Annotated in this window: 52 protein-coding genes (1 of these 52 running past the window's edge); 24 read left to right on the top strand and 28 right to left on the bottom strand. The window is 69.1% G+C overall.

Translation table 11 applies throughout. From position 1 onward, the window contains the following. From ACZ3HV_RS36055 to ACZ3HV_RS36010, 10 genes are all read right to left on the bottom strand, one after another. Nucleotides 1-55 carry the 5' portion of an adenosylcobinamide-GDP ribazoletransferase gene (locus tag ACZ3HV_RS36055; RefSeq protein WP_465691147.1) on the bottom strand. 767 nt of this gene lie to the left of the window's left edge, so only the first 55 of its 822 coding nucleotides appear in the window; the start codon lies at nt 53-55; its stop codon lies off the left edge, out of view. After that, nucleotides 31-339, bottom strand: a complete 309-nt coding sequence (locus ACZ3HV_RS36050; protein WP_465691145.1) for a hypothetical protein — start codon at nt 337-339, stop codon at nt 31-33. The genes ACZ3HV_RS36055 and ACZ3HV_RS36050 overlap by 25 nt, the downstream gene beginning before the upstream one ends. Nucleotides 340-372: 33 nt before the next feature. Beyond that, a complete protein-coding gene (locus tag ACZ3HV_RS36045) occupies nt 373-900 on the bottom strand; it encodes a bifunctional adenosylcobinamide kinase/adenosylcobinamide-phosphate guanylyltransferase (RefSeq protein ID WP_465691143.1) in 528 nt (175 codons plus the stop codon). Continuing rightward, nucleotides 893-1726 carry an ECF transporter S component gene (locus ACZ3HV_RS36040; protein ID WP_465691141.1) on the bottom strand — a complete coding sequence of 278 codons (834 nt, stop codon included), beginning with the start codon at nt 1724-1726 and terminating at the stop codon, nt 893-895. Before ACZ3HV_RS36040 ends, ACZ3HV_RS36045 begins: the two co-directional genes overlap by 8 nt. After that, nucleotides 1723-3333, bottom strand: a complete 1611-nt coding sequence (locus tag ACZ3HV_RS36035; RefSeq protein ID WP_465691139.1) for an ABC transporter ATP-binding protein — start codon at nt 3331-3333, stop codon at nt 1723-1725. Before ACZ3HV_RS36035 ends, ACZ3HV_RS36040 begins: the two co-directional genes overlap by 4 nt. Further along, nucleotides 3330-4418: a CbiQ family ECF transporter T component gene (locus ACZ3HV_RS36030; RefSeq protein ID WP_465691137.1), complete on the bottom strand. Its 1089-nt coding sequence runs from the start codon at nt 4416-4418 to the stop codon at nt 3330-3332. Before ACZ3HV_RS36030 ends, ACZ3HV_RS36035 begins: the two co-directional genes overlap by 4 nt. Then, nucleotides 4419-5126: an SCO2322 family protein gene (locus ACZ3HV_RS36025; RefSeq protein WP_465691135.1), complete on the bottom strand. Its 708-nt coding sequence runs from the start codon at nt 5124-5126 to the stop codon at nt 4419-4421. Nucleotides 5127-5337: 211 nt separating this feature from the next. Then, complete coding sequence (locus ACZ3HV_RS36020) at nt 5338-5547, bottom strand: hypothetical protein (RefSeq protein ID WP_360362053.1); 210 nt, start codon at nt 5545-5547, stop codon at nt 5338-5340. Continuing rightward, the gene (locus tag ACZ3HV_RS36015; RefSeq protein ID WP_465691133.1) at nt 5544-6554 is read right to left on the bottom strand and encodes an aldo/keto reductase family protein; all 1011 of its coding nucleotides are present in this window, start codon (nt 6552-6554) and stop codon (nt 5544-5546) included. The genes ACZ3HV_RS36020 and ACZ3HV_RS36015 overlap by 4 nt, the downstream gene beginning before the upstream one ends. 60 nt (nt 6555-6614) lie before the next feature. Further along, the gene (locus ACZ3HV_RS36010) at nt 6615-7202 is read right to left on the bottom strand and encodes a DUF3043 domain-containing protein (protein WP_465691131.1); all 588 of its coding nucleotides are present in this window, start codon (nt 7200-7202) and stop codon (nt 6615-6617) included. A gap of 163 nt (nt 7203-7365) precedes the next feature. Here ACZ3HV_RS36010 and ACZ3HV_RS36005 point away from each other — a divergent pair, with 163 nt between their 5' ends. The 4 genes from ACZ3HV_RS36005 to ACZ3HV_RS35990 all read left to right on the top strand — a co-directional run bounded on the left by ACZ3HV_RS36005 (nt 7366) and on the right by ACZ3HV_RS35990 (nt 10969). Then, nucleotides 7366-8181 carry a PspA/IM30 family protein gene (locus ACZ3HV_RS36005; RefSeq protein ID WP_360362044.1) on the top strand — a complete coding sequence of 272 codons (816 nt, stop codon included), beginning with the start codon at nt 7366-7368 and terminating at the stop codon, nt 8179-8181. Further along, nucleotides 8178-8453, top strand: a complete 276-nt coding sequence (gene pspAA / locus ACZ3HV_RS36000) for a PspA-associated protein PspAA (RefSeq protein ID WP_360362041.1) — start codon at nt 8178-8180, stop codon at nt 8451-8453. The genes ACZ3HV_RS36005 and pspAA overlap by 4 nt, the downstream gene beginning before the upstream one ends. A 296-nt stretch (nt 8454-8749) precedes the next feature. Continuing rightward, on the top strand, nt 8750-10276 hold the full coding sequence (locus ACZ3HV_RS35995; RefSeq protein ID WP_465691129.1) for a sugar transferase: 1527 nt from the start codon (nt 8750-8752) through the stop codon (nt 10274-10276). Between the two features lie 93 nt (nt 10277-10369). Continuing rightward, a complete protein-coding gene (locus tag ACZ3HV_RS35990) occupies nt 10370-10969 on the top strand; it encodes an RNA polymerase sigma factor (protein ID WP_465691127.1) in 600 nt (199 codons plus the stop codon). Nucleotides 10970-11002: 33 nt separating this feature from the next. On the opposite strand, the gene ACZ3HV_RS35985 is transcribed toward ACZ3HV_RS35990, so the two are convergent. From ACZ3HV_RS35985 to ACZ3HV_RS35935, 11 genes are all read right to left on the bottom strand, one after another. Continuing rightward, nucleotides 11003-11374, bottom strand: coding sequence for a hypothetical protein (locus tag ACZ3HV_RS35985; protein ID WP_360362034.1), 372 nt, complete (start codon nt 11372-11374; stop codon nt 11003-11005). Between the two features lie 5 nt (nt 11375-11379). Then, complete coding sequence (locus ACZ3HV_RS35980) at nt 11380-13008, bottom strand: right-handed parallel beta-helix repeat-containing protein (protein WP_465691125.1); 1629 nt, start codon at nt 13006-13008, stop codon at nt 11380-11382. Nucleotides 13009-13043: 35 nt separating this feature from the next. Then, nucleotides 13044-14246: a glycosyltransferase gene (locus ACZ3HV_RS35975; protein ID WP_465691123.1), complete on the bottom strand. Its 1203-nt coding sequence runs from the start codon at nt 14244-14246 to the stop codon at nt 13044-13046. Then, nucleotides 14243-15490, bottom strand: coding sequence for an O-antigen ligase family protein (locus tag ACZ3HV_RS35970; protein ID WP_465691121.1), 1248 nt, complete (start codon nt 15488-15490; stop codon nt 14243-14245). The genes ACZ3HV_RS35975 and ACZ3HV_RS35970 overlap by 4 nt, the downstream gene beginning before the upstream one ends. After that, complete coding sequence (locus ACZ3HV_RS35965; protein ID WP_465691119.1) at nt 15487-17118, bottom strand: YveK family protein; 1632 nt, start codon at nt 17116-17118, stop codon at nt 15487-15489. Before ACZ3HV_RS35965 ends, ACZ3HV_RS35970 begins: the two co-directional genes overlap by 4 nt. Next, entirely contained in the window at nt 17115-18329 is a 1215-nt protein-coding gene (locus ACZ3HV_RS35960) for a Wzz/FepE/Etk N-terminal domain-containing protein (protein ID WP_465691117.1), read from the bottom strand. Before ACZ3HV_RS35960 ends, ACZ3HV_RS35965 begins: the two co-directional genes overlap by 4 nt. Nucleotides 18330-18407: 78 nt before the next feature. Continuing rightward, complete coding sequence (locus ACZ3HV_RS35955) at nt 18408-20369, bottom strand: alginate lyase family protein (RefSeq protein WP_465691115.1); 1962 nt, start codon at nt 20367-20369, stop codon at nt 18408-18410. Beyond that, a complete protein-coding gene (locus tag ACZ3HV_RS35950; RefSeq protein WP_465691113.1) occupies nt 20366-22516 on the bottom strand; it encodes a bi-domain-containing oxidoreductase in 2151 nt (716 codons plus the stop codon). The genes ACZ3HV_RS35955 and ACZ3HV_RS35950 overlap by 4 nt, the downstream gene beginning before the upstream one ends. Before the next feature lie 9 nt (nt 22517-22525). Beyond that, nucleotides 22526-24445 carry an asparagine synthase (glutamine-hydrolyzing) gene (asnB, locus tag ACZ3HV_RS35945; RefSeq protein WP_465691111.1) on the bottom strand — a complete coding sequence of 640 codons (1920 nt, stop codon included), beginning with the start codon at nt 24443-24445 and terminating at the stop codon, nt 22526-22528. 1 nt (nt 24446) lies between these two features. Further along, nucleotides 24447-25691: a glycosyltransferase family 4 protein gene (locus ACZ3HV_RS35940; RefSeq protein WP_465691109.1), complete on the bottom strand. Its 1245-nt coding sequence runs from the start codon at nt 25689-25691 to the stop codon at nt 24447-24449. Beyond that, on the bottom strand, nt 25688-27028 hold the full coding sequence (locus ACZ3HV_RS35935) for a nucleotide sugar dehydrogenase (RefSeq protein WP_465691107.1): 1341 nt from the start codon (nt 27026-27028) through the stop codon (nt 25688-25690). The genes ACZ3HV_RS35940 and ACZ3HV_RS35935 overlap by 4 nt, the downstream gene beginning before the upstream one ends. A gap of 169 nt (nt 27029-27197) precedes the next feature. On the opposite strand from ACZ3HV_RS35935, the gene ACZ3HV_RS35930 reads away from it, so the two are divergent. Beyond that, the gene (locus ACZ3HV_RS35930) at nt 27198-27563 is read left to right on the top strand and encodes a hypothetical protein (protein ID WP_465691106.1); all 366 of its coding nucleotides are present in this window, start codon (nt 27198-27200) and stop codon (nt 27561-27563) included. Further along, a complete protein-coding gene (locus ACZ3HV_RS35925) occupies nt 27563-28105 on the top strand; it encodes a hypothetical protein (protein WP_465691104.1) in 543 nt (180 codons plus the stop codon). The genes ACZ3HV_RS35930 and ACZ3HV_RS35925 overlap by 1 nt, the downstream gene beginning before the upstream one ends. A 171-nt stretch (nt 28106-28276) precedes the next feature. Here the strand turns inward: ACZ3HV_RS35925 and ACZ3HV_RS35920 are convergent, their stop codons facing one another. Both ACZ3HV_RS35920 and ACZ3HV_RS35915 read right to left on the bottom strand, forming a co-directional pair. Continuing rightward, entirely contained in the window at nt 28277-28618 is a 342-nt protein-coding gene (locus tag ACZ3HV_RS35920) for a helix-turn-helix domain-containing protein (RefSeq protein WP_465691102.1), read from the bottom strand. 157 nt (nt 28619-28775) lie between these two features. Next, nucleotides 28776-29000: a type II toxin-antitoxin system RelE/ParE family toxin gene (locus ACZ3HV_RS35915; protein WP_465691100.1), complete on the bottom strand. Its 225-nt coding sequence runs from the start codon at nt 28998-29000 to the stop codon at nt 28776-28778. A 141-nt stretch (nt 29001-29141) separates the two neighbouring features. Between ACZ3HV_RS35915 and ACZ3HV_RS35910 the strand changes: the two genes are divergently transcribed. The 11 genes from ACZ3HV_RS35910 to ACZ3HV_RS35860 all read left to right on the top strand — a co-directional run bounded on the left by ACZ3HV_RS35910 (nt 29142) and on the right by ACZ3HV_RS35860 (nt 40553). After that, a complete protein-coding gene (locus ACZ3HV_RS35910) occupies nt 29142-30218 on the top strand; it encodes an NAD-dependent epimerase/dehydratase family protein (protein WP_465691098.1) in 1077 nt (358 codons plus the stop codon). Nucleotide 30219: 1 nt separating this feature from the next. Continuing rightward, a complete protein-coding gene (locus ACZ3HV_RS35905; RefSeq protein ID WP_465691096.1) occupies nt 30220-31452 on the top strand; it encodes a methyltransferase domain-containing protein in 1233 nt (410 codons plus the stop codon). 47 nt (nt 31453-31499) lie between these two features. Beyond that, nucleotides 31500-32354 (top strand): sugar phosphate nucleotidyltransferase, encoded by an 855-nt coding sequence (locus tag ACZ3HV_RS35900; protein ID WP_360361995.1) that lies wholly within the window; start codon nt 31500-31502, stop codon nt 32352-32354. After that, a complete protein-coding gene (locus tag ACZ3HV_RS35895; protein WP_465691094.1) occupies nt 32354-33004 on the top strand; it encodes a PIG-L deacetylase family protein in 651 nt (216 codons plus the stop codon). Before ACZ3HV_RS35900 ends, ACZ3HV_RS35895 begins: the two co-directional genes overlap by 1 nt. 14 nt (nt 33005-33018) lie before the next feature. After that, nucleotides 33019-34140, top strand: a complete 1122-nt coding sequence (locus ACZ3HV_RS35890) for a methyltransferase C-terminal domain-containing protein (RefSeq protein WP_465691092.1) — start codon at nt 33019-33021, stop codon at nt 34138-34140. Nucleotides 34141-34143: 3 nt separating this feature from the next. Then, entirely contained in the window at nt 34144-35466 is a 1323-nt protein-coding gene (locus ACZ3HV_RS35885) for a hypothetical protein (protein WP_465691090.1), read from the top strand. Next, nucleotides 35463-36413, top strand: coding sequence for a glycosyltransferase family 2 protein (locus ACZ3HV_RS35880; RefSeq protein WP_465691088.1), 951 nt, complete (start codon nt 35463-35465; stop codon nt 36411-36413). The genes ACZ3HV_RS35885 and ACZ3HV_RS35880 overlap by 4 nt, the downstream gene beginning before the upstream one ends. Then, the gene (locus ACZ3HV_RS35875; RefSeq protein ID WP_465691086.1) at nt 36410-37669 is read left to right on the top strand and encodes a polysaccharide pyruvyl transferase family protein; all 1260 of its coding nucleotides are present in this window, start codon (nt 36410-36412) and stop codon (nt 37667-37669) included. Before ACZ3HV_RS35880 ends, ACZ3HV_RS35875 begins: the two co-directional genes overlap by 4 nt. Before the next feature lie 8 nt (nt 37670-37677). Continuing rightward, complete coding sequence (locus ACZ3HV_RS35870) at nt 37678-38226, top strand: dTDP-4-dehydrorhamnose 3,5-epimerase family protein (protein ID WP_360361978.1); 549 nt, start codon at nt 37678-37680, stop codon at nt 38224-38226. Continuing rightward, entirely contained in the window at nt 38223-39539 is a 1317-nt protein-coding gene (locus ACZ3HV_RS35865; protein WP_465691084.1) for a glutamate-1-semialdehyde 2,1-aminomutase, read from the top strand. The genes ACZ3HV_RS35870 and ACZ3HV_RS35865 overlap by 4 nt, the downstream gene beginning before the upstream one ends. A 120-nt stretch (nt 39540-39659) precedes the next feature. Further along, nucleotides 39660-40553: a phytanoyl-CoA dioxygenase family protein gene (locus ACZ3HV_RS35860; RefSeq protein ID WP_465691082.1), complete on the top strand. Its 894-nt coding sequence runs from the start codon at nt 39660-39662 to the stop codon at nt 40551-40553. A gap of 15 nt (nt 40554-40568) precedes the next feature. Here the strand turns inward: ACZ3HV_RS35860 and ACZ3HV_RS35855 are convergent, their stop codons facing one another. Next, nucleotides 40569-41264, bottom strand: a complete 696-nt coding sequence (locus tag ACZ3HV_RS35855) for a phosphatase PAP2 family protein (protein WP_465691080.1) — start codon at nt 41262-41264, stop codon at nt 40569-40571. A gap of 242 nt (nt 41265-41506) precedes the next feature. Between ACZ3HV_RS35855 and ACZ3HV_RS35850 the strand changes: the two genes are divergently transcribed. Genes ACZ3HV_RS35850 through ACZ3HV_RS35830 form a run of 5 tightly spaced genes read left to right on the top strand, consistent with a single transcriptional unit; the run spans nt 41507 to nt 46988 of the window. After that, the gene (locus tag ACZ3HV_RS35850; RefSeq protein ID WP_465691078.1) at nt 41507-42997 is read left to right on the top strand and encodes a sugar transferase; all 1491 of its coding nucleotides are present in this window, start codon (nt 41507-41509) and stop codon (nt 42995-42997) included. Further along, on the top strand, nt 42997-43926 hold the full coding sequence (locus tag ACZ3HV_RS35845) for a GDP-L-fucose synthase family protein (protein ID WP_465691076.1): 930 nt from the start codon (nt 42997-42999) through the stop codon (nt 43924-43926). The genes ACZ3HV_RS35850 and ACZ3HV_RS35845 overlap by 1 nt, the downstream gene beginning before the upstream one ends. After that, nucleotides 43923-44906, top strand: coding sequence for a GDP-mannose 4,6-dehydratase (gmd, locus tag ACZ3HV_RS35840; protein WP_465691074.1), 984 nt, complete (start codon nt 43923-43925; stop codon nt 44904-44906). Before ACZ3HV_RS35845 ends, gmd begins: the two co-directional genes overlap by 4 nt. 3 nt (nt 44907-44909) lie before the next feature. Then, the gene (locus tag ACZ3HV_RS35835; protein ID WP_465691072.1) at nt 44910-45686 is read left to right on the top strand and encodes a WecB/TagA/CpsF family glycosyltransferase; all 777 of its coding nucleotides are present in this window, start codon (nt 44910-44912) and stop codon (nt 45684-45686) included. Between the two features lie 9 nt (nt 45687-45695). Further along, complete coding sequence (locus ACZ3HV_RS35830; RefSeq protein ID WP_465691070.1) at nt 45696-46988, top strand: hypothetical protein; 1293 nt, start codon at nt 45696-45698, stop codon at nt 46986-46988. A 51-nt stretch (nt 46989-47039) separates the two neighbouring features. Here ACZ3HV_RS35830 and ACZ3HV_RS35825 read toward each other — a convergent pair whose 3' ends face one another. The 3 genes from ACZ3HV_RS35825 to ACZ3HV_RS35815 form a co-directional block, all read right to left on the bottom strand. Further along, a complete protein-coding gene (locus ACZ3HV_RS35825) occupies nt 47040-47171 on the bottom strand; it encodes a hypothetical protein (protein WP_465691068.1) in 132 nt (43 codons plus the stop codon). A gap of 85 nt (nt 47172-47256) precedes the next feature. Beyond that, nucleotides 47257-48780 carry a WD40 repeat domain-containing protein gene (locus ACZ3HV_RS35820; RefSeq protein WP_465691067.1) on the bottom strand — a complete coding sequence of 508 codons (1524 nt, stop codon included), beginning with the start codon at nt 48778-48780 and terminating at the stop codon, nt 47257-47259. Nucleotides 48781-48923: 143 nt separating this feature from the next. After that, nucleotides 48924-51143 carry a LamG-like jellyroll fold domain-containing protein gene (locus ACZ3HV_RS35815; RefSeq protein WP_465691065.1) on the bottom strand — a complete coding sequence of 740 codons (2220 nt, stop codon included), beginning with the start codon at nt 51141-51143 and terminating at the stop codon, nt 48924-48926. A gap of 172 nt (nt 51144-51315) precedes the next feature. Here ACZ3HV_RS35815 and ACZ3HV_RS35810 point away from each other — a divergent pair, with 172 nt between their 5' ends. Continuing rightward, nucleotides 51316-52941, top strand: a complete 1626-nt coding sequence (locus ACZ3HV_RS35810) for a Wzz/FepE/Etk N-terminal domain-containing protein (protein WP_465691063.1) — start codon at nt 51316-51318, stop codon at nt 52939-52941. A gap of 10 nt (nt 52942-52951) precedes the next feature. Beyond that, on the top strand, nt 52952-54256 hold the full coding sequence (locus tag ACZ3HV_RS35805) for an O-antigen ligase family protein (protein WP_465691062.1): 1305 nt from the start codon (nt 52952-52954) through the stop codon (nt 54254-54256). Here the strand turns inward: ACZ3HV_RS35805 and ACZ3HV_RS35800 are convergent. Beyond that, the gene (locus ACZ3HV_RS35800) at nt 54242-55801 is read right to left on the bottom strand and encodes a right-handed parallel beta-helix repeat-containing protein (protein ID WP_465691060.1); all 1560 of its coding nucleotides are present in this window, start codon (nt 55799-55801) and stop codon (nt 54242-54244) included. The genes ACZ3HV_RS35805 and ACZ3HV_RS35800 overlap by 15 nt on opposite strands. Nucleotides 55802-56408: the final 607 nt, after the last annotated feature.

Here is a 56408-nt window from a genome sequence, read left to right as displayed (position 1 = left end):
CCCGCGACGGCATCCCCGCAGGCAGCACGCTCAGCATCCCCACCGCCAGCCGCAACCCATCACCCCAGGCGCCACCCCGGCTATCACCTCGAGCACCGCCCTGGCCGTCACCCGCCGCACCACCCTGGCCATGACCCCCCGCGCTACCCCCGCCATCGCCTGCGGCGCGACCTCCGGCATCGCCTGCGGCGCGACCTCCGCCATCGCCTGCGGTGCGACCTCCGCCATCGCCTGCGGCGCGACCTCCGCCATCGCCTGCGGCGCGACCCCCGGCATCGCCTGCGGCGCCACCTCCGCCATCGCCTGCGGTGCCACCCCCGGCATCGCCTGCGGCGCCACGTTGGCGGTCGGCCTCGTCGTCGGGAGGCGGGGTCATGTGAGGGGGAGGGTTCGGCCGGCGATGGTCCAGAGGACCTGGTCGGAGGTGAGGGAGATGGCGGTGTTGAGGCGGCCCATCAGGTCGCGGAACAGCCGGGTGCCGGCGTCGGCCGGGACGACGCCGGAGCCGATGTCGTTGCTCACGGCAATCACCATCCGCGGCGTCCGCGACCACGCCTCGGCGAGGTCCGCGATGCGCTGCTCGATCAGCCCGGCCCGGCTCAGGTCGGACCAGATCTCCAAGGTGTCCATGGTGCGCGACAGCCACAGCGTCAGGCAGTCGATCAGCAGCGGCGGACCGGCGGACTCGAGCAACGGGACCAAGTCGATCGTCTCGACCAGACCCCAGGTGGCCGGTCGGCGTGCCTGGTGTTTGGCGACCCGCTCGGCCCACTCCGCGTCACCGGAGTCGTCTCCGCCGGTTGCGACGTACAGGACGTCGGGTTCCGCGGCCAGGCGGCGCTCGGCAGCGATCGACTTACCCGATCGCGCACCGCCGAGGATGAGGATTCGTTCAGACATCTGAGCTCCTGGTTTCGAAGCGCACCGGTGCGTCGAAGGCAGCCTTGCGGGCCGTCCGGCGGAAGGCGTTGAGGATCGGGCGACCGAGCGTCAGCACGAGTACGGCGCACAGCACCCCGCGCGGGATGTCCCACCCCAGCGACGTCGCGACCACGAACAGCAAGTACCGGTGCAGGTTGGCGGCCAGCTCGTCACCCGGGATGAACGAGAAGTCGCTGCCGAAGGTCGCGTACGGCCAGAACCACAGGTTCATCACCACGCCGTACATCACCCCGGCCACCAGCGAGTACGCCGCCAGCACCATCAACTCCAACCGCCCGCCCACCCGAGGCAGCAGCCCGGCCAGGCACCCCACCCACGCGCAGGCGAACATCTGGAACGGCATCCACGGTCCGACCCCACCGGTGATCAGCGCACCACCCAGCAACGACACCGCCCCCAGCACGAACCCGAACCCGGCTCCGAACGCCCGCCCCGCCAGCACGAGCAGGAAGAACCCGGGCTCCAGCCCAGCCGTACCTGGGCCGAGCGCCCGGAGCGCAGTCCCCACGGCCGCGAGCATGCCGAGCAGCGAGATCACCTTCGCGTCGATGCCCGACTCGGACAGCTCCGCGAGTACGACGGCCACCAGCAGCGGCAGCAGCAACACGAACAGCCAGGGCGCATCCGTGGTGTGCCCGATCGCGGACGCACCCACCTGGTCGGTGTGGAGGAACAGCGGCCACCCGAACGCCAGCAGCCCGACCAACGACGCAACCACGAGGGTGGCTGTGCTCCGGGGCTTGAGCCGGACCAGCCGGAGCGAAGGGACGCGGAGCACACTCATGACGCACGCTCGAGTGCGGTCGCGACCTCGCCGACGGTCAGGAACGGCAGTGGGGCAAGGATCTTGGCCACTTGCGGAGCGAACGCCGGAGACCCCGCGATCACCGCCGCCGTCTCGCCGTCGCTCACCAGCTCGCCCTCGGCCAGGACCATCACGCGCGTGGCGACCTCAGCCACCAGCTCCACGTCGTGCGTCGACAGCACGACCGCATGCCCGGCCGCAGCCAGCTCGCGCAAGATCGCCACCAGCCGCCGCTTGGCGCCGTAGTCCAGCCCGCGCGTTGGCTCGTCCAGCAGTACCAGCGGCGGAGCGCCACACAGTACGACGGCCAGCGCCAGACACAACCGTTGTCCCTCGGAGAGGTCTCGTGGGTGCATCGCGAAGTCGATCTCGGGCGACAGCCGACTCAGCAGGGCACGGCAACTGCCCGCCTGCACGCTGAAATCGGAGTCGGCGGCCGCACACTCCTCGGCGACCGTGGGGGCGTACAGCAGGTCAGCGGGCTCCTGCGGCACCAGTCCGACCGCCTTGACCAGCTCCGCAGGCTTGGTACGACGTGGGTCGGCTCCGGCGGCGATCGCCGTACCGGAGCGGACCGGCACGATGCCCACCAGAGCGTTGAGCAGTGTGGACTTGCCGGCGCCGTTGCGGCCCATCAGCGCGACGATTTCACCGGCGTTGATGCTGACCGACACTCCACGCAGCGCCATGACGTCGCCGTAGGCAACGACCAGGTCAGTGGACCGCGCGAGCTCCGCACCGTGCACAGCAACCGACCTCTGGGGCGCAGTAGAGTCCAGCCGGCTCCGCAACGCCACAGCAGCCCGCCGGGCGTCGCGCACCGACAGCGGCAGGGGAGACCAACCGGCCAGCCGTCCCAGCTCCACCACAGGCGGTGCGACCGGTGCCGTGATCATCCGGTCCGCCGGAAGTCCAGTGGACACGGCAGCCGCTCCGCCCGGTACTTCGATCACGCGATCGGCGTACTGGATCACTCGCTCGAGACGGTGCTCCGCCATGACCACAGTGACGCTCAGGTCGTGCACGAGCCGCTGTAGTGCGGCCAGCACCTCCTCGGCCGCCTGTGGGTCCAAGGCAGACGTCGGCTCGTCCAGCACGAGCACCGCAGGATGCGAAGTGAGCGCGGCACCGATAGCAGTCCGCTGCCGCTGTCCACCGGACAGCGAGGTCAACGCCCGATCCCGTACGTCGGCCAACCCGAGCAGATCCAGAGTCTCCTCGACCCGTCGCCGCATCACATCCGGCGCGACACCGAGCGACTCCATGCTGTACGCGAGCTCGTCCTCGACCGTGTCGGTGACGAACCCCGCCATCGGGTCCTGCCCGACCAGACCGACCACATCGGCCAGGTCGCGCGGCCGGTACTCGCGGGTGTCCCGCCCGTTCACCAACACCCGGCCGGACAGCGTGCCGCCGGTGAAGTGCGGCACCAGTCCGTTGATTGCCCGCAGCAACGTGGACTTGCCGGAACCGGTCCGGCCGATCACGAGCGCCAGCTCACCCTCGGGCACGGAGAAGCTCACGTCCCGCAGCGCTGGCTCCGCGGCACCGTCGTACGTGACTGTCACCCGGTCGAACTCGATCATGTGACCGCCCGCCTGACCAGCGGCGGTGCGACGAGCGCCGGCGCCAGTCCGATCAGTACGCCTACAACCGGCAGCACCGGAACCGGTGGCACCACCAACGGGCCAGCCAGCAGCAGACCGTAAACACCGCGCGCCGCCGCAGTGACCATGGCTCCGGCTGCGACTGCTCCGGAGGCGACGACCAACCACTCGGGCAGCGCCCAAGGGTCAGGCCGGTACCGCGTCCGCGTGACCCGCTGCCGCCCGATCGCCATGGCTCCGACGGAAAGCAGCAGTCCCACGACCAGTGTGGCCGCGGCGATCGGGAACGACATGGCGTCGGTCAGCAACGCATAGACCCCGAGCAGAATGCCCAGCAACCCCAGCAGGACGGAGACCGCAGTCGTACGACGCTGCGCCCGGGGGACCTGCGCCGTACGCCCGTAGCCGCGAGAGTCCATCGCGGCGGCGAGCTCCACCGACCTGTCCAAGGCACCCTCCAGCACCGGCATGGCCGTCGTACGGAAGGAGCCGCGGGTGCGGCCGCGGAGGCGACGGGCAGCGCGGATCCGGCGGGCGTCCGTCACCAACTGTGGTGCGAACGTCAGCGCGACCACACAGGCAACGCCCATCTCGTAGAGGGCCCCGGGCAACGACTTGAGCAGCCGCCGCGGACTGGCCAGTGCGTTGGCCGCACCGATGCAGCAGAGCATGACCGCCAGCTGAAAGCCGTCGTACAGCGCGGTCAGCAGTGCCTCGAGGGTGACCTCGCCGCCGAGCTTGACCCCGTTTGCCCAGTCAGGCAAGGGGATCTGCGGCAGGATGAACAGCACCGTGTTCCCTTGCGAACGGGTGGAGAGCAGTGCCTGCAGCACCACGCGGACGCCGACGACCACCAGACCGAGTTTGAGGAACGCGGTGTAACTGCTGGCCCAGGCAGCGTCGGAGCGGCGGGCGGCCACCACGAATCCGGTGACTGCGAGGATCAGCACGAGCAGGACCGGGTTCCGCGTCCGGCTGGCCGCCACGGCCATGCCGAGCGCCCACAGCCACCAGGCCCCCGGGTGGAGTGCCCGGGGGAGCGTCAGTTGATGGACAGTACGCACTTACTTGGCGGTGCGCCGGCGGTTGAGGGCCAGACCGCCGCCGGCCAGGGCGAGCACGACCACAGCGGCGATGATGATGCCCGTCCACGGCGCACCATCACCGCCGTCGTCGGAGGAGGAGGCGGCCGGAGAGGTCACCGCGGTCGAGCCGACCGCGGCACCGATCTGCAGCGTCACCGGGGTGTCGGTGGCCGGGACCTGGATGCTTTTCACCTGATCGCCGCAGCCCTTGGCCGGATAGCCCGCGATGCCGCAGGTCAGGCCCTTCTCGATCCGCACCGGCGCGACCGCCGCGAGGATCTTGGCGCCGTTCGCCTGGGCGTCCGTGACCACGCAGGTGCCGGTGGCCTGTCCCGGAGTCTCACCGCTGGCCGCGTCCTCCGGCGTACCGGGGTCGACGACCAGAGCCACGCGCTTCTTGCCGGTCTCCGCCGGGGTCTTGCCGCAGATGGCTTCGAAGTCGCCGGCTGCGCGCGGCACGCGGGGCTTGGCGCCGCCGACGGCGTACCGCCAGCCTTCCACCGCCCCGTCGGCCGGGACGACGGCGTCAGCGCCCTTCTGGGAGAAGGCCCACTGGCCTGAGCTCCACTGGTAGTAGCCCCAGAAGCGATAGCCGTCCTCGGCCTGGGCGGTGGTGGCGACGGTCCCAGCCAGCAGGAGACCCGCCAGCGTGGCGAGGACCAGTCGTACGGTCCGGTGTGCAGTCATCTCGTGTCCTCTATCGGGCTCATGGCCCGGTGGAGGAGGTCCCGCCTGCTCCGGCAGGGTAGGGGCTCCACCCGCGGACCACGGCGGGTAGTTGAGCCTGTCTCCCTGCGGCACAGTGTTCCGGCTCGCCACCTGAGGTGGCCTACGGTTGCGGGTCAGCGCCGGACTCGGACCGGCTTCCCTGTGCACGCAGGAGTGGTTCGACCGAAGCCTACTCTGCGGAGGACAGACTCATCGGGCCGTAGACCTCCCGGCCGTCCTCCAGCAGGTACACCTGGCCGACGCCACGCTCGGCCAGGTCCCGCCAGCTCTCACCGAGCCAGCTCTCCGCGTCACCCTGAGCGGAGAACTCCGCCCCGCCGACCTCACCCGGGTCGACCAGGGCGCCGCTCGCGGTCTCGAACCGCCAGCTCCAGCTCATGAGCCGGGCCGGGTCTGCGGCGAGTTCTGCGCGGTCTTGGCCGGGTCCCGCTCGACGATCCCGCCGAGGACCTCGTCGATCCGCTTGAGCAGGGCTTCCTCGAGCTTCACACCGGAGGCCTTCACGTTCTCCACGACCTGCTCGGGGCGGGACGCGCCGATGATGGCCGAGGAGACGTTCGGGTTCTGCAGCACCCAGGCGATGGCGAGCTGGGACAGCGCCAGGCCGGCCTCGTCCGCGAGCGGCTTCAGCTCCTGCACGCGGCTCAGCACGTCGTCGTTGAGGAACCGCTTGATCATGTTGGCGCCGTTCGCGTCGGTGGCCCGCGAACCTTCCGGTGGCTGCTGACCGGGCAGGTACTTGCCGGTGAGCACGCCCTGCGCGATCGGTGAGAACACCACCTGGCCGATGCCGAGCTCCTCCGAGGCCGGCACCACCTCGGCCTCGATCACCCGCCAGAGCATGCTGTACTGCGGCTGGTTCGAGACGAATGGGATGCGCAACTCCCGGGCCAGCCGGTGGCCCTCCTGCAGCTGCTCGGCGGTCCACTCGGACACGCCGATGTAGAGCGCCTTGCCGGACCGGACGACGTCGGCGAAGGCCTCCATCGTCTCCTCCAGCGGCGTCTCGGTGTCGAACCGGTGCGCCTGGTAGAGGTCGACGTAGTCGGTCTTCAGCCGCTTCAGGGAGGCGTTGATCGACTCGTGGATGTGCTTGCGGGACAGGCCGGTGTCGTTCGGTCCGAACGGGCCGGTCGGCCAGTAGACCTTGGTGAAGATCTCCAGCGACTCGCGCCGCTCACCCTCCAGCGCCTCGCCGAGGACCGACTCGGCCTTGGTGTTGGCGTAGGTGTCGGCGGTGTCGAACGTGGTGATGCCGGCCTCCAGGGCCGCCCGCACACAGGCCTTGGCCTGTTCGTTCTCCACCTGGGACCCGTGCGTGAGCCAGTTCCCGTACGAGATCTCGCTGACCTTCAAACCACTGTTGCCGAGATAGCGGAAGTCCATACCCCTGACCCTACTGTCCCCGGATGGCGGGCACCCTCCCGGCGCCCGTCGTACCGAGGATCAGGACGGCTTCTCGCCGCGCTTGACCATCGGCTTCGGCAGTCGCCAGCGGCGCATCTGCATGGTCCGGCGGACCGCGTAGAACCCGAGGCCCTTGGTGGACTCCTTCGGGAACTTCACCGTCACCGCCCGGCGCAGCCCGGCCGAGAGCAGGAACCAGTCCAGGGCGATCAGCAGGATCATCGCCAGGAAGAGCAGGTTGACCACCCCGGCCAGCCAGAGGAACTGCCGGGAGAAGACCACGCCGATCAGGGACACCGCCAGCAGGATCGGCAGCGCGAACTCCATCACCGAGTAGCGGGCGTCCACGTAGTCGCGGGCGAACCGCCGGACCGGGCCCTTGTCGGCGGCCGGCAGGTACCGGTCGTCGCCGGTGCGCATGGCGTCCTGCATCTTGGCCCGCTCGGTCCGGACCTTCTCCCGCCGGTACGCCGAGGCCTCCCTGCGGTTGCGCGGCTTCTTCAGCGCGGCCTTGCGGGCGGCCTCCGCCTCCTTGCGGGTCGGCGTGGGGCGTCCCTTACCGCCCGGCTTGCCCTGGGGGTCGGCGGGTACGGTGGTAGCTGTCTCAGACTTGGTACGACGGAACACGGGGTCTGAACCTCATTCGGCAGGGCAGGTCGACTCGGGGTGGTCCCCGGACCTGGGTACCACTTTATCGGGGCCGGTCCTGATGGTGTGGTGACCCATAGGGACATAGGGTGGTTGACGCACGCCGGGTCGTCACGCCGGCACAGAAGGGGTACGGATATCGATGAGCATCTTCAGGCGGATGTCGACGATCTTCAAGGCCAAGGCGAACTCCGCCCTGGACAAGGCCGAGGATCCTCGCGAAACCCTTGACTACTCGTATCAGAAGCAGCTGGAGCTGCTGCAGAAGGTACGGCGGGGCGTGGCCGACGTGGCCACCAGCCGCAAGCGGGTGGAGCTGCAAGCCTCCCAGCTGCAGTCCCAGTCGTCGAAGCTCCAGGAGCAGGCGCAGAAGGCGCTCTCGATGGGCCGTGAGGACCTGGCCCGGGAGGCCCTGACCCGCAAGTCCGGGCTGCAGGGCCAGATCGACGACCTGCAGACCCAGCACGCCCAGTTGCAGGGCGAGGAGGAGAAGCTGACGCTGGCCTCCCAGCGGCTGCAGGCCAAGGTCGAGTCCTTCCGGACGCGCAAGGAGACCATCAAGGCCACCTACACCGCGGCCGAGGCGCAGACCCGGATCAACGAGGCCTTCTCCGGCATCTCCGAGGAGATGAGCGACGTCGGCCTGGCGGTCCAGCGGGCCGAGGACAAGACCCAGCAGATGCAGGCCCGGGCCGGCGCGATCGACGAGCTGCTCGCCTCCGGCGCGCTCGACGACGCCAGCGGCAGCAGCAAGGACAGCATCACCCTGGAGCTGGACCGGATGTCGTCCAACTCCGACGTGGAGAACGAGCTGGCGGCGATGAAGGCCCAGCTCTCCGGCGGCAGTGCGCCGAAGGAGATCTCCGGTGAGGCACAGCAGCCCGCTCAGTCCGCCCAGCAGCCAGTGCAGCAGCCGGCAGCCGAGCCGGTGCGACCTCAGGACGGAGACGTTCGATGATCGTTCGCATCATGGGTGAAGGCCAGTACCGGCTGGCCGACGAGAAGCTGGACGCGCTCAACGCGGTCGACGGCGACCTGGAGAAGGCCGTCTCGTCAGGCGACGAGTCGGCGTTCCAGACCGCGTTCGCCGCGCTGCTGGAGTTCGTCCGCTCCGGTGCCAAGGTCCCGGACGACGAGCTGCACGACTCCGACGCCATCCTGCCGCCGGGCGACAGCTCGCTGGCCGAGATGCGCGAGCTGATCAGCGGCGACGGCCTGATCGCCGGCTGAGCAGACCCGGCGCCCGGTCGACCCGGCCGGGCGTCACCGATCATCCGTCCCCGACCCGGCGGCTGGTCACCACTGGTAGTCATCTGAAGACCCTCGGGCCCGTTCAGCGGGCCCGAGGGTCTTTGCACGCCCGGCGGGTTGCGCAGCGGTAAACACTCGCGATCAGTGCTGTTGTACGCCGCATCCACGTAGTACTCTCTGGATCACGTCGTTGTGGGGGCGACGTTCAACGAGGTCCGTGACGGGGAGTGGGTTGGTCGCGGGCATCGCTTTTCACCTGTGGGGGGTGACTGTGCGTGACTGAATTTGTCATGTCCGAGGGGTTGGCCGATTCGGCTGACCTACGGCCGGCGCCGTCGGGGGAACGACGTCGGCCGGTCTGGCTGGTTCCGGACGAGATCCCGGCGATCCTGCCGCGATCGGCCCGCTACACCGAGGCGCGCTGGGTGGCGAAGTACCGGCGGTACTCGCTGGCGGCCGATGTCGGCGCGGCGCTGATCGGCGGCTCGCTGGCGATGGTGGCGCGGTTCGGGGCCCAGATCAACCTCGGCTATTTCGTGCTGACCGCGTTGCTGCCGATCGCCTGGCTGGCCTGTGTGGCGCTGCAGCGGGGCTATGAGACCCGCTACTTCGGCACCGGGCCGGAGGAGTTCCGCGCGATCATCCGGGCCGCGGTGGCGCTGACCGCGCTGCTCGCCATCACGTCGTACGCGACCAAGAGCGAGGTCGCTCGTGGTTTCGTCGTGCTGGCGGTGCCGATGACGTGCTTGGCGGCGATGGTCGGCCGCTGGCTGCTGCATCGCAGCATCTCCTGGCGGCGGTTCGCCGGGCGGTGCATGCGCCGGGTGCTCGTTGTCGGGCGCACCGACCAGGTGAGCACGCTGCGGAGGCACCTGGAGGAGCGACCGGCCGACGGCTACATCGTGGTGGCGAGCTGCCTGCCGCGCGGTGACGCCCTGGAGGGGCCGGAGCTCGAGCGGCTCGGCCGGACCGAGATGGACATCCTGGCCGCGGTCGACCAGTACGACGTGGAAGTCGTCGCGGTGGCCGCCGACCCGGAGCTGGCCGGCTACACGCTGCGCAAGCTGTCCTGGGCGCTCGAGCAGCGCGGTGTCGAGCTGATCGTCTCGCCGGGCATCGTCGAGGTCGCCGGTCCGCGGATCTCGATCCGCCCGGTCGCCGGCCTGTCGCTGCTGCACCTGGAGCGACCGTCGGTCTCCGGCGGGCCGCACCTGCTGAAGAGCATCTTCGACCGGGTCGTCGGCTGCCTGCTGCTGCTCGGCGTCGCGCCGATCCTGCTCGTCACCGCGGCCATGGTGAAGCTGACCAGCCGCGGGCCGGTGCTGTTCCGGCAGACCCGGGTGGGGCGCAGCGGTGAGCAGTTCTCGATGCTGAAGTTCCGGACGATGGTCGCCGATGCCGAGGCCCGCAAGGCCGAGCTCGTCGCGCTGAACGAGGGCAACGGCGTGCTGTTCAAGATGCGCGACGACCCGCGGATCACCAAGGTCGGCAAGTACCTGCGCCGGTTCTCGATCGACGAGCTGCCGCAGCTGGTGAACGTGCTCCGCGGCGACATGTCGCTGGTCGGTCCTCGGCCGCCGCTGCCGGCCGAGGTCGCGCAGTACGCGATCGACGACGCGCGACGGATGCTCGTGAAGCCGGGCCTGACGGGTCTGTGGCAGGTCAGCGGACGGAGCGACCTGACGTGGGAGGAGTCCATGCGGCTCGACCTGCGCTACGCCGACAACTGGTCGATCGCTCTGGACCTGCTGATCCTCTGGAAGACCGCTCGCGCCGTGCTCGGTAGCGACGGCGCCTACTGAAGAACTCGCCCTGGCCATCTGCCGGCCGGCGCGATGAACGCACCAAACGTCGGGGGACGTCAATTACGCGGTGCATTCCCGAGGGGGGAATTCATGATGCAACACCTCAGTGCCGAGCCCGGTACTGATCAAAACACGACCGAAGACACCACGGTCCGGTCCGAAGCCGCGACCCTGGTGATCCAGGCCGCGTCGGGGGACCAGGGCGCGTGGAGCCGGCTGGTCGACCACTATGCGCGGCTCGTCTGGGCCGTGACCCGCAGCTTCCGGCTCAGCGACAGCGATGCCGCGGACGTCTCTCAGATGGTCTGGCTGCGGTTGCTCGAGCACATTCACCGGGTCGACCCCGAGCGGGTCGGGGCCTGGCTGGTCGTCACGACCCGCCGGGAATGCCTGCGGGTACTGGCGTTCCGCAAGCGGGTCCTGCTCACCTACGAGTCGGCCGCGTTCGAGGGGGTCGCGGGGGACCAGCCCGAGCTCGACGCCGATCTGCTCGCCGGCGAGCGGGCGCACGATGTACGGCGTGCGCTCGAAAGCCTGCCGGACCGGTGGCAGCAGCTGCTCGGCATGCTGATGGCCGACCCGCCCGCGCCGTACGCCGAGATCTCCGCCACGATCGGGATCCCCATCGGGAGCATCGGCCCGATCCGCGGTCGGTGCCTGGAGAAACTCAGACTGCTGCTTGCCTCCTGAAGCAGCACTTGTACCGGTCCGGACGGCTTGCGATCAGAGAATGATCCAGGCGGTCCGGACCGGTCGCTGTGTGCTGCCGGGCCAGCGGAGCAGGAAGCTCACCAGCCGCGCTGCGGTCGGGCCCTCAGTGTCGCCGCCGCGGGACTCGACCATGACCGGACCGGACGGCGAGACCCGCAACTCGATGGTCAGGTCGGCCTGCCCGCGGACGTCGACGTCCAGGGTGATGCCGTGGCCGGCGAACCGCAGTCTGCGGATGTCGCCCGTACCGGGTGCGTCGACGATGCTGTCGAAGACCAGATCCAGGACGTCGAGATCCCGCTCGTGCCGCCCGAAGGCGGCATAGCCGACCGAGCGGAGCAGCGCGATCTGCTCGCCGGCGGCACGCTCAGGAGGCCCGATCATGCTGCTCAGCGCTCCCCTTGGACCTTGATCACGCTGTCCTGGTCCTGGCCGTACGGCGCACCCTGCCAGGCCGCCCAGTTCACCCGGTTGCCCTGCTCGTGCACGATGAAGTTCCATGGCCCGGCGTAGGTGTTGTCGAAGAACCGGTTGCCCTGGTGGAGCGTGATCGCGTCCTGCACGGTGGCCTTCTGGTACGGCGACCAGGTCGGGAACGTCCCCCAGTTGGAGAACAATCCGTTGTAGCCGCAGCCGGTCCGGAACGCACAGGTCGCCCCGATCTTGTCCGGCTCGAGGGTGAAGATGTTGTCGTGCACCCGGACGTTCTGCGTCTTCCACCGGCAGTCGCTCAGGTACGGCTGCTTGGTGATGGTGGTCGCGTTGCAGGTCTTGGCGTTGACCACCGAGGGATTGACCAGCGTTCCCGAACCGGTGCTGGTGTTGGCCGCCGACCCGGCGAACCGGTCGGCGTTCTCCCACAGGATCACGCCGGCCCAGTTGTCGGTGAACACGTTCCCGCTCACCTCGAAGGTCTGGTTGAAGACGCCGGTCACCCGCGGGTCGCTGCCGGACTCGGAGATGTACAGCGCGGGCGTCGGGAAGCCGCTGTTCTCCGGTCCCTTGCCGAGACCGTTGCGGAAGAAGGTGTTGCCGCGGATGCCGGCGTTGTAGCTGGTCTCGTAGAGGATGCCCTCGGCCAGATTGCCGGAGATGTAGTTCTCCTCGATCACGAACCCGGTGTTGTTGGTGTCCGCCCACAGCCCGACGCTGAGGTTGTCGTGGATCCAGTTGCGGCGCACGACCGCACCGGTGACCTCCCAGAACTTGCCGCCGCCCGTGCAGCCGCAGCCACCCTTGAGCTTCTCCCAGTCGTCGGTGTTGTTGCCGGTGATCTCGTTGCTCTCGATCGTGATGCTGGCCACCTTGCCCGGGTTGTAGGCGTTGAAGCCGTACTGCCCGTTGTCCTGCAGGCAGTTGCCCCGCAGCACATTGTGGTCGCCGACCATCACCCCGGCGCCGGCGTTGTCCTTGATGGTGTTGCCCGCGATCGTCCAGCGGCCGGCGGAGTCATGGTTCACCACGCCCTCGTCATTGTTGCTCCGGACCGCACCGAAGTTCTGGATGGTGAGGTTCTTCACCGTGACCCCGGTCGCGTAGCCGGTGAAGGCGTAGCGGTTCTCCCGGCCGCCGTCGATGATCGCCCCGGGCGCGCCGAGATAGGTGTTGCCGTCCTTCGGGATCACCTGGGCGTACGGGCCGTTGCCGAGTTTGTGCGTTCCGGAGGTCAGGTAGAAGGTGGTGCCGGCCGGGTTCGACTGGGTGAGCGCGTCGAGCTTCTCGTTCGGGCCGACCACGACCGCGCCGGCCGGGGCGGTGGCCGGGCCGGACAGCGCCTTGGCATCGCCGCAGATCTTCGCCGACGGCTTTGTCGGCGCGGTGACCTGAGTCAGGGTGGCCGCGGGCGAGGTGGAGCCGGGACCCGCCTTCTGAGTCGGCGAATCCCCGGTGAACACAGCGATTCCGGTCACCACCAGGGCGGCGACGAGGACCACCGCGGTCGCGACGATCGTGCGCGGGCGCCGGTACCACGCGGGTTCGTCGCCGGACGCCGGCGGTCGCGGGTCGCGCTGTTCCATGGGGTTTCCTTCGGGGGGCATGTGGTCCTCGAAACTCAGCGTCGGGCGGTTACCGGGTGCTCGATCGCGTACCGGTAGATCTCGAGCAGTTGCTCGATGCTCTGGTGTGGTTGATGCAACTTCTCGTACGTCGTCCGGGCCTGCCGGCCGAGGTCGTCGTACCGGTCCGGCGAGGCGTCGACGTCGAGCAGGAGCTTGGCGAGCGCGTCCGGACGGCCCGGCTCGAACAGCGCGCCGTCGACGCCGTCGGTGATCAGGTCCGGGAACGACCCGTGCCCCGACGCCAGCGGCGGTACGCCGACCGCCATCGCCTCGACGACCACCAGGCCGAACGTCTCCTCCCACTCCGAGGGCAGGACGACGCCCCGGGAGCGGCCGATCAGCTCGAACACCTGCTGCTTGCTCATCATCCCGCGCAGCTCGACCGACGGCCTGGTGGCCGCCCACGCGGTCACCTCGTCCAGCATCGGGCCGCCGCCGGCGATCACGAGCCGGAGCGCGTCGTCACCCGCGATCGCCCGATACGCGTCCCAGCCCTTCATCAGCAGGGGTGCGCCCTTGGCCGCGTCGAGCCGCCCGACGTACGTCACCTGCCGCTCCCGCGGTCCGCCGACGGGACCGTCGTACGGAACGACGTTGTGCTTGACGAAGGACCGGTCCGGATCGAAGTCCATCGCGGCCATCAGGCGACGCTGCGACTCGGAGATGAAGATGTACGCCGAGACCAGCCGGCGCCAGGTGCGGCGATGGCTGCGGGCGTTCAGCACCGTGGTCGAGGTCGCCAGCGCCGATCCCCGGTAGCAGCGGTGGATCACCGCGGCGGCCGGGTTGCCGCCGGCACAGTCGTGACACACCTCGCCGTTGCGGAAGAAGTCACCGCTGGCGCACAGCAGTTTGTAGTTGTGCAAGGTGATCACGGCCGGGACGCCGGCCTTGCGGCACGCGTACAGGACGGACGGGCTCAGCAGCGGGAACGTGTTGTGGATGTGGACGACGTCCGGGCGGTCCTGTTCCAGCACCGCGGCGAGATCCCGCCGGCTCGCGGGGTTCCAGACCACGCGAGCGGGCAGCGTCGCCTTCTGCCAGGCGGGCCAGTCCTCGATGTCGTCACTGTGCCGTTCGAAGTGCCGGACGTCGTGGCCGAGTGCGGCCAGCGCCTCGCTCTCCTGATCGACCACCCGGTTCTCGCCGCTCGGCGCGGTCGACCGGTATCGGTTGTGAACCAGCAGGATCTTCATCGCATCCCCTCGCGGGTGGATGTGGAATAGACGAGTGACGCGGCCAGCGTCAGTTCGAGCAGGTACGGCGACGCCTCGCTGAGTCCGCTCTCGGTGAACGAGGCGATCACGCAGTAGGCGACGAGGAAGAGCGCGAGGGCCCGGTGCGGGCCTTGCGGCCGGAACCACGCGGCGGTCAGGACGAAGAGCACGAGCATGATCGTGAGCGCGACCCCGACCAGCCCGATGTCGTAGTACGTGCCGAGCCAGTTGCTGTCGATCGGCAGGCCGTTGAAGGACTTGTTGGACAGGCCGAAACCGAAGAAGGTCTCGAAGGTCGTTCGCGGCTGGGCCAGGATCGAGTCCCACACCGCCTTCCGGCCGGTCAGTGCGCCGAGCTCCTGGGTGTCCTGCCCGCGGGCCAGCCAGGTCGCCACCACCGAACTGAGGGTGAGTGCCCCGACGGAGAAGACGACGATGCCGATCGCGAACGCCTTGCGGACCCGCGACCGCGCGGTGAACAGGCTCAGCCCGGCGATCAGTACGCCGGCCAGCAGCGCGATCAACGCGGTCCGGGTGTGGGTCAGGAGCAGGACCGGAATGGCCACCAGCACACTGGTGAACGCGACCGTGCGCCGGAGGTGGCCGGACATCCACAGCACGATCGTGAGGCCGGCGGCCACCGCGGCGTAGTGCCCGACCTGGGTCGGCGGGATCGGCCAGATGATGCCGCCGAGCCGGTCCTCGGTCAGCGCCAGTCCCGGCGCGACGAACAGACCGAGGACGACCGAGGCGAGGATCGCCCACAGGACCATGAGGTGCGTGCGCACCAGCAGCAGGTCGCGGCGGGTCCACCACGGCGTCAGCAGCCACAGCACCAGGGCGAACCCGCACAGGCGGCCGGCCCGGAACAGCGCGCCGAACAGGAACTCGGCGCGGACGCTGGCCAGCAGTCCCTCCACAGCCAGGGTCAGCAGCAGGAAGATGAAGACACTCGGCCGGATCCGGACCGGCCGGTTCACCATCAGCGCCACTGTCAAGGCGCCGATCAGCGCCAGCTGCGCGATGAGCTTGCCGACCGATCCCGGAATGGGCAGCAGGTGCGGGGCGCCGGGGAAGAACGTCATCACGTTCAGCACCAGCAGCGCCCAGGCCAGCTGGACGCGCCGCCGCCGGCGGACCTCGGGCGCGACGACCCGCCGGGTCGGGCGGTGCCCCAGCCGGGTGGCCAGCTGGGTACTGAGGCGGGCGGCGACCGTGGTCATCGGCGGAACATCTCGACGTCCACGGTCCTTGGCCGGCCGGCCTCGGCCTCGGCGACGCCGACGCCCTCGTCGGTACGGTCCGGACGCAGGACCACAGCGGTGTCCATCTCGAGGCCGGCCAGCCGCAACATCTCGCCGGTGGCCTGGATCCTGGTGGTGGTCGACTCGCCCGCGGTCACGACGACCGCGGCGTGTGACGCCCAGGTGCCGAGGTGGTCGGCGCCGAGCTCCGGCCGCAGGGTGGTCAGGGTCAGCACTAGATCGGCGACCTCCCAGGCCGCGTCGAGCTGGATGTCGCCCGAGTTCGACGGCCGGCTGGTGTCGCTCAGGTGCAGGTAGCACCCCTGCGCCGGGCCGGCGGCCGGGTCGGGGCGGTGGACGTCGATGCGCTGCCCCGGCGCGCTGAAGCGGGACTCGTGCGTACCGTGCGTCTTCACCCCGAGCATCCCGGCGAGCCGGCCGGACTCGGTCAGATCGGCCACCAGGACGTGTTTGCCGTCCTCGGCCTGCGCCACCGCCAGCGCCGCCACCACGAGCGCGCAGGTCTTGACGTCGTCGACGCTGACCACGGCCATGGCCGGCGTGGGCCGCTCGCCCCAGAAGATGCGCTGGTCGAAGTGCTGCACCATGAGCCGCACCTCTGGCTGCTGCCGTTGCGACTGGCGCAGGTAGCGCGGACGCGGCAGCAGCTGGAAGCGCGACGGTCGTGGGCTGCTCAGCCGGATCCTGGTGCCCAGGGCCTGGGCGATGTCCTGGCGCTTCCACAGCTGGTCGGAGATCAGCGCGCGCACGATGACGAAGCCGAGACCGATGAACAGTCCCGCGATCAGCCCGGTGCCGGCGTTGATCACGAGTGTCCGCTTGGCCGAGGCCGGCACCGGAGAGGCCGCGTCGAGCATCCGGCTGCTGTTCATCCGCAACGCCTGCGTCGACTGGTCGAGCAGCTGCTGGGTGACGTAGACGTATCGGTCGTGGGCGGCGCTGAACCGGATCCCCTCCGGGCTGTTCGGGCGACTCATCTGGTCCGGGTTGTCGCCTGCGGCGATGACCGCCTGCTTGGCTACGTCCAGATCGTTCTGGGCCGAGGTCAGGTCGCGGCGCAGCGGCGCGTCCTGCAACGCGATCTGCTCCTTGCGGTAGACCAGGAAGACCTGGGCGACCGCCGTGGCCAGCTTGGTCGCCTCGCCGCTGGTCTTCGCCCCCGCGGTGATCTCGAGTACCCGGTCGGTCTTGGCGCCTACGGAGTACTCCTTGAGCAGGTCGTCCTGGGTCACCGGCAGCTTGAGCAGGTCGATCACCCGCTGCGCCACGGTGTGCGTGGTGGCCAGGCTGACGTCCGTGGCCATCGCCTTGGCCGGGTCCTCACCGTCGCGATGGGTGAGCAGCAGCCGGGTCGATGACACGTTCGGCGACGGCATGACGACCGTCGACGCCAGCCCGCCGGCCAAACCGATCAGCGCGACGATGAGCCAGATGCGCAGATGCCGGCGGACGGCGTCGCGGAGGAAGCGGAAGGTGACCAGTGCGTCCGGCGGGAACGCCTTCGACGGCTGGTCGTCGAACAAGCCGTCGTCGTCGGCCCAGGCCGGGTCGCTCACGACGGGTTCGTTGGAGGGCTGGTTACTCATTTGGTCCTCCTCGCGGTGCCGGTGAGGAGGGTGGGCAGCCGCGAGCTGGACCTGCGCGCGGACTGCGAGACGCGGCCGATGGTGCGGTCCGTCGGGTCCGGATCGGTGACGACCAGGCCGTCGATGGTGCGGTCGTCGGCCGCGGCCGCGACCGCGAGCCGGGCCAGTTCCTCGGCGGTCACGGTGCCCGCCGACAGGGCCACGATCGTGTTGGTGGTCGGCTCGGCGCCGGCCACGTGCGGCGCCTCCCGGTCGACGACGACCAGATGGATGCTCAAGGCGGCGTCATCGGACCCTTCCTGGTGCGAGTCGACCACGATCGAGGTGGAGATGCCGATCGAATTGGCGAGCGTCGCGAGCTGCGGACCGAGCGGCAGCGCCTTGTCGTCGCCGGCGAACGAGATGACGGTCAGCGAGAGCGGCCCGCGGCCCTTCACGTCCAGGCCGAGGTGGTGCAGCGTCTTGCGCAGGCTCCAGGCCTCGACCGCCGTCGGTGAGTAGTGCTCGAGCAGATAGGCCCAGTCGGAGGCGTCGTTCGCCCGGTACGACGAGACCGATGCCAGCACCGGTAGTCCGACCGCGTCGGCGAACTCGTCGCGCAGCCGCAGCCTACGGTCGCCACGCACCTTGGCGAGGACGCCGATCGATCCGGCCACCGCGCCGATGAGCGCACCGAGCAGGCCGAAGATCCCCAGATGAATTGCCATATTGCCGCCCCGTGCGGTTGTCGCCTGTTCCAAGACCCGTGCCCCCGTTTTCTTCCCCAGGTCGCCGGGCAGCTTCTGGTCGGTGGTGACGAAGACCAGGTAGACCTCGGCGACGGCGTTCGCCAGTCGCATCGACTGACTGGCCGTCGTGCCCTTGGCGTCGATCTTGATGACGTCGGCAGTGACGGCGGTGACCTTGACCCGGCCGCGGACCACTTCGGTCGGCAGCGGCGGGGTCAGGTTCTGTCCGGCGCTCTTCAGCACCGGCTCGCTCTCCGCGATGAAGACCTGCGTGTCGATGCTCTGCGTGCCGGTGGCCTTCTCCGAATCGGCCGCCGGCGGTGGCGGCAGCACCACGAGCGAGGTGGCGGTGTGCAGGGGCGGCACCAGGAACCCGGCGGCCACGCCGCAGAGCAGGCCGGCCGCTGCCACGGCAGCCACGATCAGGCGATGCCGACGGATGGCCCGCCAGGACTTCTTGACGTCGAGCTGCTGTGTGCTCACAGTCCCCTCCAGTCGAACGCCACGGTGTTGTCTGTTAATAGAGGGCGGCGAGCGGAGGCTGATACAGCGGAAGTGCGGTCAAGACCGGAATCGGAAGGTGCTGACCGCCGGGGCGTCCGCCGACAGGGTCCCGGCGCCGATCAAGGTGGTGATCGGGACCTTGTGGCCGAACCGCGGTGAGTACCAGCCCAGCAACGGATCGTCGCCGCCGCGGTGCGCGGTCCAGGTCAGGCCTGCCGGCAGTTCGACGACCGCCGAGCCGGTAGGCCACTCCAGCCGTCCGGTCGCGCGGTCCAGCTCTACGGTCACCTCAGGTCCGAGGTGCCAGGCGATGCGTACGTCGGCCGTTGCGTCGAGGTGGTCCTCGACCTGCAGCACGCCATGATCCAGTACGGCGGTCCGCCGGTGAATGACCGGTGTTTCGCCGGCCTGGTAGCCGTCGTGCTCGGCGTCCCAGGTGATCACGTCACTGTCGGCGGCGTACCGGCGTACGCGGGAGGTTGCTCCGCGCAGCCAGAGGAACGGGCCGCCCTGGACGGATTGCTCCGCGCCGGCGACCTCGACGGTGTTGTGGGCGATGGTCGAGCGGAAGTAGTTCCGCCACTCCTCCTCGCCGTGGTAGCAGTACGTGCCCGGGTCGGCCAGGACGTCGACGCCGCCGACCCGGACCTCCAGGGACAGCGCGTCGCAGTGCGCGTGTGCGGCGATGGACAGGAAGCCGTGCGGGCCGGCGTCGGCGCGGCACCAGATCTCCGGACCCGCGTCGCGGCTGCGGAGGATCGTCAGGCCGGCATCCTCGAAGTGCTCCGGTCGGTCGGCCGGCCGGTTGCGTTGAGTGCCCTCGACGAGCGAGCCCACGATGACCGACGTCGCGGTCGCCGGGGTCTCCGGCCACCACGGCGCGCGGCCGACGACGGCGGCGCCGAGCGACAGGTATGCCGACCAGTTGTGGACATTCGGCGGATCGAGAACGAGCACCATGCCCTCGTCGTCGTCACCCTGGCGGGGCGGCCGCAGCGTGTCGTCGACAATCGACGCGGCCACGTCGACGGTGCGCGTGAGCAGGGACCAGGTGTCCGGGCTGAGCGGATGACCGGCCTTGTCGGCCTCGAGAGCGGCGTACAGGCCGAGCTCGGAGACGAAGCGGTGGTAGTCCGTCGCGAGTTCGCGGTTCACGCCGGACGGGAAGGTATTGGCGTCGAGTTCCTTCTCCAGCACGGCTGCCGCGTCGGCCCGCCAGCGCGTGCTCTTGCCGAACCAGGGGAACGCGCAGGCGCCGACGAGCTGCCCGGCCGCCTCGGCGATCACGTGGTTGTTCGCCGACGAGCCGCGGCTCTGGAACGCCGCGAGGTAGCACTGGTGCCAGTAGATCTGCCGGAGGGCGAGCTCGTTGTGCTCGAACAGGTCGGTGATCTCGGGCCAGTCGTTCAGCAGCCGGCGGATCCAGGTCCAGCTGATCAACCGGGTGCCGAGCTCGATCCCGCTGGCCCAATGCACGCCGGACAGGAACGGGTTCGACCGCCACCAGTCGTTCAGGTGGTCGGCGACGCGCTCGGCGTAGGTGTCGTCATGGGTCAGGTACCAGGCCGCGGCGAGCTGGGTGAGGTGGTGGTGGCGGGACAGCTCCCAGACCTGCTTGATGTTCCCGACCACCTTCTCGTTGCGGTGGTTCAGCTTGAACACGTACTGCGCCGGGTCCGACCGCCTGCCGGTGGTCGGGTCCCGGAACCAGTCCGGAGCCTTCAGATCCGTCCGGTCGACGCCGAGCACCTCGAGCTTGCCGGCCATGATCGCGTCCGCGGTCGTGATGACGGCCTTGCGGACCTCCTCCGGTACGGCGCACGCGGTGTGCGGCGGGAGCGTCGTACCGAAGGTCAGCTCCTTGCGCAGCGGGAGATGAACCTGCACGTCCTGCCCGGGCCGGACCTGTTGGTAGGCCCAGGCGGTCCGGCGCGCGTGGTCGCGGGTGCGCCACACCAGCTCGGTGGGGGACATCCGGCGCAGGCGGCGGACGTACCAGCCCAGGGGCTGGCGGCTCACACCTGCTCCGGCTTTCCGCTGGTCAGGCTACGGTCGACGGCGATGGTGGCGCGGGTGGTGGCGACCAGCGAGTCGAACGGGATCGGCATCGGGCCGCCGGACTTGACCGCGGCGACGAAGCGTTCGAGCTCGGTCCGCTGGCCCTTGTCGGTGCCGCGGGCCTTGCGGGTGGCCGGTTTGCGGCCGGTCCACACCGAAGCGCTCTGGAAGTTGTCCAGCCGGCCGTTGCGGCCGCCGCCGGTGATGTCGAGCGTCTCCTTCGGGAACCGCGCGTTGCCGCCGCCGACGTAGCTGATCGTGCCGGCCGAGCCGTTCGCGAACCGGAGGGTGACGATGACGTCGCCGGCGTCGGGACCGGGTACGGCGTACACCTCGGTGGGCGCGCTGTTCAGCCACCAGCTCAGGGTGTCGATGAAGTGCCCGCCCTCACCGGCGAACCGGGTGCCTTCCTTGCCGGCGTCGAGGTACCAGCTGGTGGAGTCGAGCTTGCCGGCGTTCACCAGGTACCGCAGCGAGAAGTTGCCGCCCGGGTCGCCGAAGCGGTCCTTCAAGCCGGTCAGCAAAGGGGCGAACCGGCGGTTGAACCCGACCATCAGCCGGTCGTTGCCGGTGGCATCAACCGTCGCGACGATCCGGTCCAGGTCCTCGTCCGTCAGCGCCAGTGGCTTCTCGACGAACACCGCCTTGCCGGTCTCCAGCGCCCGGCAGGCAAGCTCCGCATGACTGCTGTGCCGCGTCACCACGAACACCGCGTCCAGCGACTCGTCCGCAAGCACGGCCTGCGACTCCGTGGCGATCTGCTCGAACCCGAACTTCTTCTGCGCGTTCGCCGCCGACAACGACTTGTTGGTCGCCACATGCGCGAGTACGGCGTCCTCGTTCTTCTGCAGATGAGGCAGCAGCATGCTGGACGCATAGTTCCCGGCTCCGATGAACCCAAGCCTCACGGATCCGGTTGTGGCGCTTGCAGGTCGCGCAACAGTTGCTGTTTGTGGTGCGCTCTCGTGCTGTGGAACGTCCGGGTACTCGAACAGGAAGCCGACTCCGGGGAGGGCGCCCGAGCTGAGTTGCTGGTAGGCCTCGGTGGCGTCTGCGATGGGGAAGGTGTTGGCGATCAGGGAGCCTACGTCGATCTGTTCGCGGGCGATCAGGTCGATGAAGCATTCCAGGTTGCGGCGTTCGGTCCAGCGGACGTAGCCGGCCGGGTAGTCGATGCCCTGGAGCTCGTAGCGGTCGTCGTACCGGCCGGGGCCGTAGGACCGCGAGAACCGGACGTCGAGCTCCTTGTCGTAGTACGCGTTCCACGGCAGGTCGAGCTTGGTCTTGCCGATGTCGACGACCCGGGCCCGGTCGCGGGCCAGCCGGGCGGCCGTCTCGACCGGACCGTTGGAGTGACCGCCGGCGGCCAGCAGGATGTGGTCGGCGCCCAGCCCGTTCGAAGCCTCCAGCAACGACCGCTCGAGCGACGCGACCCCGGCCTCGTCGGGCGACGAGCAGTGCAGCGCACCGGCCTTCTCCGCCATCCGGCAGCGGTCCTCGACCGTGTCGATCCCGAACACCCGCACCCCGGCCGCGACCAGCAACCGGACCACGAGCTGACCGACCAGCCCGAGCCCGATCACCACCGCGGTGTCGCCGAGCTGCACCTCCGCCTGCCGGACACCCTGCATCGCGATCGCACCGACCGTCGAGAACGCGGCTTGTTCCGGCTGCACCCCGTCCGGCACCGGCACACACAGGTTCAGCGGCACCCAGTTGTACTCCGCGTGCAGCGCGAACTCGTTGCCCGCGGCAGCGACCAGCTGCCCGACGCTGAACTCTTCCGCCCCGGCGCCGACCTCGACCACCACACCGCACAGCGAGTAGCCCAGCGGCGTGTACGAGTCGAGCTTGTTCATCACCTTCTTGTAGGTGTTGAGCGCGCCCTGCTGGGCGACGGAGTCCAGCACCTTCCGCACCTGGTCCGGACGTGCTTTGGCCTTGCCGACCAGCGACAGCTTCGCCTCGCCGACCTTCATCAGCTCGGTCCCGGTGGAGATCAGCGAGTACAGCGAACGGATCAGCACGCCGCCGGGCGCACAGGTGGGCGGAGGCACGTCCAGGACCGCCAGCTCACCGGACTTGTAGTTCTGTGCAACCTGCTTCATGTCCGTCCTTCAGAGAGAGGTAATGGTCACGCCGAGGGACCGCATGTGCCGGGTCCAGGTCTCCAACGTCAGCAACTGCCAGATCTGCTTCGAGTAGTCCTCGCGCCCGGCCCGCTCGTCGTCGACCAGTCGCTGTACGGCGGCCCGCTGCAGGAACCCACTCCCGACGAGCTCGCCGCGCAGCAACGTGTCGTCGACCAGTTCGCGCAGGTCGTTGCGGATCCAGGCCCGCAGCGGCGCGCTGAACGACGCCTTCGGCCGGTAGATGATCTCCTTCGGCAGCCACGCCTCAGCCGCCTTCTTCAGCGCGAGCTTGCTCACCCGCCGGTGGATCTTCTCGCTGCCCGGGATCGAGAACGCCGCCCGCGCCACGATCGGGTCCACGAACGGCGTCCGGACCTCGGTCGACGCGGCCATGCTGGACCGGTCGGTGTAGGCCAGGTTGAGCCCGGGCAGGAACATCCGCGAGTCGGCCAGGCACATCCGGTTCACGTGATCGTCGAGGGTGGTGTCGTGGTAGATGTCGCTGTGCTCGGCGAGCAGCTTGCCGACGTACGGCTCCAGGTCGGGGCTGATCAGGCCGGCCAGCTGGTCCCCGTCGTACATCGTGTAGCTGCGCCGGAACGCGGTCTCCTCGGACAGGTTCGCGAACGTCTCGAATCGCTTCGCCCACCGCGCGTACCGGAGTCCGCGACCGTTGACGGTGACCGGCAGCCGTCGTACGGCGGGCCCGATCAGACCGTTCCGCAGTACGCCGGGAAGCCGCTGGTACTGCGCTCCCATCACACAGGCGAGGTGCTTGCGGTAGCCACCGAACAGTTCGTCGGCGCCCATCCCGGACAGCAGCACCTTCACCCCGGCGTCACGCGCGGTGTCGCACATCAGCAGCGTGTTGATCGCGGCCGGGTCGCCGATCGGCTCGTCCAGGATGTCGACGATCCGCGGCAGCAGTTCGACCACGTCCGGGGCGATCTCGATCTCGTGCAGGTCGATGCCGAACTGCTGGGCCACCTTGCGGGCGTAGATCGCGTCGTCGGGCATCGCCTCGAGCTTCTGGTCCTGCGCCCGGAACGTGATCGTGTACGAGTCGACGCTCGGATCCATCCGCTTCGCCAGCACAGTCACCAGGCTGGAATCCAGACCGCCGCTGAGGAACGTGGACACCGGGACATCGGCGACCATGTGCGCGGCGACCGACTCTTCGATGATCGTGCGCAGATCGGCGCGCGGGCCGGCCGCCGCCTCGGTCGCGACGTCGGTCACGCGCCAGTACGTCTCGTGCCGCATGCTGCCGTCCGGCCGGAACTCCGCCCACGACCCCGGCGGCAACTTGTCCACGCCGTCGATCGCGCAGCGCTGCTCGGGAAGCCAGTAATAGAGCATCGACGCGATCAGCGCGCCGGGCTCGGTGCGGAGCTCGGGGCCGACCGCGGCGACCAGTGCCTTGAGCTCGGACGCGAAGATCACGCCGCCCTGCCGGCGCAGGAAGTACAGCGGCTTGATGCCGAGCGGGTCGCGGACCAGGTACATGCTGCCGCTGTCCTCGTCGAGCATCGCGAACGCGAACATCCCACGGAACCGCTTGAGGGCTTCCGGGCCCCAGCGTCGCCAGGCCTCCAGAACCACCTCGGTGTCGCCGTTGGTGCGGAACGCGACGCCGGCCTTGGACAGCTCGGCGCGGAGTTCCTTGTAGTTGTAGAGCTCGCCGTTGTAGCAGATCGTCAGGCCGCGCTTGGTGAACGGCTGGTCTGCCTCCGACGACAGATCGATGATCGACAGCCTGCGGTGCGCCAGGAAAGCCCGGACATCACCCTCGTCGAACGCGTACACGCGGTCGGCGTCCGGACCGCGGTGCGCGATCCGGTCGCTCATCGTCTCGGCGAGCGCGTAACCGTCGTGCTGCTGGTAGCAGCCGGCGATGCCGCACACCTCAGGATCCCGTCGCCCGGGCGACGTCACCGACGTGGCTGACGTGACCGGTGAGCTGGTCGAACACCCCGACGTAGGCCTTCTGCTGGTGCTTCCAGGCGAGCACCTGCTCGACCCGTTCGCGGCCGAACCGGCCCATCCGGCGGCGGCGGACCTCGTCGTCCAGCAGTTCGACGATCGCCTCGCCGTACAGCTCGACGTCGTTGGGCTCGACGTACACGGCGGCGTCCTCGGCCGAGACCTTGGTCTCGACCAGGTCGAAGGCGACGACCGGGAGCTCGAAGGCCATGTACTCCATCGTCTTGTTCATCGTCGACACGTCGTTGAGCGGATTCTTCGGGTCCGGCGACAGGCCGATGTCCGCGGTCGACATCACCGCGCGGACCGTCTCGTCCGGCACCCGGCCGGTGAACTCGACGTGCTCGCCGAGGCCGAGCTCGTCGCGGAGCGCGACCACCTCGTCGAAGGAGTCACCGCCACCCATCAGCGTGAACGCGATATCGGTCCGGCCGAGCTTGTTGACAATGTGATCCGCCGCGCGGACCACGATGTCGACGCCGTCCTGCGGACCCATCACGCCGATATAGGTGACCAGGTAGCGGTGGCCGCGCCTCAACATCTGGCGCGACTCGTCCGTACCAGACGGGTCGCGGCGCAACTTGTCCGGGTCGGGCCCGGTGCGAACCACGGTCACGTCGTGGTTCGCCTTGCCGCTGCGGGTGATCGCGATCCGCCGGTACGAGTCGTTCGTCGACGTGACGTGATCGGCCTTGCGGTGCGTCATCCGCTCGAGGAACCGCAGTCCCTTGTACGGCAGGCTCGTCGTACCGCCGAAGCGGGACTGGAACAGCTCCGGGCACAGGTCGTGGTGATCGAACACGAAGCGGGTCTTGTCCAGCCCGCGCAGCAGCATCGCGATCGGCCAGAAGATGTCCGGCGGGTTGCACGCCTGCAGTACCTGGAACTTGCCGGCCTTGCGGGCCCGCAGCACCAGCCGCAGCGTCATCAGGAACGAGTAGGCGTACTCCGCGACGAAGCCGATCTTGCTGCCACCGGGGGAGTAGGCCTTGTACTGGTGCACGGTCACCTCGTCGATGACCTGGTACGACGGGTCGCCCGGACCCTTCGGGCACACGACGGTCACGTCGTACCCGGACGCCACCAGGGCCTTGCACTCCAGCCAGACCCGGCGGTCGAACGGCACCCAGAGGTTCTGGATGATGATCAGGACGCGCGGACCGCTCACCAGCCCACTCCTTCGTATCCGGGCAGCGCCTCGACGGCTGCGCCGAGCCGGCCGACCAGGTCGATGGTCCGGGCCGGCGGCGCGCTGAGCAGGGCGTCGATGGCCGCGGTGTCGGTCGCCGAGACGATGGCCAGGTCCGCACCGTCCAGGGCGGCGGCCGGGTCGTCGGTGAGGACCCGCTGCAGGTGCGGGAGCTTCGACGTCACGTGCCGCAGGTTCGCGCCGACCAGGCGGCCCGGGTTCACGATCGCGTCGTAGATCCGCAGGTTGTAGCCCTTGCCGATCAGCCGTTCGGCCAGCTCGACGTTCGGGCTCTCGCGCAGGTCGTCGGTCGCGTGCTTGAAGCTCAGGCCGAGCAATGCGATCTCGCGGCCCGGGCCGGCGATCACGCGGTCGACCACGTCGCGGACGGACCGCTCGTTGGTGGTCAGCGCGCCGGCCAGCAGCGGCAGGTCGGTGTTGTTCATCCGGGCCAGGTGCAGGACCGAGCGCAGGTCCTTCGGCAAGCACGAGCCGCCGAACGCGAAGCCGGGCTTCAGGTAGTACGGCGAGATGTTCAGGCTGGTGTCCTGGACGAAGATCCGCATCACCTCGCGGGAGTCGACGTCGTAGTGGCGGAAGATCCGGCCCATCTCGTTGGCGAACGAGACCTTGGTGGCGTGGAACGCGTTGCAGGCGTACTTGAGTGCTTCCGCCGTACGAACGTCGACGATCTGAACGTCGACATCCAGGTCGCGCTTCTCGAAGATGAAGCCGAACAGGTCGGTCAGAGCGGTACCGACCTTCGGGTTGCGCGTCCCGACCACGACGAACGGCGGGTCGTAGAAGTCGGCCAGGCCGGACCCTTCCCGCAGGAACTCCGGGGTCATCGCGGTCCCGAAGGTGACGCCCTCAGGTGCCGGCACCTCATTCAGCACCTGCTCGACCACCTCGTCGACCGTGCCCGGCGGGACCGTGCTGCGGACGACGACGCTGTGGAACCCGGACGACGGCGGCACGACCACCTGCATGGCCTCGGCGATGTCGCGGACCGCACGCCGGATGTAGGTGAGATCAGTGCTACCGGCCGGTGTCGACGGCGTTCCCACACAGATCAGCGAGACGTCGGCACTGTCCAGCGCGAGGCGTGGATCGGTGGTCGCGTGCAGTCTGCCCGCGGTGACCCCGTCCGCCACCAACTCGTCCAGGCCGGGCTCGACCACCGGGCTGTGTCCCTCGGTGATCGGACCGACCTTGGCGGTGTCGACATCGACGCCCCAGACGTCGTGGCCGTTGGCGGCCAGGCACGCGGCCGTCACCGACCCCACATAACCCAAGCCGAATACGGCAACCTTCATAACGCCCCCCACAGGCTCAATCGCACGAATCCCCCACGTACCACAGCGCACAGGAGAGCGCGCAGGCCGGTTCGCTGATACATACCTGTGGAAAATCGGCTAGGGGAAATTCCGCGGAACGTATCCTGAGTCACGCAACGTGTTCGGCGTCCCAGACATCGGAGTGATCATGGAAGCCCTCTACGACCTGCCGTCCGGCGACCGGGTCCGGGTCATCGACACCGCCACCGTCGGCCAGAGCCTCCCGCGGATCCTCCAGCTCTATCGCGAAGGCGCCACCGAGCCGGTCTTCTTCGGCGACCAGCCCCGCCCCGAAGGCGTCGTCATCTCCTTCGACCAATGGGCCGAGTACGAAAGCCTCAAGGAAGACGCCGAAAACGACCGCCGCCGGGAACAAGTCGTCCGAGAGCGGCTGGCGACCGCCGGGCCGGAAGACTGGGTGTCGTTCGAGGATGCCGCCCGCGAGGGTGGCTGGGACCTCGACGTCGAGTCCGATGACGACACGAATGGCGGGTCGACCCCCGGCCGCGCTTGATGGGCTACCACCTGATCCTCCACGAGGACCTCCGGGCGCAGATCAATGCACTGAGTGAGGAGCGCAAGCGCAACCCCGGCGGCGAGGCGGCCAAGGCGTACGTCGCGGTGATCAAAGGGCTGAAGGCACTCAAGGACGGCAGGGAGACCGACTACCAGGGAAAGCAGCTCGGCTACGGTCCGGGTTCGCACGACCTCCGCGACTGTGCGGAGCTCAAGGTTCCGGTGGTGAACGAGTTCACGCCTGGCGGCTTCCCCCGGGGTCCCTCACACCGGCTCACCTACCGGGAATTCGAGCCTCTTCCGCGGGTTGAGGACGGCAGGGTGGTCAATGATCCGGACGCCATGGCGTACCGGCAGGTCGTCGCCTTCGCCCACCGTCGCGACGATCCGGCGGCGATTACCGGGCAGCGGTTGGGGCGGGAGCGGGGGATGCCGCAGCGGGATCTGCATGGGCTGTCTCGTGGGGGACGCCGGGCGTGGGGCCGTTGCGGGACGGGGTGCAGACGACGCCGCACCGGGTTCCGGTGCCGCTGGAGCTGATCCGGCAGGCGGCGATTTTGCGGGACAGCCCGCCGGCCGGTACGAGGCCGGCGCCGGAGGCGGCGCCTGTGGCGGACGTCAATCGCCCGTCCGGCCCCGGCCGATCCCAGTCTCAGGAGCGCTGAGCACGATCGGCTCGTCCGGGCGTGGACGACGAGACCTTGGCGGAGGTCAGGCGGCGTCGGTTGTGTGTGCGATGAAGGAGACCTCGGTCTTGTCGTCGTCGAGCGCGATGTTGAGTGACGCGTCGAGCGCCTGTGCGAGCCTCGCTAGCAGGGGCAGCGTGGGAACCGTGTCAGAACCTTCGATCCGCGAGATCTTGGCCTGCGTCAGGCCGGCACGTGCGGCCAGCTCGGTCTGGGTGAGTCCGAGCTCCGTCCGCCGGCCGTAAACAGCTTGCGCGAGGGCCATCGACAAGCGGATCTCGCGACGAGCATCGGCGACATCTCCAGGCTCGGTGAAGCCCGCCCCGAGCTTCTGCTCGCGCAATGTCTTCCAACGACTGTGGCTCATGTCTCGATCTCTCCTTCCTCGATAATCCGGAAGAACTCCTGATGTGCCGGGCCGTGTTCTGTCTCACAGACCTTCTTGGCCAGCATGGCTCGCTTGACCTCGGAGTCCTCCCCGCATGCGCGTCTTCCGAAAGACAGTCAGCAGGACGACTCTCCGATCAGGTGCTAACCAATAGGTGATCCGGATGGCGGCGCCGTCGAGGGGTCGGACGGAGCTCCCGGACGCCCTCGCCGAGGTGTCGTGCGTACGGTTCTCCGAGTGACGGAGCATATTCGGCGAGCAACCCGACGAACTCGTCGACCTTGAGGAAATGGTCGGCGGGGAGACTCTCCAGCCAGGCGCGGACCTCCGGCTCGACCTCGATCGCGTAGAGCTCGTCCACAGCCCGACGATATATGTCGTTGACGACATATGCAATCCGGTCTGCGGCGCGATCGAACCCGAATCCGGTTCGGATGTATCAGACCGGCGGCTCGGTGATCTGTTTGTGCGAATGGCAGAGCCGAGGCGTGGGGAGCGACGGATGAGGGTTCTGGTCACCGGGGATCGGGGTTATATCGGGGCCGTGATGGTGCCGTTCCTGCGGGATGCGGGGCATCAGGTGGACGGGCTGGACACCGGGTTGTACGAGGGGTGTGACCTGCTGGGCGGGCCGGACCCGATCGGGAACCGGAAGCCGCGGGACATGCGGGACGTGACCGCGCAGGAGCTCGAGGGGTACGACGCCGTGGTGTGTCTGGCCGCGTTGTCGAACGATCCCCTGGGGCACCTGAACCGTGACTCGACGTACTCGGTCAACCTCGACGGGACACTGAACGTCGCGCGGGCGGCCAAGGACGCCGGCATCGAGCGGTTCCTGTTCGCCTCGTCCTGCAGCCTGTACGGCGCCGCCGGTTCGGAAGCGGTCGCCGAGGACGCCGAGATGTTCCCGGTCACGCCGTACGGCGAGACCAAGGCGCTGGCCGAGCAGGAGCTGGCGAAACTCGCCGACGACACCTTCAGCCCGACGTACCTGCGCAACGCCACCGCGTACGGCGCCTCGACGCGCCTGCGCCTCGACATCGTGGTGAACAACCTGACCGCGATCGCGATGACGAGCGGCCAGGTCCGGCTGGAGAGCGACGGGACGCCGTGGCGCCCGCTGGTCCACATCGAGGACATCAGCCGCGCGTTCCTGACGGTGCTCGAGTCGCCACGCGAAGTCATCCACGACCAGGCCTTCAACGTCGGCCGGTCCGAGGACGTGGTCCAGGTCCGCGACATCGCCGAGATGGTCCGCGAGGTGGTGGCCGGCTCGACCCTGTCGATCGCCGACGGCGCCGGCCCGGACCTGCGCAACTACAAGGTCGACTTCAGCAAGCTCAACGACACCTTCCCGCACCTGAAGCTGGAGTGGACGGTCCGCAAGGGCGTCGACGAGCTGTACGCCGCGTACCAGCGGCACGGCCTCACCCTCGACGACTTCAACTCGGCCCAGTTCGTCCGGCTGCGCCGGATCCAGCAACTGCTGTCCGCGGGCCTGGTCGACGACCAGCTGCGCCGGCAGACCGACGAGCCGTTCCCCGGTCCTGGGGACGCACTCTTCAAGGAGAAGCACTGACATGGGGGATCCAGTCGCCTGCCGCCTCTGCGGCGAGAAGCTGACACGCACCTTCGTCGACCTGGGCATGTCGCCGCCGTGCGAGAGCTACCTGCGCGCCGACCAGCTCGACAGCGGTGAGACCTTCTACCCGCTGCACGTCCGGATCTGCGACAACTGCCTGCTCGTCCAGCTGCCGGCGTACGTCGCGGCCGACGACGTGTTCAGCGACTACCTGTACTTCTCGTCGTACTCGACCAGCTGGGTGGAGCACGCCCGCCGGTTCGTCGTCGACATGCAGGAGCGGCTGGACCTCGGCGCGGAGAGCCTGATCGTCGAGGCGGCCAGTAACGACGGCTACCTGCTGCAGCACGCGGTGGCCCTCGGCATCCCGGTGCTCGGCATCGAGCCGGCCGCGAACATTGCCGAGGTCGCCAACGAGAAGGGTATCCGGACCGAGAGCTACTTCCTCGGCGAGGAGACCGGGACCGACGCGGCCGCCCGGCACGGCCAGGCGGACCTTGTCGTCGGCAACAACGTGTTCGCGCACGTGCCGGACATCGTCGACTTCGCCAAGGGCCTGCGCGCGCTGGTGAAGGACGACGGCCTGGTGTCGCTGGAGTTCCCGCACCTGCTCCGGCTGATCGAGCGTCGTCAGTACGACACGATCTACCACGAGCACTACCAGTACCTGACCCTGAAGACCGCCGCGCTCGCGTTGGAGAAGGCCGGCCTGAAGGTGGTCGACGTCCAGGAGCTCGCCAGCCACGGCGGATCGCTGCGCGTCTTCTCGACACCGATCGAGACGGCGGGGGAGCCGTCGGAGCTGGTGCTGAAGGTCCTGCAGGACGAGGCGGATGCCGGCCTGCACACGGTCGAGGGACACGAAGGCTTCGCCAAGGACGTGTTCGCGATCAAGGCCGACCTGGTCACCTTCCTGGTGCAGGCCGCCCGGGCCGGCAAGACGGTCGCCGGGTACGGCGCTCCCGGCAAGGGCAACACGTTGCTGAACCACTGCGGTATCCGCGAGGACCTGCTGCCGTACACGGTCGACCGGAGCCCGCACAAGCACGGCATGTTCCTGCCGGGCACGCACATCCCGATCCACGCCCCGGAGCGCCTCGCCGAGACGCGCCCCGACTACATCGTGATCCTCCCGTGGAACCTGCGCGAGGAGATCGTTCACCAGCTCGGCTACGCACGCGAGTGGGGCGCGAAGTTCGTCGTACCCATCCCGCGTCTCGAAGTGATCTGAATCGTCTTGGGGATCTGAACAAACGTGTTGGGGGGAAGGGAAGTCAGATGAAGGTCGTGATCTTCTGTGGGGGCTTCGGGCTGCGGATGCGCAGCGGGGTGGACTCCGCACCGAAACCGATGATGACGATCGGCGACCGGCCGGTCCTGTGGCACGTGATGCGGTACTACGCACACTTCGGCCACACCGAGTTCATCCTGTGCCTGGGCTTCGGGGGGTCCGCGGTCAAGGAGTACTTCCTGCGGTACGAGGAGACGGTCTCCAACGACTTCGTGATGTCGAAGGGCGGACAGCGGATCCAGCTGCTCGACTCCGACATCAGCGAGTGGAAGATCACCTTCGTCGACACCGGGATCGACACCAGCATCGGCGAGCGGCTGCGCCGGGTCCGTCCGTACCTGGAGGACGACGACGCGTTCCTGGCCAACTACGGCGACGTGCTGACCGACGCACCGATGGACAAGATCGTCGATCACGTGATGACCAGCGACATCACCGCCAGCCTGCTCGCGGTCCCGCCGCAGGCGTCCTTCCACGTGGTCGAGTTCGACAACGACTCCCGGATCACCGGGCTGCGGTCGGCCGCCGACCTGAACGTGTGGATCAACGGCGGGTACTTCGTGATCAAGAAGGAGATCTTCGACGTCCTGCACGAGGACGAGGATCTGGTCGGCGACGCGTTCCCGCGGCTGTCCGCGATGCGCAAGCTGGAGGCGATCCCGCACCACGGGTTCTGGGCGCCGATGGACACCCTGAAGGAGCGCAGCCAGCTCGAGGAGCTGTACCGGTCCGGCAAGAAGCCATGGGCGTTGTGGAGCCACGAGTCCCGTGAGCAGCAGGCTCAGGTCCTGGACAAGGCACCCTTCAGCACCCCCGGCGACCCGGTAGTGGTGGCGATCTGATGCTGCCGTTCCAGCTCGGCCTGATCGACGGGCCGGTCCATCTGGTTGCCCTCGGCGCCCATCCGGACGACATCGAGATCGGCTGCGGCGGCACGCTGCTCAAGCTGGCCGAGTCGGTACCGGAGCTGACCGCCGAGTTCGTGATCGCGACCGGGACGTCGCTGCGGCTGGATGAGGCCCGCCGGGCGGCGGAGCTGTTCCTGCCCGAGTGCGAGGTGACGGTGACCTCGGCCGAGCTGCCGGACGGCCGGCTGCCGTCGTACTGGAACGAGACCAAAGAGTTGCTCGAGGCAACGGCTCGGGGGAGCCGTCGTCCGGACCTGGTGCTGGCGCCGAGCCGTACCGACGCGCACCAGGACCACCGGCTGATCGCCGAGCTGGCGCCGACGGTGTGGCGCGACCACCTGGTCCTGCACTACGAGATCCCCAAGTGGGACGGCGACATCAGCCGGCCGTGGCTGTACGTCGAACTGACCGAGGAGCAGCTGCGGGAGAAGGTCGCCCGGCTGCACAAGGCCTATCCGTCCCAGGTCCCGCACGACTGGTTCGACGAAGAGGTCTTCGCCGGGCTGGCCCGGCTGCGCGGGATGGAGTGCCGGGCGAAGTACGCCGAAGCGTTCACCACGGCCAAAGCGACGTTGTCATGGTGACCGGAGGGGGACAAGTGAGCGTCAAGTGTCGTGGGTGCGCGGGGGAGAACGTCGTACCCGTGGTCGATCTGGGGCCGCAGCCGTGTGCGGACTACTTCCCGCCGGCCGAGACCCCTGGTCCCGATCCACGCTGGCCGCTCGAGCTCTGGCTGTGCCGGGACTGCACGCTGGTCCAGCTCGGTCCGGTCGAGCCGCAGCTGCCGGAGGAGCCGCTGGCGGTCGAGTCGGCGACGAGCATCGCGCACGCGGAGAAGTCGGTGAAGGAGATCCTCACCGAGTACCCGGAGCTGAACGGCGGAGTCGTGTTCGAGTTCGCCAGCCACCACGGTGGCTCGTGGCTCGAGCACCTGTACGCCGCTGGGTCGCGGCTGGCCGGTGACGGCGAGAAGGCCGGTCTCGTGATCGACGTGCACGGCATCGTGCACGAGCCCCAGTACGGCGAGATGCTGAAGCTGCGGGCGGAGCGGCTCGCGCCGGGCGGCCTGTTGGTGATGGAGTTCCACCACCTGCTGCCGTTGTTCATCGGCAACCAGTTCGACACCATCCGGCACGGCCACTGGGCCTACGTCTCGCTGCGCGCGCTGCAGAACGTCGCGGCGCTGCACGGCCTGACGGTCGAGTCGGTGAAGCAGGTCGACATGTTCGGCGGCAGCCTGATGGTGATGCTCCGGCACACCGCGGACGCGAAGCCGGACGCCTCGGTCGACGTACTGCTCGAGGACGAGGACGCCGCCGGGATCGCCGACGAGGTGCAGCTGTCCAGCCTGCAAGAGGCTGCCTGGCACGCAGCCGGCGCACTGCACGACGAGCTGGCCCGTCACAAGGCCGCCGGCCGGACAGTCCTCGGGTACGGCGCTCCTTCGAAAGCGCCCGTGCTCCTGGACCTCAGCAAGGTCACGACGGACCTGCTGGAGTTCACGGTCGACATGGCGCGGGGTAAGCACGGACGCCGGATCCCCGGCGGTTGCGGCGTACCGATCCGGCCCATCGACGAACTGCGGGCCGCACGGCCGGAGGTCGTCCTGGTGCTGACCTGGGACATCGCCGACGAAGTGATCTCGCAGTTGGAGGCCGGTGGCGGCTGGGGTGCGACGTACCTCGTCCCGCTGCCCGAACCCCACGAAGTCGTGGGCTGACGCATGAAAGGGGTTCTGCGCCGCCTCACCTGGGGACTCGCCGATCAGGCTGTGACCAGCCTGGTCAGCTTCGTGGTCGGCATCGTCGTCGCGCGGTCGCTGGGCGCTGTGGAGTTCGGCGCCTTCAGCCTCGCGTGGGTGACGTACGGGGTCGTGGTGAACATCTCCCGCGGCCTCGCCACCGACCCGCTGGCGGTGCGGTTCAGTGGAGTGCGGCGGTCGCAGTGGCGGACCGCCGTGGCGAGCTCGACCGGGATGGCGATCGCGGTCGGGCTGATCCTCGGCGCGATCTGCGTCGTCGTCGGTTTGTTGCTCCCCGGCCGGACCGGTCCGGCGTTCCTCGCGCTGGGCATCGTGCTGCCCGGGCTGATGCTGCAGGACAGTTGGCGGTTCGCGTTCTTCGCGTCCGGTCAGGGTGGCAAGGCGTTCATCGCCGACATCACCTGGGCGACCGCGCTCGTCCCGCTGCTCTACCTGGCGTCGCGGGACCCGAGCGTCACGCGGTTCGTGCTGGCCTGGGGCGCGGCGGCCGCGTTCGCCGCCCTGGTCAGTGGTCTGCAGGCCGGGGTCGTACCCCGGCTGTTCCGGGCGATCGACTGGCTGCGGCATCATCACGACCTCAGCCTGCGCTACCTGGTCGAGAACCTGACCATCAGCGGGGCCTACCAGCTCAAGATGTACGGCCTCGGCGCGTTCGCCGGGATCGCCGCGGTCGGTACCGTCCGCGGCGCCGAGATGATGCTCGGCCCGTTCTTCATCGTGCTGTCCGGTATCGGTCTGGTGGCGGTCCCGGAAGCGGCCAGGGTGCTGCGGCGCCGGCCCAAGGCGCTGCCGCTGTTCAGCCTCCTGCTCGGTGGGGCGCAGGCCTTCGCAGCGCTGATGTGGGGCCTGGCGCTGCTGTTCCTGCTGCCGGACAAATGGGGACACGCGTTGCTCGGCGAGGTGTGGCTGACCGCGTCCGCACTGTTGCTGCCGGCAACTTTGTCGGTGATGTTCGCCAGCTTCTACACCGGCGCGTCGGCCGGGCTACGGGCGCTGGGCGTGGCCAGGAGAAGCCTGCGCGCCCAGCTGTACGCGTCGGCGGCGTACCTGATCGGCGGCGTCGGCGGCGGCGCGCTCGGCGGCGCGCTCGGGTCGTCCTGGGGAGCGGCCTGCGCGACGTTCGTCGGCGCGATCGTGTGGTGGTGGACCTTTGGGGTGGGGATCCGGGAGCGGTGGGCGCAGCTGGAGGCCGGCGAGGCTGTGCCCGCCGCGCCCGAAGTGGGCACCCCGCCCGTCGAGGCCGCCCAGTTGCAGGAGGAGATGCCAGAAATGAGGAGCATATGAACGCCGTACCGCGGTTGAGCATCGGCCTCCCGGTCTACAACGGTGAGAAGTACCTGGCGGAGTCCCTGGACGCTCTGCTCGGACAGAGCTACACCGACTTCGAGCTGATCATCTCGGACAACGCCTCGACCGACGGCACCGAAGAGATCTGCCGGCAGTACCTGGCGAAGGACTCGCGGCTCAGCTACTACCGGCAGCCGGTCAACATCGGCGCCACGCCGAACCACAACTGGACCTTCGAGCACTCCAGCACCGAGCTGTTCAAGTGGGCGTCGTACGACGACCTGTACGGCCGGGACCTGCTGGCCCGCTGCATCGAGGCGCTCGACGACGACCCGCACCTGGTCCTCGCGCACGCGTACCAGGCGATCATCGACGGCGCGGGCGACATCGTGCTGGAAGTGGACTATCCGCTCGACACCACCAACCCGCATGCACCGGACCGGTTCCGCAGCCTGCTGTTCGACGTGGGAGGTGACGACTTCTACGGCGTGATGCGCTCGGACATCCTGCGCCGTACGCCGTTGAACGGCAGCTACCACCACTCCGATCGGACGATCATGGCGGAGCTCGCCCTGTACGGCCGGTTCCACCAGGTGCCGGAACTGCTCTTCTTCCGCCGCGACCACCCGGACCGGGCCGAGCGGGCCAAGCCGACCATCCGGTCCCGCTCGGCGAACATGGAGCCGAGCCGGGCGAGCCGGTTGCGCAATCCCACGGTCCGGCTGATCGGTGAGTATGTCGGCGGCTTCGTCGGCGGGATCCGGCGCGCGCCGCTGTCGTCGGCCGACCGGCGGGAGTGCTACGGCCACCTGACGCGCTGGCTGGCCAGTCGCGCGGTCCGCCGATCGAAGGGGCGGATCGAGGACAGCAAGCCGGCCGCGGCGCCGACCGCGATCCCGGACAGCTCCGCCGTCGCCGGTCAACGGGGGGTCGCACAAGGATGAGCGCGGCCGTTGCGGACAGAGCGCCGAAGATCGCCGTCTTCGGCCTGCTGGGATCGGGCAATCTGGGCAACCACGGGTCGCTGGACTCGATGCTGTGGTTCCTCCGGCGCGACCACCCGGAGGCGGAGATCAGTTGCGTGTGCTCGGGTCCCGAGACGCTGGAGCGCCAGTACGGCGTCCCGTCGGTCGCGATGACCTGGTTCCAGCAGCACGGTCCCGGCCGGTCCCGCGTCACGACCATCCTGCGCAAGATGTTCGGCAAGGTGGCCGATCTGATCCGGATGCCGCTGCTGCTGCGCCGCTACGACCTGATCATCGTGCCGGGCATGGGCGTTCTGGAGACCACCCTCGAGCTCAACCCGTGGGGCTTCCCGTACGCGCTGTTCCTGATGTGTCTGTCGGCGCGGATCGCGGGAGCGCAGGTCGCGTTCGTCAGCGTCGGCGCGAACGTCGCGCGCGAGCGGTCGATCCGGTACCTGTTCACCAACGCCCTGCGGATGGCGACGTACCGCTCGTACCGCGACAGCTACTCGCGGGACGCGATGCGGCAGATGGGCCTGGACACCAGCAAGGACGCGGTCTACCCGGATCTCGCCTTCGCCCTGCCGGAACCCAAGGAGCCGGCGGAGCCGGAGTCGCGCGATCCGCGGCGGACCATCGCCCTCGGCGTGATGGAGTACCACGGCACCTCGGCCGACCGGGGCCGGTCGACGGAGATCTACACGCAGTACGTCGGCAAGATCATCGACTTCGCCCGGCGGGTCGTCGACGAGGGCTACCGGATCCGGCTCGTCACCGGTGACCCGGCCGACGAGGCCGTCGTGGCCGCCGTCGTCGACGATCTGCGGCAGACCCGGCCGGAGGTGGTCGACGAGCAGGTGGTCCGGGAGCCGGCGGAGTCCCTCGGCGAGCTGATGGAACAGCTGGCCGGCGTCGACCTGGTGGTCGCGTCGCGGTACCACAACGTGCAGTCGGCGCTGAAGCTGTCGAAGCCGACCATCTCGATCAGCTACGGGGTCAAGAGCGACATCCTGATGGAGGGGATGCGGCTGGCCGAGTTCCGGCAGCCGATCCGGGACCTCGACGTGGACCGGCTGATGGACCAGTTGCACGCGCTCGAGGCACGCGCGGGCGGCCTCGAGTCCGCGATGCGGGAGAAGAACGCCGAGTACGCCGAGCAGCTCGAGCGCCAGTTCGCCGTACTGTCCGACCGGTTCTTCGCCGGCCGGCCGGCGCCCAGGGGCAGCGACCAGTAGGAGGATCGATGGACGTCATTCAGGTACCGAGGATCGCCGGCGCGCTGCTGTTCATGCCCACGCCGTACGTGGACGAGCGCGGCTTCTTCTGCCGGACCTTCGACCGCGCCGTGGTCGCCGCGGCCGGACTCGATCCCGACGCGTTCGAGCAGGACAGCGTCTCCCGCTCGGTGAAGGGCGTCATCCGTGGCATGCACGTGCGCTCCGGCGCCGGTGAGGCCAAGCTCGTCCGCTGCTCGTCCGGGGCCGTCCTCGACGTGGTTGTCGACCTCCGGCCGGACTCACCGACGTACCGCAACACCGAGTACTTCGACCTGACCGGCGAGAACCAGGTCACCGTTTACGTCCCGGCCGGCTGCGCGCACGGGTTCCAGGCGCTGACCGATCCCGCCGACGTGTCGTACCGGATCGACCGCGCCCACGACCCGCGCGAGGACGTCTCGATCCGGTTCGACGATCCCGATCTCGCCATCGCCTGGCCGCTGCCGGTCACGCTGATGTCGGAGCGGGACAAGGCGGCATCATCACTGGCACTGGCCACTGCGAGGCTGACATGACGAAATCCTTCGGTAACTCCGTCGCGGCCAACAAGCGGCTGCAGGACCTGATCCCCGGCGGCGCGCACACCTACGCCAAGGGCGAGGACCAGTACCCGGCCGACATGGCGCCGGTCATCGACTACGGCGACGGCGCACATGTGTGGGACGTCGACGGCAACGAGTACATCGAGTACGGCTCCGGCCTGCGCGCCGTCAGCCTCGGCCACCGGCACCCGAAGGTCCTCGAGGCGGTCCGGCGCGAGATCGAGCGGGGCAGCAACTTCGTCCGGCCGAGCATCATCGAGCTCGAGGCGGCCGAACGCTTCCTCACCTCGGTGCCCACGGCCGAGATGGTGAAGTTCGCCAAGAACGGCTCGGACGCCACCACCGCCGCGGTCAAGCTGGCCCGCGCGGTCACCGGCCGCCCGCTGATCGCGCTCTGCTCCGACCACGCGTTCTTCTCGATCGACGACTGGTTCATCGCGCGGACGCCGATGTCGGCCGGCATCCCCGAGGAGATCGGCGGCCTGACCGTCGGCTTCCCGTACGGCGACCTGGCCGCCACCGAGGAACTGCTGATCCGGCACGAGGGACAGATCGCCTGCCTGATCCTGGAAGCGGCGACCCAGCACGATCCGCCGGCCGGCTACCTCGAAGGCCTGCGCGACCTGGCCCACCGCTACGGCGCGCTGCTGGTCTTCGACGAGATGATCACCGGCTTCCGGTTCTCCGCGTCCGGAGCCCAGGGCCTGTACGGCGTGACGCCGGACCTGTCCACGTTCGGCAAGGCACTCGGCAACGGGTTCGCCGTATCCGCGCTCGCGGGCCGTCGCGAGGTGATGGAACGCGGCGGACTGCGCGACAGTCACGAGCGGGTGTTCCTGCTCAGTACCACGCACGGCGCCGAGACGCATGCTCTCGCGGCGGCGATCGCCACCATGAACGTCTATGAATCCGAGGGCATCGCGGCCCGCCTGCACGAGCTCGGCAACAAGCTGGCGGCCGGTGTCGGTGAGGTCGCCGCGGCGGCCGGTGTCCAGGACCACGTCGTCGTTCGCGGCCGGGCCAGCAACCTGGTCTTCGCGACACTCGACGAGAACCTGGCGCCGTCGCAGCCGTACCGCACGCTCTTCCTGCGCGAGCTCATCCTCGGCGGTGTGATCGGGCCGTCGTTCGTGGTGAGCAGCGCCCTCACCGACGCGGACATCGACCGCACGGTGGAGGTGGTCGCGCAGGCCTGTGCCGTCTATCGCCAGGCGTTGGACGCCGGCGACCCGACGGAGTGGCTGGGCGGCCGCCCGGTCAAACCGGTGTTCCGCCGGTACGTGTAACTGATGACGCGGCCACGGGGCCGCGCCCGCCGATGGACCTCTCGAGGTGGACGGCTGGGGCAAGCAACGGGGACTTGGTCCGAGCCGGAACAAGCCGGCTCGACGAGAGGGGGGTTCATCATGCATTCCATTTATGTCGACGCCGAGTTCGGCGACGACGAACGCAGGCAGAAGCTGTACGACGGCGACCTGTTCGTCTACTCGCCGCGACCGTCGACCCTGGCGCTCACCGAGTTCGCCGGACAGCTGGCCCGGGAGGCATTCGCTCCGTTGGACCCGGAGACGGCACAGTTCGACATGGCGGTCGAGGACTACGCGGCGCTGCTCGCCGAGCTGAAGCCGCGCTTCATCCACCATCCGGAGTCGAAGCGGCTGATCCAGGCGATGCTGGTCGACTTCGGCTGTGATCCGGAGCAGGTGTACTTCGACGTCCCGCGGATGCGGAGCTCGACATCGAACGACTACCTCACCACCGGGATCGCGTTCGCCTTCCACCCGCATCGCGACACCTGGTACTCGGCACCGAGCTTCCAGCTCAACTGGTGGCTGCCGATCTTCGCGATCACCGCGGAGAACGGGCTCGCCTTCCACCCGAGGTACTGGCAGACCCCGGTCCGGAACAGCTCCCGGGTCTACAACTACGCGGAGTGGAACGCGACCAGCCGCAAGATCGCCGCGACCCAGATCGGCACCGACACCCGGGTGCAGCCGGTGCCGGAAGAAGAGGTCGAGCTGATGCCGCAGCTTCGTCCGATCTGCAAGCCCGGCGGCATCATCTTGTTCTCGGGTGCGCAGTTGCACTCCAGCGTGCCGAACAGCTCCGGCCGGACACGGTTCAGCATCGACCTGCGCACCGTTCACCTGGGCGACGCGCTGGACGGCCGGGCGGCGCCGAACATCGACTCGGCGTGCACCGGCACGACGATGGGCGACTACCTCCGGGTCAGCGACCTGGAGCACGTCCCGGCCGACGTGGTCGCCGCCTTCGACACCCCGAGCGCCGCGATCGCGTGACTCGTCCGGCCGGCGTCACTGCGACGTCGGCCGGACAGCTCTCATCCGGGCGAGCCGGTCCGTCAGCAGGGCTGCCGACGCGATCACGAGCAGGCCGCAGCCGAAGCCGCCGAGCGTGTCGGTGGGATAGTGCGCGGTCAGGTGGATCTGGGCCCACGACATCAGGCCGCCACCGACCAGGGCCGCGGCCAGCACGATCGCCGTACCCACGATCCGCCCGGCACGCAGCAGGTCCGCCAGCAGCAGCCCGAGGACCATCGCCGCTGCGGTGGCCGCCGCGGTGTGGCCGCTCGGGTACGACAGGAAGTCGTCGTGGATCCGGCGGTCCACCAGCGGCTTGAGCACAGTCGTGAGCGCGCTGGTCGCCACGATGCCCAGGACGGCCACGACGGCCAGCCGGCGGCGTCCGGCGATCAGGCAGAGCGAGGCGACGGCGACGACCAGCACGGTCCGGCCGACTGGTTCGCCGAGCCAGTCCAGGGCGCGGATCAGGTTCCACGCGTCGGCGGGTGAGTCGTCGACGACGTTCTGGACCCGGGTGTCCAGCCGGCTCGGACCGGTGTCACCGGCGTACAAGATGGCCGGGACGATCGCCAGGACCGCTCCGAGAATCGCGAGTACGGCGACCGGCCGGCGAAGCTCCGGTGTCACCGCGGGCCGGGTGGCCGCACGCGGCTGGGCAGCCCCGTTCGCAGCATGCTCCGACAGCATTCCCCACCCCGACGCAAATTCTATCCAAGGGTTGTCGAGTCGCCGTCGCCGACGGCCCGCGCGCGTAGTAGTCTGCGATGTCGCTCCGCCGACGGGCGGGTGAACTCCTGGGGATGTGAGGCACGTAGGTTTGCCGTCACCTTTGGTGACGATCTCCGTTTGACAGTTCTGACAGGGAGACTGCGGACTGCGCCGGGCACGCACCGTGTTCGGACGTTGGCAGCGCGAGACGAGGGGCCGGTGTGAGCGGAGCAGAGGCGCCGGATGCGGTCGATGGCCGCCGGCCGCTCTGGGTGGTGCCGCACGAGGTGCCCGCGATCGTCCCGCTTCCCTCGCGGTCGACCGAGCCGCGCTGGGTAGGTGTGTATCGCTGGGCCGCAGTGGGCGGCGATCTGCTGGCCGCGATGCTCGGTGTCTCGATCGCTCTCCTGACCCGGTTCGGCTACCACGTCGGCAGCGGCTACCTGATCGTGAGCAGCATCCTTCCGCTGGCCTGGGTCGGCGCTGTCGCGCTGTCGAAGGGCTACGACCCGCGGTACTTCGGCGCCGGTCCGGACGAGTTCCGTTCGCTGCTGCGCTCCGGTGTCGGCCTCACGGCAGCCGTCGCGATGGCGTCGTACGTGACCAAGACGGAGATCGCCCGCGGCTTCGTCGTACTGGCGATTCCGGTGATGGTCGGATCCGCCCTGGTGCTGAGGTACGCACTGCGGAAGGACTTGCATCGGCATCGGCTCAGAGGCCGCTGTATGCACAGGGTTCTCGTGGTCGGGCGTAACGGTCCGGCCGCGACGCTGTGTGAGCACTTGGAGAGCCGCCCGACCGACGGGTACCGCGTGGTGGCGACGTGCCGGCCGCGCGGCGACGGGCACGCGAACGGACCACTGCAGCCGGAAGAGCTGGACGAGCCGGACATTCTGGCCGCCGCCGACCGGCATGCGGTCGAGGTGGTCGCCATCGCGACCGATCCCGAGCTGGCCGGGCAGTCGCTGCGCCGGGTGTCCTGGGCGCTGGAGCAGCGTGGCATCGAGCTGATCGTCTCGCCCGGCATCATCGAGGTGGCCGGCCCGCGGATCTCGGTGCGCCCGGTTGCCGGCCTGTCGCTGCTGCACCTCGAGCGCCCGTCGGTGAGTGGCGGACCGCACCTGATGAAGGCCGTCTTCGACCGCGTCATCGCCCTCGGGTTCATCGTCCTGCTGGCCCCGGTGCTGATCGGGCTGGCGATCGCCGTCCGCTTGTCCAGCCCCGGTCCGGTGCTGTTCCGGCAGCAGCGGGTCGGCCGCGCCGGCGTCGAGTTCACGATGCTGAAGTTCCGCAGCATGTACGCCGACGCCGAGCAGCGGCTCGGTGATCTGTACGCGTTGAGCGACGGCAACGGCGTGATCTTCAAGATGCGCGACGACCCGCGGATGACTCCGCTCGGCCGCTGGATCCGGCGGTTCTCGCTCGACGAGCTTCCCCAGCTGTTCAACGTGCTGCGCGGCGACATGTCCCTGGTCGGCCCGCGCCCGCCGCTGTCGGAGGAAGTCGCCCTGTACGCCGCGGACGACTCGCGGCGGATGCTGGTCAAGCCCGGGATCACCGGCCTGTGGCAGATCAGCGGCCGCAGCGACCTGTCCTGGGACGAGTCGGTCCGGCTCGACCTGCGGTACGTCGACAACTGGTCGATGACCCTTGATCTGCTGATCCTCTGGAAGACCGTGCGCGCGGTGATCTATGGCGCGGGAGCATACTGATGGACCTTCACGCACCGGTGTACATCGCCGGTCACCGCGGCCTGGTGGGCTCCGCGATCTGGCGCCGGATGGAAGCGGCCGGCTACACGTACCTGATCGGCGCCTCGTCGTCCGAGCTGGACCTGCGCGACCGCGCGGCGACGTTCAAGTTCCTGGCCGAGCACCGGCCGGCCGTGGTGATCGACGCGGCCGCTCGGGTCGGCGGCATCCTGGCGAACCGGGACCACCCGACCGAGTTCCTCAGCGACAACCTCCGCATCCAGGTCAACCTGATGGACGCGGCGCTCGAGGTCCGGACGCGGCGGCTGCTGTTCCTCGGGTCGTCGTGCATCTACCCGAAGTACGCCGAGCAGCCGATCCGCGAGTCGAGCCTGCTGACCGGTGAGCTCGAGCCGACCAACGATGCCTACGCGATCGCGAAGATCGCCGGGATCATGCAGGTCCAGGCCGTGCGGCGCCAGTACGGACTGCCCTGGATCTCGGCGATGCCGACGAACCTGTACGGCCCGAACGACAACTTCGACCCGGCCAGCTCGCACGTGCTGCCGGCGCTGATCCGCCGCTTCGACGAAGCCCGGCGTACCGATGCCGGTGAGGTCGTGCTGTGGGGGAGCGGTACGCCGCGGCGCGAGTTCCTGCACGTGGACGACCTGGCCGACGCGTGCCTGCACCTACTCGACTCCTACGACGCGCCGGAGCCGATCAACGTCGGTGTCGGTGCGGACGTGACGATCCGCGAGCTGGCCGAGCTGGTCGCCCGCGTCGTCGGGTACACCGGTGCCATCAGCAACGATCTGTCCAAGCCGGACGGCACCCCGCGCAAGCTGCTCGACGTGAGCCGGCTGCTGGCGCTGGGCTGGAAGCCGTCCATCGACCTCGAAGACGGTGTAGCCGCCACTTACGCCTGGTATCGGGAGCATGTCTCGTGAAGAAGGCGTTCGTTACCGGGATTACCGGTCAGGACGGGTCGTACCTGGCGGAGCTGCTGCTCGCCAAGGGCTACGAGGTGCACGGACTGATCCGGCGCGCTTCGACGTTCAACACGCGGCGGATCGACCATCTGTACGAGGATCCGCACGCCAAGGACAAGCGGCTGTTCCTGCACTACGGCGACCTGACCGACGGGTCGCGACTCGTCACGTTGCTGGCCTCGATCCAGCCGGCCGAGGTGTACCACCTGGCCGCGCAGAGCCATGTCCGGGTCTCGTTCGACGAGCCGGAGTACACCGGTGACACCACCGGGATGGGTACGACGCGGCTGCTCGAGGCGATCCGGATGATCGGGCTGGACTGCCGGTTCTACCAGGCGTCGTCGTCGGAGATGTTCGGTGCGACGCCACCGCCGCAGAACGAGGAGACCCCGTTCCACCCGCGGTCGCCGTACGGCGCCGCGAAGCTCTACGGCTACTGGATGACCCGGAACTACCGCGAGGCGTACGACATGTTCGCGGTGAACGGGATCCTGTTCAACCACGAGAGCCCGCGCCGCGGCGAGACGTTCGTGACCCGGAAGATCACCCGCGCGGTCGCCGCGATCAAGCTCGGCCGCCAGGACCGGGTGTACCTGGGCAACCTGTCCGCCTGCCGCGACTGGGGCTACGCGCCCGAGTACGTCGAGGGCATGTGGCGGATGCTGCAGCACGACACCCCGGCCGACTACGTGATCGCGACCGGAACGTCGTACTCGGTCAAGGATTTCGTCGCACTGGCCTTCGACCACGTCGGCCTGGACTGGGAGGAGTACGTCGACTACGACGCGCGGTACGAACGTCCCACCGAAGTGGACTCACTGATCGGGGACGCGTCCAAAGCCACCTCCGAGCTCGGCTGGAAAGCCCAGGTGCACGTGCCCGAGCTCGTCCGGATCATGGTCGACGCGGATCTGGCCGCGCTGACCCCAGAGGACTGACTGATGACCGACATGCAGACGGCAGCCACCATCGCGGATCGCGTCGATGTGCTGGGCATCCATGTCAGCGTGACGAATCTGGACCACACGGTCGCCACGTTCGCTCGCTGGATCGACAACGACGACCGGCACTTGGTCTGCGTGACCGACATGAACGCGCTGCTGCACGCGCGCGCCGACGAGCGGCTCACCGAGGTCTACAACACGGCCGGCCTGACGGTTCCCGATGGCATGCCGTTGGTGTGGGCGGGTAAGAAGGCCGGGTTCGAGCGGATGGACCGGGTCGCCGGACCGGATCTGCTCGAGCGGGTGATGGCGGAGGCCGCCGAGCGTGGCTGGACGCAGTACTTCTACGGCGGTGCCGAGGGGGTGGCCGCGGAGCTGCGTGGGAACTTCCAGGAGCGTCATCCCGCGCTGAAGGTGGTCGGCACCGAATGCCCGCCGTACCGGCCGTTGACGGAGGCCGAGGACGCCGCGGTGGTCGCGCGGATGAACGAGGCGCGGCCGGACATCATCTGGGTCGGACTCGGCGCCCCCAAGCAGGAGCGCTGGATGGCCGACCACCGGGATCGGCTGAACGCCTCGATCCTGATCGGCGTGGGCGCCGCGTTTGATTTCCACACCGGCCGGCTGGACCGGGCGCCGCTGTGGATGCAGCGCGCCGGGCTGGAGTGGAGCTACCGGCTCTACAAGGAGCCCAAGCGACTCTGGCGGCGGTATGTGCTGGGCATCCCACGTTTCGCCCTGGGCATCCTCCGCCATCCTCCGCGCTCCCTCTAGAGTGCTGGAGTGAAGTTCCGGCGGCCGAAGCTACGTCGGCTGGCCGGACCGGCCGGTCGTGCGAGCTGGGGTCTGGCCGATCAGGCGTTGTCGAGCCTGAGCAACCTCGCGGTCGGGGTGGTGGTCGCGCGGTCCAGCACGGTCGCCGACTTCGGTGTCTACGCGCTGGCCTTCGGCGGATACACGATCGCGCTCAACGTGTCCCGTGCGATCGCGACCGAGCCGCTGGCCGTCCGGTACTCCGGTGAGCGATCGCCCGACTGGCAGCGAGCGGTTCGCGCCAGTACGGCGACCGCACTGCTGGCCGGATTCCTCGCACTCCTGGTAGGCCTGGCGATCGCGGCGTTCCCGGGGGTGCCGTCTCGTGGAGTGCTCATTGCGTTTGCGGTGACGATGCCGGGATTGCTGCTCCAGGATGCGTGGCGGTGGGCGTTCTTCGTCGTCGGCGAGGGCCGTCGGGCGTTCGTGAACGACCTGATCTGGTTGCTCGCGATGCTGGCGATCTTCGGCGGGCTCTATCTCACCGATACTGCGTCCGCCTTCTCGCTGACGTTCGCCTGGGGGCTGGGTGCGGTGATCGCGGCAGTGGCCGGGCGGTTCCAGGCCGGGGTGGCGCCACGACGGCAACTGATCCGCGAGTGGGTACGGCGGAACTGGGATATCACCCCGAAGTACGTGGGGGAGATGCTCGCGGTCTCCGGCACCATCCAGGTCTACATGGTCGGCATCACCGCCGCCGCGAGTCTCGCCGCCACCGCTGGTATCCGTGGCGCCCAGGTCCTGCTCGGCCCGGTGAACGTTCTCAACCAGGGCATCCGGATGATCTCCGTCCCCGAGGCAGCGCGGGCGCTCCGGCACTCCTACCGTCGACTGTGGCTGGTCGGCCTGGCCATCTCCTTCGGCGTCGGTGCGGGCGCGCTGGCCTGGGGTGCCGTCTTCCTGTTGCTCCCGCCGTTCGTGGGTCGTCAGCTCCTCGGCCCGGGCGTCTGGACCCAGGCCCACGAGGTCCTGATCCCCGTCATCCTGCTGCAGGCCCTGGGCGCGTCCAACGCCGGCGCCTTCGCCATCCTCCGCGCCCTCACCGCCGCCACCCGCGGCCTCCGCGTCCGCCTGATCTCCTCGGTCATCCTGATCACCTGCGGCATCACCGGCGCCTTCCTCTGGGGCCCCAAAGGCGCCGCCTGGGGCCTGGCCACCGCCTCCTCCATCACCCTCCTCCTCTGGTGGAACGAAGCCCACCGAGCCATAACCGCCCACCGCGGCACCACCCCACCCCCACCCACCCACCCATCTCGCCCCTAACCCCCGCACCCCTCACCCACGCGAGGGGGTACCCCCTGGCGTTGTGGGTGGTCAGGGGACGGTGATGGTGGAGTAGCCGCCGCGGACCGTGTTGTGGCCGTCGTAGACCTCGATGCGGTACATCTGCGAGGTGCCGGAGGGAGCTGCGGGGTCGGTCAGGGTGATGTTCGGGCGGCTCCACACGACGGGCAGCCCCCACCGGTTGCCTACGGCAAGGGGGTCTGCCCGAACGGGCAGACCCCCTTGGGCCGGGTAATGGAGCACCGGGTTACGGGATCTTGACGGTGACTGACGGGCTCTTGACGATGTTGCGGCCGTCGTGGGCCTCGATGTGGAACGTGTACGTCGAGCCACGCGTCAGTCCCCGGTTCATGACGGTGTAGGACTTCCGCAGCTCCCAGAAGTACGTCGTGTACTTGGCCGAGGCGATGAGCGTCGATCCGCGGAACACGTTGTACGTCAGCGACAGGTTGTCCAGGTCGTACACGTCGGAGTATTTCACGTAGACGCGGCCGGCCGACGTCGCCGTCACCATCGGAGTCTTCGGTACGGCGGGAATCGCGCCGCCCGGCGTGTTCGTGAACCGGGTCAGACCGCGCTGCGGCTTACCGTTCACGTTCAGGAAGTCGCCGCCGACCCAGAGGTCGGTGCTGGTGCCGGCCATCGCCAGCGGCCCGACCTGGGTGGTGCTGCCCTGATCGGCATCGGTGTTCGGGAACCAGGGGCCGAGGTTGCCGTTGATCGCGCTCTCGACCAGCAGATAGTGCGTCCCGGTGCCGTTGCCGAAGGCGCCGGAGGAGCGGCAGTCGTGCGCGTGCGAGCCCTTGTAGACCCAGTCGCCGATCGCCTTGATCGCCTCGGTCGCGCCCAGGCACTTGTTCTGCCAGAGCAGCTGGCCGGTGGACACCTGCGCGGCCAGGACGCCGTCGTAGCAGCCGCTTCCGTCACCGCCGTTGGAGACGAACACCTTGTCGCCGAGGGTGTCGATGTCCTTCACCCGCGTCGTGCAGGTCGCCGTCGGCTTCGGGATCGCCGCCGCGGCCGGGAACGAGTAGGCCGCGCCGGTGGTGGTGTTCAGCATCGCCAGCGAGTAGTGGTCCTGGCCGTTGATCGTGCTGAACGGGCCGCCGACGAAGACCCGGGTGCCGTTGTCGGACACGTCGATCGCGTACACGTCGTTGTTGGCGTTCGGGTTCCACGGCAGCAGGTCGCCCTGGATCAGCCGGACCGCTCCGAGCCGGTTGCGGACGGTACCGTCGATCGTGCCGAACGCGCCGCCGATGTAGACACTGTTGCCGTAGATGGCCAGCGCCTTCACCCGGGCCGCCACGACCGGGTCCCAGGCCGCCACCAGCTTCCCGGTCACGACCGAGAACATCGCGATCTTGCTGCGCTTGATGCCGTTGACGGTGGTGAAGTCACCGCCGATCACGACCCATTTGCCGTCCGCGCTGGTGGCGATGCTGTACACCGGCCCGTTCAGCGTCGGCGCGAACGCGGTCGGAGCTCCGGTGGTCCGGTTGAACGCCGCGATGTAGGTGCGGACGGACTCGCCCTGGCCGGCCGGCTTGCCCGGCTGCCGGATCTTGGTGAACAAGCCGCCGGCGAAGACCGTGTTGCCACTGATCGCGAGCGCGTTGACGCTGTTGTTGGTCTGCCACGAGGTCTGCTTGATCGCCGAGACGGCGGAGCCGAAACCCAGAGTCGCCGCCACCACCGGCGGTCCGGAGGGGATCAGCGCCGCGGCCAGTACAGCCGCGCCGGTGACAATGGCCAGCACTAACTTCTTCATTGATGTCCTTCGGACAGGCGGGGGTCGTACAGTGCGTGCCTCATCACGCACCAGCAGCGGACATTAGCGCTGTAGGAGGCCCACTGGAAGCGGACCTCCCACGCGCGTTATGACTTTGTGCCAGAACTCCCAGACAGGGCCGGTCAGCGGGCCACGTAGTGAGACTGCACTTGCGCCGGAGTGAGCGCGTAGGGATAGACCGCGGCCTCGTCGATCCCCATGCCGGTCTGGGTCGCTCCGCCACCCGGCCAGGTGTTGGTGTTGTCGTACCCGACCCGCCACCAGCCGTAGTACACCGAGGCTGATCCGACCAGCGCGCTCCCGGTCAGCATGCCGTCGACGTACAGCTTCATCATGCCGTTGTCGTAGCTGCCGACGACGTGGTGCCACAGCCCGTCGTTCTTGCCGGACGGGCTGGTCAGCGTGCGCTGCGTGCCGTCGTTCACACCGAAGACGATCGATCCGTTGGTGCGCATGTAGAGCATCCGGTCGCCGCCACCGCCGCTGTTGCCGGTCTTGGAGTTGCCGAAGCCGATGATCCGGCCGCCGCGGGCGACGCCGCTCTGCTTCACCCAGGCCTCGACCGTGAACTGCTGCGGCATGCTGTACGCCTTCTCGCCGACCATCCGGCCGGTGGTCGTGCTGACCGTCATGGCGGTGTTGCCCGTGATCGCGCCGGCCGCGCCCAGCGTGACCCCGGTGAACGTGCCGTTGTTGCTCTGACCCGAGGCGTCGACGGAGGTCGTCGTGCCCGCTGCTTCGCCGAGCCGCCAGTAGGCCTGCGGACCGTCCGCGTTGATCAGCTGGTCGTACGCCGTCGAGGCCGTGGTGGCGACCGTGATCGGGTCCGAGTAGTTGCCGCGGACCGTCGTACTGCCGTCGGTCACCTCGACCCGGTAGTTGGTCACCTCACCCGGCACCGAGGTGGTGTCGGTGAAGTGCAGCCACGGCCGGTCCCACGGCTTGGACGTGGCGGTCCAGGTCGCGATCGTGGTGTTGCTGAAGCCCTTCAGCAGCCGGTAGGTCAGCGTGCTGTCGTCGTTGTCGAGCACGGTCGGGAAGTAGATCTGCACCACGCCCGGCTGGACGCTGTAGGGGAGCAGCTTGGCCGGCTTCGCCGGAGCCGCACCCGGGGTCGCGTTGGTGAACCGGGTCAGACCCTGCTGGGCGACGCCGTTCACGTGCAGGAAGTCGCCGCCGGCCCACAGGTCGTTGCCACCGGTCGCGAAGGCCAGCGGGCCGACGTTGGTGACGCTGTTCGGGTCGGCGTCGGTGTTCGGGTACCAGGGACCGAGCGACCCGTCGGTCAGCTTCTCGCTCAGCAGGAAGCGGTAGTCGAAGCCCTGCGGGAAACCGCCCGCACCCTGGTTGGCGCAGTCGTGCGCGTGCGAGCCCTTGTAGAGCCAGCCGTTGACGACCTTGATCGCCTCGGTCGCGCCGAGGCACTGGTTCTTCCACTTCAGCGTGTTGGTCGCGATGTCGACCGCCCAGGTGCCGTCGAAGCAGCCGCCGCCGTCACCGCCGTTGCCGAAGTACACGGTGTCGCCGCTGGCGTCGATCGACTTGACCCGAGTGGTGCACGAGCCGTTCGGCGGCGGTACGGCGGACGCACCGGGGAACGGGAGTACGGCGCCGGACAGCGGGTCGAGGCTGGTCACGGTGTTCTGGTTGGTGCCGTTGACGGTACTGAACTGGCCACCGGCGTACACCTTGGAGGCGTCGTCGGCGACGTCCACGGCGTACACGTCGCCGTTCGTCGCCGGTGCCCAGGGCAACAGGGTGCCGAGGTCGGCGCTGACGGCCGCCAGCCGCAGCCGGTCCACGCCGTTCACCAGGCCGAACGAGCCGCCGAAGTAGACCGTCGTACCGGACACGGCGATCGACTTGACCCGGAAGGAGACCGAGGGCTTCCAGTTCGCGACGAGGGCGCCGGTGGCGGTGTCGAAGGCGGCGATCCGGTTCCGGGTCTGGCCGTTCACCGTGGTGAAGTCACCGCCGACGAAGATCCGCGCGCCGTCCGCGGTGGCGGCCACCGCGTAGACCTGGCCGTTCAGAACCGGGTTGAACGAACTGACCAGCGCACCGGTGGTGGCGTCGAACGCGGCCAGGTACGCCTGGGCGACCTCGCCGGTCCCGGCTGCGGCACCCGGCGGACGGACACTGGTGAACCGGCCGCCGGCGTACGCCGTCCCGGCCGCGACCGCGATGCCCTGCACGCTGCCGTTGGTCTGCCAGGTCGAACTGTTGACCGCCGAGAGCGAGGCCTCGGTGCTCTGCGCAGGTGGCGCGAACACGAACACCAACGACCCGGCGATGAGAGCGCCCACGATCCCCAGACGCGCGAACGTCCATCTCTTCTGCATCCTGCGATGTCCCCCTCGGACACGGGCGCCACCCACGGGCGCCATCCCTGGTTCTCCAGAACCCCCGAGAGAACCCCCGAGGAGAGAGTAAGGCACGCGACGAGATGCCGTGTCCACCGCGCGCCCTGGTGCCTATATCCTGGGGCGCTGGCGCGAAGGAGTGAGGTAGCAAATGGAACCGGGCACCGTGGTCTGGCGGGAGACCGCCCAGTCACTGCTACGGCAGAAGTGGCTGATCATGGGCTGCATCCTGCTCGGACTGGTCGGCGCCTCGGTGTTCGCGCTCTCCCAGACGACACGGTGGACCGCGTCGAGCCAGCTGGTGATCGGTCCGGCGGTGCCGCCGGCCCTGGTGGGCAAGCTGTCCACGAGCGCCGACAAGACCGGTCCGCTGGGCATGGATCTGCCGGCCGAGACGCAGGCCCGGGTGATGGCCAGCCCGACGCTGCTGCGGGCCGTGGTGCAGTCGCTGGGGATGCCGGACAACGAGGACACCCTCCAGGACCTGGCCGCGGTGACCCGGGTCAAGGCGGTCACCGACAACGCCTACCTGATCACCACCGACGGCCCGACCGCGGAGAAGGCGGTCGAGCGGGCCAACGCGATCTCGACCATCTACCTGCAGCAGCGCAACGACGAGGCCAAGGCGCTGCTGACCAACCTGGCCGAGCAGGCGCAGGCCCGGTCGAAGACCGCCACCCAGCAGTCGCGCAGCCTGGTCAGCCAGATCGACGAGGCGATCCAGCGCGACGACAACCAGACCGCCGCCGCACTGCGCGACCAGCGGGTCGGCCTGGCCACCGAGGCCCGCCAGGCGGCTGACGACGCGGCCGCGATGCTCAAGGCGCTGACGACGGTCGGTGCCGGCAGCGAGCTCGTCACCCCGGCCACGACCGACACTGCGAGCTCCTCGCCGATGGTTGCCCGCGACATCTTGGTCGGCGGCATCCTCGGCCTGGTGCTGGGCTTCGGCCTGGCGCTGCTCCGGTCCCACCTGACGCCGTACATCCTGACCCGCGACCAGTCGGCGCGGGCGGCCGGTTCGCCGGTCATCGCGGCGTCGGAGGGCCACCGTCGCCGGTTCTGGCGCCGGGCCGCTCCCGAGCTACCGCAGTACGAGATCACCGCGCTGGGCGCCGAGGCGAGTGGCGCGCTGGCTCGCCGGGAGCTGAACCCGCGGGCCTTCGCCGGCGGCGGCCCGGGCGCTTTGCTGGTCGTCTCCGCGTCGCCCACGCCGAACTCGGCGGGCATCGCGCTGGCCATGGCCGAGGCGAACGCCCGTGACGGTCGCGAGACCCTGCTGGTCCTGGCCGACATCGAAGGTCCGCCGGTACTGCCGCACCTGACCGGTCACGAGGGCCTGACCGACCTGGTGATGGAGCCGGCCGCGACGCGGGCGATCCGGGCGCGGAAGCTGTTCCGCCCGGGTACGGTCGCCGACCTCTACGTGCTGCCGCCCGGGTTGAACCACGAGGAGACCGCGGAGGCGGTCGGGCCGTCGCTGGTGCCGGGCATCGTGGCTGACCTGCCGCCTGGGTACTCCGTGGTGATCCACGGTCCGGCGTCGGTCGGGCGGCACGGCATCACGCCACTCGCCGCTGCTGTCGATGCGTCGGTACTCGTCGTGCAGGTCGGTCTCGACAAGGAGATGGATGTCGCCCGGCTCACCGGCGCCTTGCAGTTCGCGGGCGCTCCGGTGCTGGGCGTCGTCCTGATCGGCGCCTCGCCCCAGGACGAGACGCTGGGCATCCCGCTGAACTACAAGCCGCTCGACTCGGCTGTGCCGCCGATCCGCTGACTGTGTTGTCATGATGCGGTCCACGATCGCTGCTCCTTACGGCAGTACCCGGTTGGCGCGACCGGTGCCGGGGACGGTTGCGGGGGAGATCGAGAAGCCGGCTTGGTTCTGGCTGGTGCTGTGGTGCCTGTTCGTGCTCGGCGTCCAGCCTTGGTCGTCACGAGTGGCCGCACCGCAGGGGACGACGGGGTCGACGAACAGCGTCATGAAGGGCCTGTTGCTCGGGGCCATCTTCCTGATCGCGCTGGCGGCGACCAAGCCCGGCTTCCGGACCCGGGTGAATCCGGCCGGCTCCATGTACGTGATGTACGTGCTGTTCGCCTGTGCCACCGCCTTCCTGCTGGCGGAGCCGATGGGACCGTTGACCCGGCTGGCCCGGTTCCTGATCGGGCTGGTGCTGGTGTTCCTGCTCTGGCGGCCGCTGGTGCAGGTTCCGGAGCGGCTGATCCGGGCACACCTCTGGGCGCATCTGTTGCTGGCGGCAACAGTCGTGCTGAGCCTGGCGTACGCGCCGTCGCAGGCGTGGCGGCCGTTGCGGTCGCTCGGCGCCGGGTACCGCCTGCAGGGCGTGATCATCCCGATGCTGCCACCGCGCGTGGGCGAGGTCGGCGCGATCCTGCTCGGGCTGGCGCTGATCGGGCTGATCTGCCGGAAGCTGTCGCTGTTCCCGGCCGTGGGGTTGATCGGGCTGGGCGGCGTACTGATCGCGGCGAGCCGGACCCGGACGTCGGCGGCGGCGGTCGCCCTCGGGCTGGTGATCGCCTTGATCGTCACCCGGAAGACGTGGGCCGGACGGATCGCCAGCCTGGCGGTGCCAGGGCTGCTCGGGCTCGCGTTCCTGACGATCGGATCCCTGCACGCGTGGTTGCTGCGTGGGCAGGGGGCGCAGCAGATCAGTTCGCTCAGCGGCCGGACCACGAGCTGGCAGGCGGTGCTGGACGAGAAGGTGTCCATCCAGACCGCGATCATCGGCCACGGGCTCGGCAACAAACGTGTGCTGCTGCGCCGCGGCGAGGGCGACATCGACGTGATGGCGATCGACAACAGCTGGCTCGGCCTCTACTGGGAGACCGGCCTGCTGGCCGTCACCATCGTCGCGATCGCCCTGATCCTCGCGTGGATCTCGGTGCTCCGCGCGCCCACGCCGTACATCCGGGCCTGCGGAGCACTCCTGCTCGGCTATGTCACCGCCGCCTCGCTCAACGAGAGCGGCCTGTCCGACCTCAGCTCCATGACCTTGCACCTGCTGGTCGCCGCCGCCGTGTGCGACGCCGACCGAATACGTTCGCGAAGTCGCGCGCTAGCCGGTCACTGAGTCCTGGTCGAAGCCCGCCTGCTGCCACTGCGACCACGTCATGGTTCTTCCGCGGAAGGCGAAGCGGTTGGCCGGACTGCCGGCGATCTGGTAGCTGTTGCGGCGGAACGTGACGGCGCCGGGCTTGGTGGGGGAGCCCTTGTTCTCGACCACGCCGGTGGTGGCGGTGGCGTCGGCCATGACGACGATGTTGCCCTCGATCACGACGCCGGTCAGGACGTACGTGCCACGCGGGCCGTCGCCCCGGGTGCGGGACTGGATCGAGATGCCGTTGCGATTGTCCTTGACCAGGTTGCCGCGGACCTGGACGTCGGCGGAGGTGTTCACGTTGATGCCGCCGCCGTCCCAGAGGCTCCCGCCGGAGCCGCGGCCGGTGCCGAAGCCGTTGTTCTCGACCACGTTCAGGTCGATCAAAGCCTGGTAGCTGATCTCGTACCGGATCCCGTCGGCAGCGTTGTCCCGGATCCGGTTCCCGGTGATCCGGCGGTCGTACTCGGCGATGTCGCTCCACATCCCGATGCCGCGGTTCGCCACGATGTCGTTGCCGCTCACCTCACCCGACGACCGGGTCGACTTGATCCCGCCGGACTCCCAGTCCGCGATCCAGAACCCGTCGGTGTTGTTCCTGGTGACCAGGTTCGCGGTGATGCGTACGCCGGCCGACTTGTACTGCCCGATCCCGAGCTGACCGTTGTCCGCGACCGTGTTCCGGCTCAGCGTGGCGCCGTCGCCCTCGATCACCATGATCCCGACCGCGTGGTTCCAGCGGACCTCGTTCCCGGTCACCTTCCATCCGCGGCCGACCTGAAGCGCACCGCCCTGTGCGCGGCTGGCGAAGTGCTCGATCGTCAACCCGGTCACGGTGACGTTGTCGGCCGACTTGTCGATCGCGGTCTGCGTCCGGGACAGCTCGACCTGATGGCCGTCCGGGTCGTCTCCGACGTACACAGCGTCCGCGGCGTAGTCGCCGAAGAACGTTCCCGGCTTCAGGTCGCTGCGACGCATCACCCGGGTCAGGTGCTTCCCGTCGACGAACACCTGCTCGCCGCGCTGGCACGGCTTGGCCTGGTTGTCCTCACACTGGCCCTTGAGCGGGTACGCCGCCGGCAGCGCGCCACGCACCACCCAGGCGTTGCCGGACCGCTTCCATCCGGTCAGCCGCACGGATCCCGTGAGTACGACGCCCGCACCGCCACCGAGCGTGTCACCGGTCCGCGGTTTGATCGTCCGGCTGATCCGGTGCACACCCTTCGCGAAGCAGAACACCGTGCTCTCGGGCGCCGCGTCGATCACCGACTGCGGGTCCTTGCCCACCGGGATCGCGGTTCCCTGGCAGGGCTTCGCCGTACCAGGTCCGGTCGGTCCCAGCGCCGCCGCGGCCGCGGGCGGCGGACCGGTCGGAACGGCCACCGTGGTCGTTGCCGGCCCAGCAGTCTGCGAAGGCTCACCGGAACCCGAGACCGTGCCCGGGCTCCCGGAGTCCGAGCACCCGGCCAGCAGCAACAGCACGACGGCACCACCCGTCGCGACAACCCGACGCCTCATCCACGCCCCTTCTCACCCCCGGCGAACAGATCTGCGTGAGACTACCCGCCCCAAGGCCGACCCCCACCAGCCAGCCCACCTCCCGCCCCACCCACCACTCCAACCCCACCACAACAACCGGCGACCCCGACCAGCCGATCCAATCCCCGAGCCCCCAGAACCTGTCCAAGGTCCCCAGGTGGTGTCCCGCGCCACCGATCACCCGCCCAGCCGATGCACAGCTGCCGGGGCCTGGCTCGGGAAGTCGGGACCTCGGACAGGTTATGCATTGTCTGCGGCGCCCGGAACCTGTCCGGGGTCCCGAGATTCTGTCCGGGGTCCCGAGAACCTGTCCGGGGTCGCGAGAACCTGTCCGAGGTCCCTGGGAGTTGTCCGAGGTCCGGGAGTTGTCCGAGGTCCCGACGAGTTGTGCGGGGTCCCGAGGAGTTGTGCGGGGTCCCGAGAACCTGTCCGGGGTCGCGAGAACCTGTCCGAGGTCCCTGGGAGTTGTCCGAAGTCCGGGAGTTGTCCGGGGTCCCGAGGAGTTGTGCGGGGTCCCGAGGAGTTGTGCGGGGTCCCGAGAACCTGTCCGGGGTCGCGAGAACCTGTCCGAGGTCCCTGGGAGTTG

It is taken from the genome of Kribbella sp. NPDC020701 (assembly GCF_055562215.1).
The sequence above is the reverse complement of the archived record's forward strand: the minus strand, read 5'-3'. Positions and strand labels throughout refer to the sequence as shown.

What these genes read in the sequence shown, in the direction of transcription:
- ACZ3HV_RS36045 (WP_465691143.1), bottom strand. Translation starts at nt 900, where the DNA reads ATGTCTGAACGAATCCTCATCCTCGGCGGTGCGCGATCGGGTAAGTCG.
- ACZ3HV_RS36040 (WP_465691141.1), bottom strand. Translation starts at nt 1,726, where the DNA reads ATGAGTGTGCTCCGCGTCCCTTCGCTCCGGCTGGTCCGGCTCAAGCCC.
- ACZ3HV_RS36035 (WP_465691139.1), bottom strand. Translation starts at nt 3,333, where the DNA reads ATGATCGAGTTCGACCGGGTGACAGTCACGTACGACGGTGCCGCGGAG.
- ACZ3HV_RS36025 (WP_465691135.1), bottom strand. Translation starts at nt 5,126, where the DNA reads ATGACTGCACACCGGACCGTACGACTGGTCCTCGCCACGCTGGCGGGT.
- ACZ3HV_RS36020 (WP_360362053.1), bottom strand. Translation starts at nt 5,547, where the DNA reads ATGAGCTGGAGCTGGCGGTTCGAGACCGCGAGCGGCGCCCTGGTCGAC.
- ACZ3HV_RS36015 (WP_465691133.1), bottom strand. Translation starts at nt 6,554, where the DNA reads ATGGACTTCCGCTATCTCGGCAACAGTGGTTTGAAGGTCAGCGAGATC.
- ACZ3HV_RS36005 (WP_360362044.1), top strand. Translation starts at nt 7,366, where the DNA reads ATGAGCATCTTCAGGCGGATGTCGACGATCTTCAAGGCCAAGGCGAAC.
- pspAA (WP_360362041.1), top strand. Translation starts at nt 8,178, where the DNA reads ATGATCGTTCGCATCATGGGTGAAGGCCAGTACCGGCTGGCCGACGAG.
- ACZ3HV_RS35990 (WP_465691127.1), top strand. Translation starts at nt 10,370, where the DNA reads ATGATGCAACACCTCAGTGCCGAGCCCGGTACTGATCAAAACACGACC.
- ACZ3HV_RS35985 (WP_360362034.1), bottom strand. Translation starts at nt 11,374, where the DNA reads ATGATCGGGCCTCCTGAGCGTGCCGCCGGCGAGCAGATCGCGCTGCTC.
- ACZ3HV_RS35980 (WP_465691125.1), bottom strand. Translation starts at nt 13,008, where the DNA reads ATGGAACAGCGCGACCCGCGACCGCCGGCGTCCGGCGACGAACCCGCG.
- ACZ3HV_RS35975 (WP_465691123.1), bottom strand. Translation starts at nt 14,246, where the DNA reads ATGAAGATCCTGCTGGTTCACAACCGATACCGGTCGACCGCGCCGAGC.
- ACZ3HV_RS35970 (WP_465691121.1), bottom strand. Translation starts at nt 15,490, where the DNA reads ATGACCACGGTCGCCGCCCGCCTCAGTACCCAGCTGGCCACCCGGCTG.
- ACZ3HV_RS35965 (WP_465691119.1), bottom strand. Translation starts at nt 17,118, where the DNA reads ATGAGTAACCAGCCCTCCAACGAACCCGTCGTGAGCGACCCGGCCTGG.
- ACZ3HV_RS35950 (WP_465691113.1), bottom strand. Translation starts at nt 22,516, where the DNA reads ATGAAGCAGGTTGCACAGAACTACAAGTCCGGTGAGCTGGCGGTCCTG.
- ACZ3HV_RS35935 (WP_465691107.1), bottom strand. Translation starts at nt 27,028, where the DNA reads ATGAAGGTTGCCGTATTCGGCTTGGGTTATGTGGGGTCGGTGACGGCC.
- ACZ3HV_RS35930 (WP_465691106.1), top strand. Translation starts at nt 27,198, where the DNA reads ATGGAAGCCCTCTACGACCTGCCGTCCGGCGACCGGGTCCGGGTCATC.
- ACZ3HV_RS35925 (WP_465691104.1), top strand. Translation starts at nt 27,563, where the DNA reads ATGGGCTACCACCTGATCCTCCACGAGGACCTCCGGGCGCAGATCAAT.
- ACZ3HV_RS35920 (WP_465691102.1), bottom strand. Translation starts at nt 28,618, where the DNA reads ATGAGCCACAGTCGTTGGAAGACATTGCGCGAGCAGAAGCTCGGGGCG.
- ACZ3HV_RS35910 (WP_465691098.1), top strand. Translation starts at nt 29,142, where the DNA reads ATGAGGGTTCTGGTCACCGGGGATCGGGGTTATATCGGGGCCGTGATG.
- ACZ3HV_RS35905 (WP_465691096.1), top strand. Translation starts at nt 30,220, where the DNA reads ATGGGGGATCCAGTCGCCTGCCGCCTCTGCGGCGAGAAGCTGACACGC.
- ACZ3HV_RS35900 (WP_360361995.1), top strand. Translation starts at nt 31,500, where the DNA reads ATGAAGGTCGTGATCTTCTGTGGGGGCTTCGGGCTGCGGATGCGCAGC.
- ACZ3HV_RS35895 (WP_465691094.1), top strand. Translation starts at nt 32,354, where the DNA reads ATGCTGCCGTTCCAGCTCGGCCTGATCGACGGGCCGGTCCATCTGGTT.
- ACZ3HV_RS35885 (WP_465691090.1), top strand. Translation starts at nt 34,144, where the DNA reads ATGAAAGGGGTTCTGCGCCGCCTCACCTGGGGACTCGCCGATCAGGCT.
- ACZ3HV_RS35880 (WP_465691088.1), top strand. Translation starts at nt 35,463, where the DNA reads ATGAACGCCGTACCGCGGTTGAGCATCGGCCTCCCGGTCTACAACGGT.
- ACZ3HV_RS35875 (WP_465691086.1), top strand. Translation starts at nt 36,410, where the DNA reads ATGAGCGCGGCCGTTGCGGACAGAGCGCCGAAGATCGCCGTCTTCGGC.
- ACZ3HV_RS35870 (WP_360361978.1), top strand. Translation starts at nt 37,678, where the DNA reads ATGGACGTCATTCAGGTACCGAGGATCGCCGGCGCGCTGCTGTTCATG.
- ACZ3HV_RS35865 (WP_465691084.1), top strand. Translation starts at nt 38,223, where the DNA reads ATGACGAAATCCTTCGGTAACTCCGTCGCGGCCAACAAGCGGCTGCAG.
- ACZ3HV_RS35860 (WP_465691082.1), top strand. Translation starts at nt 39,660, where the DNA reads ATGCATTCCATTTATGTCGACGCCGAGTTCGGCGACGACGAACGCAGG.
- ACZ3HV_RS35855 (WP_465691080.1), bottom strand. Translation starts at nt 41,264, where the DNA reads ATGCTGTCGGAGCATGCTGCGAACGGGGCTGCCCAGCCGCGTGCGGCC.
- ACZ3HV_RS35845 (WP_465691076.1), top strand. Translation starts at nt 42,997, where the DNA reads ATGGACCTTCACGCACCGGTGTACATCGCCGGTCACCGCGGCCTGGTG.
- ACZ3HV_RS35835 (WP_465691072.1), top strand. Translation starts at nt 44,910, where the DNA reads ATGACCGACATGCAGACGGCAGCCACCATCGCGGATCGCGTCGATGTG.
- ACZ3HV_RS35820 (WP_465691067.1), bottom strand. Translation starts at nt 48,780, where the DNA reads ATGAAGAAGTTAGTGCTGGCCATTGTCACCGGCGCGGCTGTACTGGCC.
- ACZ3HV_RS35815 (WP_465691065.1), bottom strand. Translation starts at nt 51,143, where the DNA reads ATGCAGAAGAGATGGACGTTCGCGCGTCTGGGGATCGTGGGCGCTCTC.
- ACZ3HV_RS35810 (WP_465691063.1), top strand. Translation starts at nt 51,316, where the DNA reads ATGGAACCGGGCACCGTGGTCTGGCGGGAGACCGCCCAGTCACTGCTA.
- ACZ3HV_RS35805 (WP_465691062.1), top strand. Translation starts at nt 52,952, where the DNA reads ATGATGCGGTCCACGATCGCTGCTCCTTACGGCAGTACCCGGTTGGCG.
- ACZ3HV_RS35800 (WP_465691060.1), bottom strand. Translation starts at nt 55,801, where the DNA reads ATGAGGCGTCGGGTTGTCGCGACGGGTGGTGCCGTCGTGCTGTTGCTG.